Source organism: Microbacterium sp. A84, from assembly GCF_051842815.1.
Classification (GTDB): domain Bacteria; phylum Actinomycetota; class Actinomycetes; order Actinomycetales; family Microbacteriaceae; genus Microbacterium.
Window position 1 is genome coordinate 55,075 of the sequence record NZ_JBPXMS010000004.1, and the last position, 55,985, is coordinate 111,059.

Genomic DNA, 55,985 nt, shown 5'->3' on the forward strand with positions numbered 1-55,985 from the left:
TTGCGTCCGATCAGGGCGTGCACGTTGCTCGGAGGGGTGGAACCGGGCACAACCTCGAACTCCAGCGTCGTGTCATCGACAGGAAGAGGGCTCTCGGTTGGTCGAGCATAAACGAAGTCGTACGCGGCGTTGCCGCCCCCATCTACGACGATGCGCCGGAACTTGTTTCTGATCGTCGCCGCAGAAACCTCCCGCATCAGCGAAGACGAGACGACCCCGTGATCGCGAAAGGAGTCGAGTCGGGTCGGATCCTCTGCGAGATCACCGAGCGCATGCAGCGCTTTTCGCATCTTGTCCGCGCCGAGAAGAGCGCGCAGCCGCTCGTAGTATTCCTCTGACTGGCCGATGGACGCATACCGCTCTCGAGGAAGCGGGTCGGTGAAATCAGGTGGAAGCGGAGTAGCTGATTCCGGGTGATTCACGTACTGATGGGTGATATCGGCGATTTTCACTATGCCGATGAAAGATTTGGTCAACTCTTCGTCGACGTAAGTCACGTAGTAGGCGGTGCGGTATTGGTACCAGTCGTTCCAGCCTTGAAGTTGCAGCACTAGAGCGTCTGCCACAAGCGGCGTCTCCCAGCTCTGGTCAACGATGAACCGCATCGCACGCTCCTTCGGTCATATCCACACGATACTTCGTGCTCAGGCAAAGACGATAGGTCGACGCGCATCGCATGGCCTCGATGTCTCTCGCCACCGTGCTCTAGCGGTCAGGTCTCGACCAGTTGTTTGCCAGAAGGGTCCCCTTCAGGCAATGAGGCGCTTCACTCCGGGCGTGTTGCCCGTTTCCCGATGACCTCGTGGCGGCTGGCGTGGCGCGCGGCTAGCACCCGTAGCGGCTCGGTGCGGCTGTCTCTCACGTCTCCACTGGCGGCCCAGCAGCGTGCGGGGTAGGTGCTGGCTCACGCACGCGCCCCAGAGACCGCAGCGAGAGCCTGGCGTGCACACCACAGCGCCCCCTCCATGGAAGTACCAACTACAGGTCAGTCACGGAGGGGGCGCAAGCGCTGGGTTCACTAGGCCCAGTCGTGGGGTCAGTCGATCGGTGCTGAGTAGGTGATCGAATTGCTCATGTTGTACGCGGCCCCGCTGGTGTTCGCCTCAACGTAAGCGAGTGCCGCTGCCGAGTCAGCCGTGGCGGGATACGCAGCTTGGTAAGCCTCGGCCACGTCCATCCACAGGTTGCCCCGTGCGCTGGTGCCGATTGCGTGGGCCATCGAGTCATCGCCGTTGTAGATGGCGTCGTTCAGCACTTCCAGCGCCTCGGCCTTTTCGGTGATCTTGCGCACACGGTCGACGGCGTCACGGCGCAGCAGAACACTGTTCGCGTCGGCGGGCTGGTTGCCGCGCAGCTCCTGCTCGATCTTGCTACGCAGTCCGCTGACGTACGACTCCTGCTTGCCCTTCAGCTCGTCGAGCTTGCTCCGAGTGTCCTTGGCGAGGGCATCCAGCTTGTCGCGCTTGGCCAGGTCGCTGGTCATGGGGTCGCCCTTGATCGCCTGCTTGGTGGTCTCGTGCGCGACCTTGACGGCAGAGGCGCTCTCCTTGTAGCTGTTCAGCGCGGAGGGCAGGGCCGACTCGACGGATGCTGCGGTTGACTTGCTCATGATTGTGTTTCCTTCTGTTTGATGGGTGGTGCCGGGAAACCGCCCGGCGCGGTGGTTGACGGTTAGAGCGACTTGCCCTTGTTGGTGTAGGCGTGACCGGCCCAGAAGCCCGTCTTGACGCCTGCTGCCGTGGCGTAGGCATCGCACTCGGCCAGCAGCGGGCACGCGGCACAGATTGATGTACACAGCGCGAGTTCGTCATCTGACAGCCGGTCGGCCGTGAACAGTGCCCGCCCATCGCATGGGGGTGTGTAGTGCTCCGGCGCGGAGTTCAGCGCGTCCCACGCAGCCTCTTCGGCGGTCATCATCGTGCTCGGTACGCACGCACGGTGCGCACCATGAACAGGTCGGGCGCGACCTCTACCTGACGGCGGGTGTCGACCATCCGGATCTTGCCGAGCCTCCGGCCGTGGTAGAGCAAGCCCTTCACCGTCCTGCGCTTGATTCCGGTAGCCTCGGCCAGTTCATCCAAGGCGTACACGCCCTCGTTGAGCAGCACGACAAGGTCAGCCCATTCATCGCTCAGACCAGGCATGCGCCCGTAGCCGTCGTTCAGGATGGCCTCGGCATAGGGGTTCAGGTTCTCAGGCGCTGGGGTACTCACGAGGCGACTCCTTCCCGATCGTGCTGGGGTGCGGTGGCGTCGGCCTTGGTCCTGATGGTCTTGCTCATGATGTGATTCCTATTGATTGGTGGTTGCCAGCCGGGAAAGCTGGCAGATCGCGCGTTCCGTGGCGGTGTGCGCGTTGTGCTTTAGGTGTCGGGGTGTCCTCCTGAGGACCTGAACAGATCGCCACACAGCCGGGGGAGGATTAGCAGGTGATGCCGTTCAGCCGGGGACACGTCGAGTCGTGCAGGATCGTGGCGTGGTGCAGTCCGTACTGATCCCGCGTCACTTCACCCGCGATGGAGTCGCAGTCGGGGCACTTGTAGGTCTGGGCGTACTGCACCGCGCGGGGATCAAGACGTGCTCGCCTATGCGACGCGCGGCGTTCTCGACGGTTCATTAATCTCCTCCTTCTTGCTGGCTATTTACTGCCGCAGCAGTTATGCGCGGCACTGCCAACTCAGAGAGATTGGCGTGGGGCACGCATAAACCCCACGCATAACCCAAAACCCGCGTAATTCCTGAGTTCTTGGCTTGACGGCTGCCCGTGTTATGCGCCACGGCGGGCCTTTTCGAGGCGCGCATTACTTGGCTCCTTGGCGGTACTTAGCGGCCTTGTTCATGCCCTGCTGCATGACGATGTCGTGCTCGGTCAGCTGCTCAATGACCGCCCGATAGCGGCTGGGCTTCCACTCTTCGTGGGTGCCGTCGTCGGCCTTGGCCTGCCACGCTTCCCTGAACTCAGCGGCCTTGTGCCACTCACCGTCAGCGAGCACAGCCATGATCGCGTCACGGTAAGGGCCAGCAGCCAGCGCCTTACGAGCCACCACCAGCGCCGGGCCACTAGGCACCAGGTGGAAGTGATCGAGCGTCACCCGCTCAGCGTTCTTCTGCTTGCCAGGGCGCTCCGTGCTGAGCGAGAAGAAGCCCTTGCGGTCACCGTCCCCCGGCTTGAGCATGATGACGGTGTCGAGGTTGCCTTCCAAGGCGCTGGCACCACGGATGCCGCCGGACTTGTTCGTGTGGTGCACGAGGATGACGGTGCTGCCGGGGCGTGCCTGCCGTATGCGCTTTGCGGCGTTCACCACGGCTGCCATCTGGGCGTTATCGTTCTCGTTTTCGATCCCGCCAAGCTGGCTCAGGGTGTCAATACAGATCACGTCGTACTTGCCCTCAGCCACGATGAGGCACAGCGCATCCACGGCACTGGGGTCGGACAGGTTGAACCCCTCTTCGATGATCCGGAAGTCCTCGTCGTCCACCCCGGCCATGTAATGCTGCTCCCATGCAGTCACCCGGTCAGCGAAGAACTCGACGCCTTCACCGGGCAGGTACAGCACACGGCCAGAACGCACCTTGTGTTCGTGCCAGTCCGTGCCCGTGGCGATGCAGGCGAGCATGTCAGCCGCGACGAACGTCTTGCCCTCGTTCTGAGGCCCGATCAGCCCCACGAGCGTGCTCTGCGCCACCATGCCGCCGATCCACCAGTCGGGCCTCGGGCGCTTGCGCAGCTCACTGAGCGTCACAACCTCCAGCACGGGGCGGGTCGCAGCGCGCTCCGCCTGCTCTTCGGCCTCGAACTGCACCTTGGCAAGCTTGGCTGCGCGCAGCCAAATGAGCTGATCGTCGGTCTTGGTCTGGAGTGCCTGGTGGTCCAGCACTGCCTGCTGCTCAGGCGTCAGGGTGCCGTCCTCATCCGCAGGGCCAGGGGCAGGCTTGGCCTGGAAGGCGGGCTTGCCGCTGGCGCGCTTCTTGACGGCTGCCTGGCGCTCGGCCTTGGTGGCGGGGGTGGTCATTCTGATGCCTTTCTTACGGACTCGACGATGCGTCGGGCCTCCTGTGGTGCGAAACCGAGGTCCTCTGCGGCCTCGATGAGTTTGTTGATCTGGCGCTCGGGCATTCCCCGCTCGACAGCCCTGCGGACTGCCCAGTGGTAGGCGTCGTGCCGGTCGCCCTTGGGCTGCTTACGCACGTAGGAGATGAGGCCGCTGACGTCCTGCCCACGACCGCTCCGCCGTGGTGCGTACACCTGGGGCCGAATAAGGCTGATGACCTCGATAGGCAGGCGGGCCACAGGCAGGTCATCGCCCCAGCGGTAGCGCTTTCCGGTGTCCGGGTGCACGCTCGGCGGCATGACCACCTGATGTCCGCTCGCCAGAACGTCGATACCAGGCGGCATGCGCACCTTGGTCGTCTTCGGGAACGGGCGGAGGTAGTGCAGGTGTACCGAGCCATCACCCCGGCCAGACAGGATCGACAGCGTCGGCGGCATCGTGACCCCGGCTAGCTGCTCAAGCGCGCGGAGCGAGCCACCATTGTGAGGGTCGATGTCGATCACGACGTGGTTGTCTGGGATGACCGCGCCGACGTTGTAGTTCTGCTCGGTCCACCAGCCCTTGATCGTGTCCGGGTCGGTGGTGGCCGCTTCCACCCAGCCACGAAGGAAGGGCTTCTTGCCGTTGATCGGGATCACACGCCAGCCCGCACGCGCCAGCCGTAGAGCCGCACCCACCTGAACGGTCACTGGTCGGCTCCCCTGCGCTCGTGCAGGTACACGATGACCTCGTTGATCCAGTGCTGACCCAGCAGGGCATCGAGCGCTACGGACTCCTCCCACGTCAGTCCCGGACGCGCCTCTAGCTCGTCGTGAATGGCCTTGAGCGCGACGGCAACGGCCATGCGTACACGGGCGTCGGTGGTAGGTGTCCAGTCATCAGGACTGCCCGCAGCCGCAAGGGTGCCCTCCAGCCGGTGTGCGACCTCGGCCTTGATACTGCCGTCAGCCAGCAGCACCCTGATGCGCTTGTCTGCGGCGATCACTGGTCGGCCCCCGTAGTCGGTGAGGCCAGCTCGATCGCGCAGAGTCCGTCGGCCACCCAGCGAGCGAGCACCTTGCGCGTCCAGAACAGACGGCGTCGGCCCATCTGGCTTACGCTGCCCCCGAATCTACGAGGGACGTCGCCCTTGTGGTGGATGAAGTCGTGCCACGCACCACCCTCGGCTTCCAGCCAGAAGCGGCTACCGGAGGCGCTGGTGATCTGGATGACAGTGCTCTTCGGAAGGTTCTCCAGGTAGTCGAACGTTGCCTTGACCGTCTGGACGGGCATGCCGTCTGCCGCGTTCACTGGTCGTCCTCGCCCTCGTCGTCCAGCTCAACCACAAGGCGCAGGTGCAGCGGCTCGTCCGGCATGAAGTACACGACGCCCTGGCAGCCCTCGCACTTCGGGTAGCTATCAAGGCGGTTCGGCTTGTCTTGGTGGCGCTCCCACAGGTCTTCCAGACCCCGCCCGAGGCCCTCCTTGGTGTCCCACGCGGCGAAGTCGTAGTTGAACGAGCCGTGGGTGCTGTGAACGTGAATGTACCCGTAGCCGTACTTGGTCGCGTCGGTCATGTGAACGCCACGCTCGGCCCACGGCTCGAACCACTTAGGGTCGGGGCCGGATGCGAGTACTTTGTTCTGCTCGGACTCGGTCAGGTACTTCTTGCCGGGGTAGTCGGCTGGGACTCGACGACTCACAGCGCACCGCCAGCGCGGAGCAGGCCCGACAGACGCTTGATCTGGCCTGGGTTGAGCGGGGGTGCAGCAGCAAGCGTGCGCTCAACATATGCGGCGATCTTGGCTTCGGCCAGGTCGCGGCGACCCTTGGTTTCGCGGTCGGGGTCATGGAGACGCTTGCCGACCATGATGTCGGACTGCGCCTTGGCACGTGTTGGGTGGTTTGGGGTAGACAAAACGGAAGCTCCTCAACGGAACAGCGCGTGTGCGCCGGGAGTGGAACTTCCGTTGAGAAGCTTCTGAATAGACCCCCATCCGCGCCATGCGCGGATTGAGAACCCCTATGCGTATTTAGTTGAAAGTCTGCACGTGGCGTCAGTTGGGGACTGGCATCCAGCCCCGAGTGCGCGCCTCGTCAAGAAGAGGGTACAGCCTTTCGGGCGTGAAGTACCCGTCGTACGAGCACCGGTCACACTTGAGGCTGTGCCGGGTGGTTACCTCGCCGGTCGGCTCCCGCAGGATCGGGTCAAGTTCGCCTTCATTGTGGGTCCGTGCCCAGCCGGTGCCGTCATCGCGGAACTGTGCCACGGTGCGGGGCTTATGTGTATAGCGCCCGACACCGGCGCAGCTTAGCTTGACACTGGATTGCATGTTTGCTATTGTGCCCTGCTTCTCCCTGATTCCGCTCTTCATCTTCTGTCCCTGGCGACAGAAAAGCCCAGTTCAACAGCCAAATAAACTGGCATTACTCCCCGGCGTGTTGCCCGGCGTGTTGCCATGGCTACCAGCGCCCCGGCCAGCTCCCTCCCTGCCGACCCGGCTTGCCGGGGTTGCCCGCTGGTGCCGGGGTGCCGCTACCGTCTCGCCAGACACCCGCTCAGCCCAGCCGCGCCGACGCTGCATCGCCCCGGCTGACGTCGAGAATTGGAACCGGTCTGCCAATATGGGCGTCATGCACCGTACAGCCAAGCTCAGCACCACCCTCGCCGCGCTCGCCCTAGCCGTGACCGCACTGGCCGGATGTACTGCCACCACCGCACCCCAGGCAGCAGCGCCGTCTCCGACCACCACTGCTGCCGCCAAGCCGGTTATCGAAGCCGCGCCGGAACCGACCGAGCCGGAAACCTGCCACCGCATGTCTGAGGTCTACGGCGACGGCGAGGGTCTGTATTGGGAGCGACAGGGCACCCTTCGGGATCTAGGCGCACGCGAGTTCGCGCAGGGTGAGGTGACAGTAGACACTGACGGAACCCCCGTGACCTATACCGTTGAACCTGGCGACGTCGAGGCCGTGGTTGCTGAACGGCTCTGCGCGTACCCAACCCTCAGCTCGATGAACCACAGGCGGGACATTCACCCCGGCCAGGTGCTCTGGCTCACGCCCGACCCCGACCTCCCCTGGGTGCCGTACTACGGCCCTCAGGACGCGCCTGCTGGGTTCCAGCAGATTCCGTATCAGCAGGCAATCGAGGCGGCAGGCGCAGCAGTTGACGCCGGTGACGTGGACTCCGTGCAGGCGATCTGGAACGACACGTTAAAGCCCATGTTCACGAACCAGGACACCATCGTTGCCGTCCAGAAGGTGGTCGACTCCGGTGACCCGGACGGGCTGCGCCAGCTCTTCTCCTGACGCTGGGCTACGGTGTAGCGCGGTCAATGTCCAGCCGCTGTCCCAGCAGGTCAACGGTCACATGGCACGGCTGGCAGAACCACCAGGCCGCGCGGGGCTGCATCGGCTCTAGGCAGTCGGGGCAGTTGGGCGTCGTCAGGCCGTCATCCATTGGTAGCACCTTTTCACAATAGTGGATGGCACCATCATCAAAATTTCACGCCGCCCCGCCTGCTCGATCAGCATCCGCTTCGCGTCTTCACGTGCATCAGATGCCTGTGCGTGCAGCACTCCGGCCAGCGGCGCACCGTGTTCCAAAGCGGCGATGACCTGATCGGTCGCACGCGAGACTCCGGGCAGGCGCAAGCGCGCCGCCATCTCAGCGAGCGCGTCGGCCAACGACGATCCGGTTCCCACAGCCAAAACGACTTGGCGCAGCTCCGCGGTGAGCTCCCCAGAACCGATCGACGCAACTCTGCGCAGCGCATCCAGAAAACCCTCACCGGCGGACAGGCACAGCGCCAGAAACTCCAGCGTGGTCGGCAGCTCATCGTTGAGCCGGCTGAGCCGAGCCTTCACTCGCGTCGAGAGCAGTATGTCGAGCCCCATCGCCGAGCCGGCACCGAGCAGCACCGGCAATGCGGCGGCCGGTGGCGTCATCCGCCCGGTCAACGCGAGGATGATGATCAGCACGCTCCCGCCACCGAATCCTGCCAGCGCCCAGCCCAGCTGCCGCCCGCGAAATGCCGCGGGGCCCTCGCTGCTGCCTGCTTGGCCGAGGCGCTGCGCCAATGCTTCGCTGTCCCCGAACCCCCGCAACAGCAGTGCCTTCACCCTCGCTGCGCCACCGGCGGCGTGCGCGGGAAGGATGCCCACCCTAGGCAGCGCTCCGAGCGGAAGCACCGCGTCGTCGACGGCGTCGCGCACGTAGGGGGCAATTCGTGTACTCAGTGACGCCGCGCGCCATCGCGGTGCCGCCGCAAGGATGCAGAGGATGCCGGCGGCCATCAAGCCACCCAGCAGAACCGCCATCGCCGCATCCGTGACCCCGCTCATGCGAACCACCGCCGGGGCTCGGGCAGGCGGCCGATGCGCACCATGATGCGGAACGCGATCACCGACACCGCGGCACCACCGCAGATCACGAGAACTCCCTCAGGGCTGGCAAAAGCCTCCGCACCCTCTGGGCGTATCGCGAGCAGCACGAGGATCACCCAGGGTGCGACGACACCCAACACGGCTGCACCGCGAATCCACGATTGTCTCGCCTCGACTTCGCCGCGGAGGGTGGCATCCGCGCGCACGGACGAGGACAGGGCCCGCAGTACGCCGGTGAGCTCCGTGCCGCCTACCTGTCGAGCCATCTTCAGCGACTCGATGATGCGGTCGGCGATGGGATCGGCGAGCGTGGTCTTGAGCCGGTCGATACTGCTTTCGAATCGTCCGGTGCCGCGCAGGTCTCTCGCGAAGACAGCGAATGCGGGCCGCACCATCGACGGAGCGGAATCCGCCAGGCTCGCCACGGCATCCGGCAGCGAGAGCCCCACTCTGATCGACGCGATGAGCAAGTCGCAGACATCGGGCCATAACTGTCTGCGGGCCTTCAGCAGGCGTAGCTTGCGCGAGCGCAGGAAGGCGATGGGTGCGCTCGCCGCGGCGGCAGCACCAAGCACCGCCAACACCGGGATGCCCGTGATCAGCCACACTACCGAGGCGGCGAGAAGTGCCAGGGCGACGATCACGACGAGCACCGTGCGTTGCTCGACCGAGGCGAACCCGGCCTCGTCGATGAGGCGGGCAAGCCACCCGGACTGCGCCGTCGCACGTGTCTCGCGCTCACGGCGCGGCCACAGCCACGGCGACACGCACAGCAGCATCCCCGCGGCGAGCATCGCACCGACGAGCAGCGTCATGAACGCGGCTCCGCACGGTACAGCGAGCGAGTGATGATGCGCCCCTCGACGACCTCGCCCGTCGGCGCGATCACCTCTGCCACGAAACGCGCGCCTGCGCCATCACGCGCGCAGTGCACGATGAGTGAGACGGATGCGGCGAGCGCCGGAGCGATGAACGAGCGATCGATGTTGCGCCCTGCGAGCAACGGCAGGATCGTGAGCTTATCGAGGGCTTCGACCGCCGAGTTCGCGTGGATGGTTCCCGCACCGGGAACTCCGGTATTCAATGCCAGAACGAGATCCAGTGCCTCGGCGTCGCGTACTTCGCCCACCACGAGCCGGTCAGGACGCATGCGCAGCGCCTCTTTTACGAGCCGGCGCAGCGTGATCTCACCGGTGCCCTCCAGACTCGCCTGCCGGCCCTGGAGTGAAACCAGGTCTGGCCCGTCGACGGCGAGTTCGAACGTCTCCTCCACGGTGATGATCCGCTGCGTGTCGGCGCACGAAGACAGCAAAGCCCCCAACAGCGTGGTCTTTCCCGCGTGCGTCGCCCCAGAGACGATGACGCTGGCCCCATCGTTCATCGCCCGGCGGAGCATCGCTGCGATGTCCTCCGGGATCGATCCGAGCTCAACCAGAGCATCCAGAGTGCGGTAATGCGGGAGGAACTTGCGAATGTTAACAGCCCACGAACCTCGAACAACATCCGCAATCGCAACGTGCAAGCGTGACCCGTCCGGCAACGAAGCATCAACAAAAGGCTGGCTGATATCGACACGACGACCGGTGGATTGCAGCATCCGTTCGACGAGATCGCGCACCATCGCATCGGTGAGACGCAGCCGGACCCTCTCCGAGACCCCACCACGCGCGATGAAAACGCGGTCGGCACCATTCAGCCAGATCTCCTCGATGCTGTCATCGTCGAGGAGAGGCTGCAGGGCTCCGAATCCGCTGACCGAGGCCAGCACGTCCTGCACGCAGGCGGATTCGTCATCGATCGTCGCGTCCCCACGCGACAATGCGAGGTCGTTGTGCCGCCGGACTTCCGACTGCGCGATGCGCCTGGCTTCCTCCGGTGCGAGCGAGGGATCCGTGCGCTCCGCGCGCAGGCGCCTGCGCACACGTTCGGCGACGAGGAGGGAAGGCTGACTCACTCCGGCATCCTCGCAAGAATTCGCGATCAGGCTCGGAAGTTATCCACAGGGCGAGGTTTCGGGTTATCCCGAACCATTTGACCGGGCTGCCCGCTGACAGCACTTCCGCCGTCCCCCTAGACTGGAATCACCACGCGGGAGTGGTGAAATTGGTATACACGCAGGATTTAGGTTCCTGTGCCTTAGGGCGTGTGGGTTCAAGTCCCACCTTCCGCACGACAACAGAATTCCATCCCCCTATGACGGGACATCATGCATCAGATCGCCTTCCTTCCGGATTGGCTGAGCCCCGAGAGCATTATCGACTCAGCGGGCGGCTGGGCGTTGCTCGTCGTTTGCCTGATCGTGTTCGCGGAGACCGGCCTGCTGGTGGGATTCCTGTTGCCTGGTGACACCCTCCTGGTGATCGCGGGGCTGCTCACTCACACCAACGACGTCTTCCATGTAAACATCTGGATCGTCGGGCTCTGCATCGCATTCGCCGCCTTCGTCGGTGGCGAGGTGGGGTATCTGATCGGCCATAAAGCGGGACCGGCGATCTTTGAACGCAAAGACTCCGGTATCTTCTCGCGAACGAACGTCGAACGCACCAACGCCTACTTCGAGCGCTTCGGCGGCATGACAGTCGTACTGGCGCGCTTCGTTCCGATCGTGCGCACCTTCACTCCGGTCGCGGCCGGCGTTGGCCACATGCCGTGGAAGCGATACTCGCTGTACAACCTCATCGGCGCGGTGCTGTGGGGCTTCGGGCTCACCATGCTCGGCTATCTCATCGCCTATATCGATTGGATCGCCCGTCTCGTTACCGAGTACATCGACCTGATTCTGCTGGCGGTCGTCCTCGGCACCGTGATCATCACGGTCTGGCACTATCTTGCAGAGCGTCGCAAGGTCGCGAAAACGATTGCCGCCGCTGGAACCGGCGATGCGGACGCTGTCGAGGCTCAGGACTGAGACTACCGGTCACCCGGCATCGCGCTTCTTCCCCCTGGAGCGCTCCACACTGGCGCGCAGCGCCTCCATCAGATCAATGACCTCGCCGCCCTTGCCCTCGACCTGATCGTCCTTGAAGGTCTCGGTGACATCGAAGCTCTCGCCGGCCTCGATCTTCGCGTCGATCAGCGTCTTGAGTTCCTTCTGGTATTCGTCAACGAACGATTCGGGATCGAAGTCACTGGAGTAACTCTCGACCAGGCTCGCCGACAGCTCCATCTCCTTCTCAGAGATCTTGACCTCTTCCCCGAGCGACTCGAACGCTGCTTCGCGCACCTCATCCGCCCACAAAAGCGTCTGCAGCACGAGCACATCGCCACGCACACGAAGCGCGGCAAGCCGCGTCTTCTGCCGCAGTGTGAAGCGCACAATCGCGGTGCGGTCGGTCTGCTGCAGGGTCTTGCGCAGCAGCACATACGCTTTCGGGGACGTCGAGTCCGGCTCCAGGTAGTACGCCTTGTCGAGGGTCAGCAGATCAACCTGATCACTCGGCACGAACTCGACAACATCGATCTCACGGCTGCGCTCGGCGGGGAGCGCATCGAGATCTTCTTTGGTGAGCACGACCATCTGACCGTCGTCCTCGTAGGCACGGTCGATGTTCGAGTACGCCACCACCTCGCCGCAGACCTCGCAGGTGCGCTTGTAACGGATGCGACCGCCATCCTCATCGTGCACCTGATGCAGCGACACGTCATGGTCTTCGGTGGCGGAGTACACCTTCACCGGCACGTTCACCAGCCCGAAGGTCAAGGCGCCTTTCCAGATCGTCCTCATAGACACCAGTAGACACCGTCTGCTCCCCCGAATGCCACCTCTTGCGGTTACTCTTTCGACATGCCAGGCGACGCGCAGGTGGTCGAAGTCGATGGCAGGCGCCTGCGCCTGACGAACCTCGACAAGGTGATGTATCCGGCCACCGGCACGACCAAGGGCGAGGTGATCGCCTATTACACACGGGTGGCACCGCGGATGCTGCCGCTGCTTGCCGACCGACCCGTCACACGCAAACGCTGGGTGCATGGGGTCGGCACAGCGGATGCTCCGGCAGAGCCGTTCTTCGCGAAACAGGTGGAGCCTGGTACCCCGGAGTGGGTGCGACGCCTGCCGATCGAACACTCCGGCGGTGCGAAGGATTATCCCCTGGTGCAGGATCTGCCGACGCTGGTGTGGCTCGCGCAGGTGGCGAGCATTGAACTGCACGTGCCGCAGTGGCGCTTCGTGGCTGATGGATCTCAGAGCACCCCGGACCGACTCGTGCTGGATCTTGACCCTGGGCCGGGCGCTGATCTGGCCCTCTGCGCCCACATCGCGGGTCTCGCCAGAGTGATCCTGACCGACATCGGTCTGACTCCCGTGCCCGTGACGAGCGGTAGCAAGGGCCTGCACCTGTATGCGCAACTAGACGGCACGTACACCAGCGACCAGGCCTCGGCACTCGCGAAGGAACTCGCCAGGGCGATCGAAGCCGATCATGCGGACATCGCGACGAGCACCATGGCAAAAGCCGCACGCGGCGGAAAGGTCTTTCTCGACTGGAGCCAGAACAGCGGTTCGAAGACGACGATCTCGCCGTACTCGCTGCGCGGGCGTGCGCATCCGACCGCGGCCGCACCGCGCACCTGGGATGAGCTTGACGACCCGCAGCTTCGCCAGTTGACGTTCGAGGAGGTTGCGTCACGCGTCGAGGCGGGCGTCGACCCGTTCTCGGTGTCGGTGTCGGCGCCGGGGCGCTCCTTTCGACAAGCTCCAGCGGCGAAAACGAGACCGGTGGTCACTGCGGCACCAGCGGCGCGCGCGACGGCGGCATCCGGATCGGTCACCCCCATGCTCGCGGAGCCGGGCACGCCTGGCCTTGCGCGGGCGCTGCGCGAGCCGTGGAGCGAGATCAAATGGGACGGCATCCGCGCGATCGGCAACTGGCGTAACGGACGGATGCAGCTGCATGCCCGCAGCGGAATAGACATCACGGCGCGCTACCCAGAACTCACCGCCGATGGCGCACCGCACTTCGCCGCAGCGGAGGCAATCGTCGACGGCGAGATTGTCGCGCTGGATGCGTCGGGGCGGCCAAGCTTCAGCCTGCTGCAGCACCGAATGCACCTCACCCGCGGACGCGAGATCGAACGCGAGGTAGTGCGCACGCCGGTTGCCTACTATCTGTTCGATCTGCTTCACCTCGACGGACATGATCTGACCAGACTTCCGCTACACGAGCGGCGTGCGCTGCTGGAGGCACTCATGGAAAGTGTCGCTGAGCCCGTCACCGCACCGCCGGTATTCGATGATCTGGATGCCGCGCTGACGATGAGTCGCGAGCACGGGCTGGAAGGCGTCGTCGTCAAGGAATCTGGCTCGCAATATCGGCCAGGGGTGCGCTCCGGCTCGTGGCTGAAGATCAAACACACCCGCACGCAGGAGGTCGTGATCGCGGGTATCCGCCCTGGCAAAGGAAATCGCGCGGGCAGTATCGGCTCCCTGCTTTTGGGGGTTCCGGATGCGTCGGCTGACCCAGCGACCGGCCAGCTGCGTTATGTCGGGCGTGTGGGCACGGGCTTCGATGACCGCACGCTCCGTGATCTCACCGCGCGCCTGGAACCGTTGCGCACGGATACGAATCCGCTTCAGGGCGTCCCTGATGCCGACGCGCGCGATGCCCTGTGGGTGCAGCCGTTACTCATCGGCGAGGTGGAGTTCGCGAACTGGACACCGGATGGCTCGCTACGACATGCGAGTTGGCGCGGGCTCAGACCCGACAAGTCGGCGAGCGAGATCACCATCGAATGACGGATGCTCAGGCGTGAGCGTCTTCGCAATCTGCCGCACCGGCGGATTCGATCTGGAATGTGGAGTGCGCGACATCGAAGTGCTCCGTGAGGCAACCCTGCAGGTGCTCCAGCAGTTCAACGGAGCGCCCTGACTCCAGGAAGTCGGGTTCAACCTCGACGTGTGCGGTGAAGACGGGTGCGCCCCTGGTCAGCTGCCACACGTGCACATCATGCACGCTGGTGACGCCGTCGAAGGCGAGCAGGTGATCGCGGATCTCGCTGACGTGCGTGTCCTTCGGTGCGGACTCGGCGAGTACCGAGAACACTTCGCGCAGCAACACGATCGCCCGCGGGATGATCATCACCGCGATCAACAACGAGGCGATGGCATCCGCCGGCATCCATCCGGTCGTGACGATAATGATGGCGGCGACGATCACTGCGGCAGAGCCGATCAGGTCGCCCAGAACCTCAAGGTAGGCGCCACGCACATTGATGTTGGTCTTCTGCGCCGAGCTCAGCAGCCACATCGCAATCGCGTTTGCGATCAGACCGATGACGGCGACAACGAGCATGAGCGGTCCGGCGATCTCCGTCTCGGCAGGCTCCAGCAGGCGTCTGACGCCCTCGATCCCGATCGACACCGACAGGACGATGAGAATGATCGCATTGATCAGCGCACCGAAGACCTCCGCGCGCTGATAGCCGAACGTTCGTCGATCATCTGCGGGGCGCGCTGCCACGGCGCTGGCGATCAGCGCGATCACCAATGCCGACGCATCCGTGAACATGTGGGCAGCATCCGCCAGCAGCGCGAGCGATCCGGTGAGGATCGCGCCGACAACCTGCACGAGCATCACCGTTGCAGTCAGGCACAGCGAGATCGTCAGCAGCCGACGGTTGCTGGAGCCGCGGAGCCCTCCCCCGTGTGCGTGATCATGCATGCCACCAGGCTAGCCCGGACGACACTGTCGGAAGTCCGTTTCCCCTAGTCGGGAAAGGTAACGAGAACCAGTCTCACCACGCTACGACCGGGCTCGTGCCGCATTGGTCTTGCCGGTGTCAGTGGATCGTGGTTTCTTGGTGGCATGGATACCGCAACCTCCGCCGACGGGATCACGATCGGCTTTGAGCAAGTGGGCGAAGGACCGACCATCGTTATTGTCGGCGGCGCCTTCTCCGTGGCTGCCGATGGCGGAGCGCTCGCGAGCGCCCTTGTGGATGTGGGCTTTCGAGCTGTCACGTTTGACAGGCGCGCGCGAGGTTCAAGCGGCGACAGGCGCGGGTCGTTGCCCGAGGATGAAGCACATGATCTGGCCGCTGTGATCGACGCGGTCGGCGGCGACGCGTTCGTGCTCGGACATTCTTCTGGCGCCGTCCTCGCTCTTTTCGCCGCAGGCCGCGGGGTTCCGATCCGCTCGCTCTTTCTCTCTGAGCCGCCGTTCCGATTCGGAACTGACGAGCCCGCCGCGGATCTTGCCCAGCGCCTGCAGAAACTCGTCGACGATGGCAAAAGTGCCGAAGCAGTAGTCACATTTCAACTGGAGGGAGTGGGGCTGCCACCGGAGATGGTGGAATCGATCCGGCAGAGCGAACAGTTTCCCCCATTGGTGTTGCTCGCGCAGTCGACGGTCTACGACGCGACGCTGACCGCGCAGGTTTCAACGCCCACGCCGGAAATGTTGTCGGTGTCGCAACCGGTCACCATTCTGCGAGGAGAGCAGACCTTCCCCATCCTCATCACAGCAGCAGATCGACTAGCGCAGGAGATGCCGGGCGCAGAACTCGTGATCGTCCCTGAATCAGTCATGCACCGCCCTGACCCGAGCGCGACTGCCCGAGCGGTACGGGAACGCGTCTGACGGCCTCTTGCAACGGGTGCGCGTCAGAGAGTCTTCAGCAGCGGAACGAACGCTTCGAAAGCGCGCGCCCGGTGTGACTGCGATTGCTTCTCTTCACTGCTGAAATCTGCCGTGGTGCGCTCGGCGCCAGCAGGCTGACCGTCGGGGATGAAGATCGGGTCGTAGCCGAAGCCGTTCGCGCCGGAGGGTTCGTGCGCGAGACGCCCCGGCCAGACGCCTGCCACCGTGTGTTCCGTGCCGTCCGGGGTCACGAGCGCGATCGTGGAGATGAACTGGGCAGTGCGGTGCGGGTCAGCGATGTCTGTGAGCTGGTCGAGCAGCAACTCGAGGTTCGACCGCGCGTCTTTCTTCTGCCCTGCCCAATAGGCGGAGAAGATGCCGGGCGATCCGCCCAGCACATCCACGCAGATACCAGAGTCGTCAGCGAACGCAGTGAGCCCAGTGAGTTCTGCCGCGGCGCGTGCCTTGAGCAGCGCGTTCTCTGCGAACGTCACACCGTCTTCGACCGGTTCAGGACCGTCATAGCCGATGACCTCGAGGTCGGGCCTCGTCATCGCGATGATCTGCTGAAACTCGGCGATCTTGTGCGGGTTGTGCGTAGCGAGAACGACTCTGGTCATGCCGTCACTCCCCCGCGAGGGCAGCGAGCTGCCGTGCCTTCAGGTCTGCGCAGCCGTTGACGCCGAGCTCGAGCAATGCGTCGAGCTCGCGCTTGTCGAATGGTGCGCCCTCGGCAGTTCCCTGCACCTCGACGAACAGTCCGCGGCCGGTGACGACAATGTTCATGTCGGTCTCGGCCCGCACGTCTTCGGTATATGCCAAATCGAGCATGGGCTCACCATCGATGATCCCGACCGAGACTGCGGCGACAGAATCCAGCAGCGGCGTGGCATTCTTGCCGATGAACTTCTTCTCGCGACCCCATTCGATGGCGTCAGCCAGTGCGACGTAGGCGCCGGTGATTGCGGCAGTGCGGGTGCCACCGTCGGCCTGCAGCACGTCGCAGTCGATGACGATGGTGTTCTCGCCCAGCGCCTTGGTGTCAACGACCGCGCGAAGGGCCCGGCCGATCAGGCGCGAGATCTCGTGTGTACGACCACCGATTTTGCCCCTGACGCTCTCACGGTCATTGCGGCTGTTCGTCGCGCGGGGCAGCATCGCGTACTCCGCAGTCACCCAGCCCTTACCCTTGCCTGCCAGCCAGCGCGGTACGCCGTTCGTGAACGAAGCCGTGCACAGCACCTTCGTGCCACCGAAGCTGATCAGTGCCGATCCCTCGGCCTGAGCGCTCCACCCGCGCTCGATCGTGATCTCGCGGAGCTGGTCTACGGAGCGGCCGTCGACGCGGACGATGTCAGTCATGAAGTTCCTTCTGGTTGGATGCCGGCCTCGGCCAGCTCGGAGAGGTCGGGAAGTGTGATGACGCCGGTCTGCACGTGCTGCACGTTGCGCACTTCGGCGCCCATCAGACGGTTGGCGAGAGCGGTGAATTCCTCAGTGGATTCGCCGGTCGCCTCGTAGGTATAGCTCGACACGGCATTCGGTGAAGCGAGAAGATCGCGACGAGTGAGCTGCCGATACACATCGCCGGCGGTCTCATCATCACTGGAGACGAGGGAGACGCCCTCGCCCATCACGTAGCTGATCGCGCCACGCAGGAAGGGGTAATGCGTGCATCCGAGCACGAGGGTGTCGACGTCGGCGTCACGCAGCGGAGCCAGATACTCCTCGGCGACTGCCAGCACCTCAGGTGTGCCAATGATGCCAGCCTCGACGAACTCAACGAACTGCGGGCAGGCTGCGGTGAACACCTGCAGGCGCTCGTCGACCTCGAGCATGTCCTGGTAGGCGCGAGATCCGATCGTGCCGACCGTGCCGATGACACCGATCCGGTTGTTCCGGGTCGTGGAGACGGCGCGGCGCACGGCGGGGCCGATGACCTCGACGACGGGAACGTCGTAGCGCTCTCTTGCGTCGCGGAGCATCGCGGCAGATGCCGTATTGCACGCGATCACGAGCATCTTCACACCCTGATCAACCAGCGTGTCCAACACTTCGAGCGCGTAGCGTCGCACATCAGCGATGGGCTTCGGCCCATAAGGTGAATGTGCGGTGTCGCCGATGTAAACGAATGATTCACGAGGCAATTGAGCCCGGATCGCGCGGGCCACAGTAAGCCCGCCGACACCGGAGTCGAAGATTCCGATCGGCGCGTCGTTCATGACTCCCCAGCCTACCCGCGCGCTGAAGTCACAGGCGTGCCGCCACGCTCACTAAACTGAGCGCATGAACTCGTCGACGGCTCTGCTGACGGACAGATATGAACTCACGATGCTCGGCGCCGCGCTGCGTGACGGCACGGCCGCGCGCGCCAGCGTGTTCGAGCTGTTCTCCAGGCGACTCTCCGGTGGGCGCCGTTTCGGTGTCGTCGCGGGCACAGGGCGCCTGCTTTCGCTGCTCAGAGATTTCCGGTTCGGTGATGACGAATTGCGTTTCCTGCGCGACGGCGACGTGGTGGATGCCGCGGCCCTGAAATACCTGGAGAACTACCGGTTCACCGGGTCCATCCACGGATACCGCGAGGGCGAGCTTTACTTCCCCGGCTCTCCCATTCTCACTGTCGAGGGCACTTTTGCGGATGCTGTCGTGCTGGAGACGCTCGCGCTGAGCGTTCTCAACCATGACTCCGCTGTCGCAACTGCGGCCTCCCGCATGAGCATTGCCGCCGGCGAGCGGCCAATGTCGGAGATGGGGTCACGTCGTGCGGCTGAGATGTCGGCAGTGTCCGCGGCGCGTGCCGCTTACATCGCCGGTTTCGCGGCTACCAGCAATCTCGAAGCAGGTCGCACATGGGGCATCCCGACCATGGGTACGGCAGCACACTCGTGGACGCTTCTGCATGACACGGAGGAGGATGCTTTCCGCGCCCAGATCGAGAGCCTGGGTGTCAATACGACATTGCTCGTCGACACCTATGACATTCGAAAGGGTGTAGAGACCGCCATCCGCGTGGCTGGCACCGCGCTCGGCGGTGTGCGACTTGACTCCGGCGATCTGCCGACCGTCGCCGCTGTCGTGCGCGCGCAGCTCGACGAGCTCGGAGCGACGGAAACGAAGATCACCGTGACCAGCGATCTCGATGAGTACGCGATAGCCGCACTCGCGGCATCCCCCGTTGATTTCTACGGTGTCGGTACCTCGGTCGTCACCGGATCCGGGTATCCGACAGCAAGCATGGTCTACAAACTTGTCGCGCGAGAGGATCCGTCCCAGGGCTGGGTCTCGGTGGCAAAGGCCTCAACCGACAAGGGTTCGAAGGGCGGTCGCAAGATTGCGTTTCGCACACTGCGCGACGGCGTGGCAGTGGCCGAAACCGTGATCGTATCCGACGGATTCGAAGCGCTCGCGACCCCCGCAGAGTATCCGGACTCGCGCCCGCTGCAGGTTACGTTCGTCGATGCTGGCGAGATCGACAGCGCGTACGAAGGCGTTGCAGGCACGGCATCCGCCAGAGAGCGTCACATGCGCGTTCGCGAGGAACTGCCCGTTCGCGCGCTGGCGCTCAGCAAGTCAGATCCTGCGATCCCGACGGTGTTCGTCGACGCTGACTAGCCGACCATCGTTTCGTAGATCTCTTTGCACGTCGGGCAGATCGGAAACTTCTCCGGGTCGCGACCCGGCGTCCATTTCTTGCCGCACAGCGCACGCACCGGCTTGCCGGAGAGCGCAGACTCAAGGATCTTGTCTTTCTTCACGTAGTGCGAGAAGCGCTCGTGGTCGCCCGGCTCGAGGTTCTCTTCCTTGAGAAGTTCTTCCAGTTCGCGATCAAGCGTGGCCACGCCACCTTGATCGGGGCTGTCAAGCGGAGTACTCATATCGCCGATTCTAACTGCCCTGGCGACATGGCGGGCGCAAAACGGCCGCTCATGCCGTCTCAACGAACTCCATCAGCCGTTCGCCACCACGATCGTAGATCCGACCGCCGATAACCGCCCCGAGCGCCAGGATGACCAGTCCGGTCCCGAGACCAATCCAGAAGGTCATCGGGTTGTAGACGCCGTCCGAAATCACCGTCATGATGAACAGCCCGATCGTGGGCGCGCTCACGATGATGGCGCCGATGAAGGCGACGGCAGGTCCGAACCCGCCACGGGATGCCGATCGCTGAGGCTGTTGGAAAGGACTGTCGCCGGGGCGCGAAACCGCGTAAGGCGAGACCGCCGAAGAGATACTGGAGAGCCCCAGGCCGGAAAGGAACAGGCTCGACGCGAGCCCGATCATCGGCAACAGCAGGTACCAGCTCTCGACCATGGCCAAAGTCAGTGAGATCGCGACAGCAAGGGCAGGAATCGCCACCAGGGCGACCGGGATGAGTCTGCCCAGGCGATCCGGCAACCCGCGCACCCCGCTGGCGACGTGAATCCACAGTGCTGTGGAGTCATAAGCGACGTCGTTGTGCGGCAGCCAGCCGAAGAACAGCGCCATGAGTGGGACGGGTACGAGCGCGGCGATGTACAGCGGTACGCCTGCAACGAGAAGCGGGAAGACCGTCAGCACGCCGGCGATGGGCACGATGACGAAGTTCACGATGTAACGGCGATCACGCAGCCAGTAGACGAGGCTGCGAGCCGCGATCGCGCCGAATGCGTTTGCCGGCAGCAGCCCGAACCAGCCGAGGCCGGATCGTTCGCGAGATGTCGCCGGTCGCTCGGTCGTCGTGAGCAGTCGGCGGACCAGCCAGGACCACAGCATCCACAGGGAGAACAAAGTCGCGAACGCGATGATGCCGGTGAGCCAGGTGCCAGCGACGTCTCCGGCGGCGATTGCCAGCGGGAAGGCAGAGCCTGCGGCGAACGGGGTGAACCCGGCCACTGTTGCTACCACCGCGACGGCGTCTGGCACCCGCCCGTCCCATTCCAGCGATGCGAAGAAGACGGCAACCGGGAACGCCACGACAACGACAGCCAGCCCGAACAGCGCGGTCAGCTCTCGAGAGCGGCGTTCTGGGAGCAACAGTGCACTGAACGCCATCCCGATGCGTGCCGCGACAGTCGCTGCCAGCAGACGGAGGAACGCCCCCAGAACAGCGGCGAGCCACGGTGTACCGAATTCGATGGCGACGATCGTTGAGCAGACGATGATCGCCAGCAGCGCGAATGACGGCACACTGATCATCGAGGCGAGGGCGAGGATCCACGGCATTTGTCGCTCGTCGACGCCGAAGACCCCGAACCGCCGCGGATCGAGTTGATCTGTCGCGCCGGTGAAAATCGGCCCGAGCAGGAAACCGAGGAAAGTTGCAGCGCCTCCCAGCACGAGCACCGTACGCGCAACGGGCAGCGGAGCATCCGCAAGGCTCAATATCGCGACGCAGACCGCGCCCGTGATAATCACGAGCACGGCGAGGCCCACCAGTGAACGCGCTGTTCGTCCGCCCCGGAGGGCGCCGAGCATCAGCGCAAACCTCAGTCGGAGAATGTGTGCAGCCACTCGAGCCCCTCCACCTCGCCGATGCCGCCGGAGAGTTCGACGAAACGAGACTCCAACGTTTGACCGGCACGCACTTCGTCGATGGTTCCCTCAGCCAGCACATCGCCACCGACGATGATCGCCACGCGAGAGCAGACTCGTTCGACGAGATCCATTCCGTGACTGGACAGGATGACAGTGCCGCCGTGGGTGACATAGGCACGGAGGATGTCGAGGATCACCGCTGATGACACCGGATCGACAGCCTCGAACGGCTCATCGAGCACCAGCACGCGCGGTGAATGGATCATGGCCCCGGCGAGCATGATCTTCTTGGTCATGCCGGCCGAGTAGTCGGAGACGACACGACTGACAGAATCAGCGAGGTCGAAGGCACGGACCAGATCTGCAGACCGCTTCTCAATCACGTCAGCCGAGAGTCCCCGCAGCAGCCCGTAATAGTGCAGCAGTTGCCGGCCGGTCAGTCGATCAAAGGTGCGCAGACGGTCGGGCAGCACGCCCATGACGCGCTTGGCAGCGAGGGAATCGGTGGCCTGATCGATGCCGCAGACGACCACCTGACCGGCGTCGGCGCGAAGAAGCCCGGCGAGGATCGAAAGTGTCGTCGTCTTTCCTGCGCCGTTCGGTCCGACGATGCCGTAAAAGGATCCGGCAGGAATCGTCAGGTCGATGCCGTTCACCGCTCGGTGATCGCCGAAGTCTTTGATAAGCCCGCGGATCACGACCGCGTCGGCTGCAGGTGGGGCAACAGCGGCGTCGGCGATCGGGATGACCGCGTCCGCCACTGGAGATGGGGCGTCTGGCTCGGTGAGGGGTTCGGGCTCTACGGGCTCGGGGGCCACAGGCTCGGGCTCGGGGGTTACAGGCTCGGGCTCGACTGGAGATGCTTGCTCGGTCGCCGGCGCCGCCGGCGCCGGAGCACTGACGGCCTCGGCCGTCGGTGCTGCAGCGTCTGCGGCGACAGCTGTCTTGGGCCGCGGCTTGCGCTTTACCAGCGGCGGGGTGATCTCGACACTGTTGGATTCCTCTGTCGCCGCGGCATCTATCGCCGCAGCATCCTTCGCCGCAGCATCCTTCGCCGCAGCATCCTTCGCCGCAGCATCCTTCGCCGCAGCATCCTTCTCCGCGGCGGCACGCTTCGTGGCAGCGGCACGCTTCGTGGCAGCGGCCTTCTTCGCAGCAGCGGTTTGGGCGGCCGCCGTCTTCGCGGAGGCGGTCTTGGCTGCTGTCTTCTTTACCTCGGCCTTGGCCGCTGCAGCACGCGCAGTGGCATCCTTCACAGCCACGGTCTGGGCTGCACTGCTCTTCTTCGCAGCCGTCGTGGCCGCCGCAGTCTTGTCAGCCGCAGTCTTAGCCGCCACAGTCTTAGCCGCCACAGCCTTGGCGGAGGCACTATTGGCGGTTGCAGTCTTGGCAGTCGGCTTCTTCGCAGCAGTCGTGGAGCGCGCGGCCGTTGTCTTCACCGCCGCAGATTTCGTCGTGCGCGCAGGAGTCTTCTTCGCTGCAGGACGCGTGGCGCGCGGTACGGAGGCGTCGGCCGACGCGGCCTTTACGTCTTCCGGCTGATCGGCACGGTCATCAAGAGGAGAAGTCACTGTCTTACGCTATCAACGGCGATGGACTTTCTCCGGGTCGAGCGAAACAATTGTCACCTGTGCGTCCGGTGTGTAGCTGATTACGAAATGGCAACGGAGGCGGCATAACCCGAGGCTTCCCAGGGGGCGTCGCTAGCATGAAGGCGGCACGAAGGGGTGTCTGGCCGATGAACCGGCCGTGAACACAGATTATTTTTAGGAGTATCCGTGACTCTTCAAACCGTCATTCTTGCCGCTGGTATGGGCTCGCGCCTCGGGCGCGCCCTGCCCAAGCCGCTGACCGAGCTCAGCGATGGCCGCTCGATCATGCAGCAGCAGCACGAGAACATCCGTGCAGCCTTCGGCAGCGATGCCCGCATCACGGCAGTTGTTGGCTACCGGGCCGAGACGATCATCGAGGCGTTCCCTCACGTCAACTACGTTCACAACGAGCGTTACGACGAGACCAACACCTCTAAGAGCCTGCTGCGTGCCCTCGCTGCGACCGGCAAGGGCGGCGTGCTCTGGATGAATGGTGATGTCGTCTTCGACCCGCTGATCCTCGGCCGTGCGATCGAATTCATTGAGCGCGACCAGTCGTTCGTCACTGTCAACACCTCCAGGGTGAGCGATGAAGAGGTGAAGTACACGGTTACGGCCGAGGGCTTCATCAACGAACTGTCGAAGACCGTCAAGGGCGGGCTCGGCGAAGCAGTCGGCATCAACTACATTTCCTCGACGCACAAGAAGGCGTTCATGCGTCAGCTGCAGCGCGTCGAGGACCAGGACTACTTCGAGCGCGGTCTTGAGCTCGCTATCGCCGAGGATGCTCTGCTCCTCGAGCCGATGGATGTCTCTGACCTGTACGCCGTCGAGGTCGACTTCGCAGAAGACCTCGAGCGCGCGAACCAGTACGTCTGACCATCAGCATCCGAAAGCCGCCCCTCGCATGTCGACGGGGCGGCTTTCTGCTTTCTCTCGGGGAGAGATTCTAGGATCATCGTGATGGCTAAGAAGGTGCACAAGATCCACACCCTCCCGGACGATGCTCCGTGGGACAGGGAAGTTGCTCCCGTGGGTTCGACTGAGCATCCGTCCGCCGTGCGCGGGCTCGATCGCGTGCTGGCTATTCAGCGTCCGCTCGTGCTGGCTCATATCCGCAGCATCCGTCTGCGTAATCCGGATGCGACGCCGGATCAGCTCGTGCGCATTCTTGAGCGCCGCTACCTTGCGGCGGTGACTACTGGAGGCGCGGCCGTAGGCGCAACGGCGGTCGTTCCTGGTATCGGCACCGGAATCACGCTGGCGCTGTCGGGCGTGGAGACGGTCGGGTTCGTCGAATCGACGGCCCTGTTCGCGCAGTCTGTTGCGGAGATCCACGGCATCGCGGTCGAGAACCCTGATCGGGCGCGAGCGCTGGTGATGACGCTGATGCTCGGCAAAGAGGGCGTGGATCTGGTCGGACAGCTCGCGAAGCAGGCGACTGGGCGCGGGGGCGTTCGTTCGTCCTACTGGGGTGAGCTTGTGACGAAGTCGCTCCCCCGTGCGGCGGTCGGTCCGGTCGTTGACCAGCTCAAGACGGTATTCGTGCGGCACTTCGCTGCGGCCGGAGGTGCGTCTTTCCTTGGCAAGGCTTTGCCGTTCGGTATCGGGGCTGCGGTCGGCGGAGCGGGGAACCATCTGCTCGGCAGACGCGTGCTGACGACATCACGTCGCGCGTTCGGGGCTGCGCCCGCCATGCTGCCGGCCGAGTTGGAGCCCGTCACCGGCGCCGAGAAACTCGAACTGCGGATGCTGCGCGGAGCGCGCTACGCCGGATCAGCCGTTGCCGGTGCTGCGGGAACCGTGGTGCGAGGCGCGGGCTGGGTCGGTCACAAGGTCAATGATGTGACCCGCAGCAAGCGCAAGCGGCGCGACCTGGATGCTGACGCTTCGGTGGCTGACGACTCGCTCTCCACAGAACTGGATTCTTAGGGGTTCTCCCCGGTTCATTCTCCGCACGCTGCTGGGAGCGCTCGCGCGTCGGCGGCCACTTCTAGCGTGGCCCGCATGTTGAGACCTATCGAGCCGACCGAACGGCCGCCTGCTCCTGCGTACCGGGTGCCGTGGCTCATCCGCCGCGACGATCCGGCGCACCCTGTGGTGATCAATCAGGGCCGCGAAGCCGTCGATTTCGTGCGGGTGTTCCGCGACGATGCCGCCGGGCGTGAGCGCACACAATTGTGGGGGCAGGTGCTTCCCTCGGAGGACATCGAACTGTGCCTGTGTGCGGCAGATCTCAATGAGGTCGTCGTCACGATCGCGTGGTTCCGGCCGAGTGACGGGCTGGAATACGTGTGGAGGTTTGTGGCTTGATGCGCGTTGCGCAACACGCTACCCGGCGAATTCATCACCGAGCTGTATCTGACGCCTTTCGATATGAGCGCCCGGGAGCTGGCGGCCGAGCTCGACGTCTCCCCCTCAACGCTCAGCCGAGTACTCAACGGCACAAGCCGTGTGACTCCCGAGATGTCTTTGCGTCTTTCTAAGGCACTTGGCCGCACCGTCGAGAGCTGGCTGGCACTGCAGACTTCACACGATCTGTGGGTCGCCCGGCAGACTGTCGATCTCAGCCGGGTCAGGCAGGTCGAGCGCGAAGTGGCCTGACGCTCAGGCGCCCTCGCGGCGGCGGAGCTCGCGACGGAAGTCGGCCTCTGAATACGGCTTGAGGTTTTCGGGCAGGTCAGCAGCGGTCAATCCGTCGAGGAATACCGACGGTTTCACCTGCAGTGCTGTGGCGAGCTGGATGAGGACGAACAGGGTCGGGTTCCCGACCCCCTTCTCGATGCGCGCCAAGTGAGACACATCCATGTCCGCGCGCTCGGCGAGTTTGGCGCGGCTCATCGTCGTCTTGCTCCGCAGTTCCGCGACCCGCAGCCCGACTTGCTCGGATGCTCGAGATCGCGGTTCCTTCATTCCTCCAGCATCCAAGCGAACCGCTCGGTCACCACGCGCATGCAAGCATGGGCTTTCATGCCTGTCCGATTTATCCGGCCACTGGGGGCGCTCGCCTACGAAGAGTTTGCTGCGCAGTGGGCCGCAGAATAAGCGTTACCTGTTCGTTATTCGGCCTGGCTTCATTTTGCTCGTATTTATCTTCTAATGTCCGTGGTTCGCGTCATTATGAATGATGGTAGCTTTCACCAACTTAGTTGACCTGATCCCCGCATTGCGCGGCAGGTGCGACGAAGCTGCCTTCGCCCTGCCATCGACGCTCCGCGCACTCGATGACGACACGGTCGTGGCCGTACTCACACAGGCCGCCGAGCTCGCGAAGCAGGTCGAACACGTCATCCTCACAGCCGCCGGCGTGGTGGCACTCCGTTCGACTCGAGGGGCCGGGCACTCCGGCCTTGCACAATCACGCGGTCATCGCAGCGCCGAATCGTTGATTCAGGGCATCACCGGCTCGACCCGCGCTGAGGCTGCGCGCGCGGCACGCGTGGGATCGGCCCTGCTTGATGACGGGTCGGCCCCGGTTGATGACGACGCTGAAACGACAGACGCGGGTTCTGACTCAGGTTCTGACGCGGGTTCTGACTCAGGTTCTGACGCAGACGTTGATTCCGAGAACGAGGCCGATTCCGGCGACCAGGCCGGCTCCGGTGCGGGCTCCGGTGCGGGCTCCGGCGCGGGCTCCGGCGCGGGCTCCGGCCGAGAAGATGCACAGCCAGCAGCGGCACCACGGAACTGGCATGCACCGCTGAGTCATGCACTGATCAATGGAAAGATCACCGCGGCCCAGCATGACGCGATTCGGCGAGGGCTCGGCGAGCCGCCGACGATCGATTCCAACAGCTTCAGCTCGGAGGCCGACGCCGCGCAGCTCGCGCAGATCTGGCGCGAAGCGTGGCAACTGGCTGCAGAGCAACTCATCATCGAATCCGCAGGGCGCACGGTCGAAGAGCTCGGATCTGCCGGCCGAACAATTCGCGACCGGCTCGACCCCGACGGCGCAGCCGCCCGGTTCGAACAACGCTATGCACGACGTTCTTTCCGCATGTGGACCGACGCAGACGGCGTACGCCACGGCAGCTTCATCTTTGACGACGAGTCGGGCGCACTGGTCCAAACGATTCATGATGCCGCCCTTCGTCCACGACGCGGCGGGCCGCGATTCGTCGATTCCGACGAGCGGGCGGCCGCGAAGGACCTCAGCGACGATCCGCGCACCAACGAGCAGCTTGCGCACGACCTCATGACCGACGTGCTGCGCGCGGGAGCTCTCGCCGATGCGAAGACCGTGTTCGGAACGCGCCAGGCCGGCGTGCGACTCGTGCAGACCGTCGAAACGAACGGCGCACACGGGCCTGCGCACACCGAAGACGGGCTGGCGTTCATCCCGTCTTCGGTCGCCGACCAGCATGCGTGCAACACGGGCACCATTCCCGTCATCGTCGACTCCTGCGGAAATCCGCTCGATGTCGGCCGAGAACAGCGGCTGTTCACGACGAAACAACGCATCGCGCTCGCCGTTCGCGATGGTGGATGCCGGTGGAAAGGATGTGATCGACCAGCGTCATACTGCGAATCGCATCACATCGACCATTGGATCGACGGCGGATGCACCGACCTCGACCGCGGGATTCTGCTGTGCAGATTCCATCATCTACAGCTCCACAACGGTGGGTGGTCGATATCGCGAGATCCGGGCGGCGAATTCATGCTGCGCCACCCGTCGGGCGACAGTATCCTCCTCGTGCGAAGACTCGCTCTGCGATACGCGTTCGAAGACATCGATCTACCGCCACGACGATTCCGGCCAGCGTCATGAATGCTGCGCATCTCGACACAGCAATCCACCAGTCGGCACAGCAATCCACCAAAGGATTCGCCAACCCGTTGTGGCGAGCATCCAACGTCACCGCGCATCCCGGCGCTAGTGTGGAATCCGTGACGGACACCCCTGACCTTTCTACGACCGCCGGCAAGATCGCCGACCTCCGCGCGCGCTACAGCGACGCGGTGCTCGACGCCGAGACAAAGGCGAAGGAGAAGCAGCACGCCAAGGGCAAGATGACCGCCCGCGAGCGCATCGAGCTTCTCGTCGACGCCGGCAGCTTCGTCGAGTTCGACGAATACGTGCGCCACCGCTCCACAGCCTTCGGCATGGACCGCAACCGCCCGTACGGCGACTCCGTCGTCACCGGATTCGGCACCATCCACGGCCGCACCATCGCCGTCTACTCGCAGGACTTCACCACGTTCGGCGGATCGCTCGGCGAAGTATCCGGTGACAAGATCATCAAGATCATGGAATACGCCCTCACCGGCGGCATGCCCATCATCGGTATCCTCGACTCCGGCGGCGCCCGCATCCAGGAAGGCGTGCTCGCCCTCAGCAAGTACGGCGAGATCTTCCGCCTGAACACTCGCTCCTCCGGCGTCATCCCGCAGATCTCGATCATCATGGGCCCTGCAGCCGGCGGCGCCGTCTACGGCCCCGCACTCACCGACTTCGTCATCATGGTCGACAAGACCAGCCAAATGTTCGTCACCGGCCCCGACGTCATCAAGACCGTCACCGGCGAAGACGTCGGCATGGAAGAGCTCGGCGGCGCATACACGCACAACACCCGCTCCGGCGTCGCGCACTACCTCGCAGAGGACGAAGACGACGCCCTTGACTACGCGCGCACGCTCCTCGGATTCCTTCCCGACAACAACATGGCGGAGATCCCCGCCTATGAGAGCGCCTTCGAGTTCGAGACGACGGATGCCGATCGCACGCTGAACACGATCATCCCCGACTCCGCGAACCAGCCCTACGACATCCACACCGTCATCGACCACGTGATCGACGACGACTTCCTCGAGGTGCAGCCGCTGTTCGCGCCGAACATCGTTATCGGCTTCGGCCGCATCGAAGGCCGCTCGGTCGGAATCATCGCGAACCAGCCCTCCCAGATGGCCGGAACGCTGAACATCGAAGCCGGCGAGAAAGCCAGCCGTTTCGTGCGCTTCTGCGACGCCTTCTCGGTTCCGATCGTCACCCTCGTCGACGTTCCCGGCTACCTGCCCGGCACCGACCAGGAATGGACTGGCGTCATCCGCCGCGGCGCGAAGCTCATCTACGCCTACGCCGAAGCCACGGTGCCGATGGTCACCGTGATCCTGCGCAAGGCCTATGGCGGCGCCTACATCGTGATGGGCTCCAAGCAGCTTGGCGCTGACGTCAACCTCGCATGGCCCACCGCAGAAATCGCAGTCATGGGCGGCCAGGGCGCCGTCAACATCCTCTACCGCGGTGAGATCAAGAAGGCAGAGGACGCCGGCGAAGACGTCGCGGCCGTCCGCACCCGCCTCGCCAACGAATACACCTACAGCGTCACGTCGCCGTTCCTGGCCGCGGAGCGCGGCGAGATCGATGGCATCATCGAACCCGCGAACACCCGCGTCGCGATCGCCAAGGCACTGCGATCCCTCCGCGGCAAGCGCAGCGAACTGCCGCCGAAGAAGCACGGGAACATTCCGCTGTGACAGACACCGACGCCAACTCCAACCGGGCAGCAGACCTCCACTTCGTCCGCGGCACCGCGAACGAAGAGGAACTTGCCGCGCTCATCGCCGTCGTCACCGACGCGTATGAGCGAGAAGCCGCGGATGCAGTCGCCGAAGAGCCGTCCGTGTCAGCATGGCGGCGCACCCAGCGTTCGCTACGCGCGCCGCTGCGTCGCGACATCCCCTGGGGACGCTTTTCGGGCTGACGTCGCGGATGCCCTGAGCCGCACCTTCGACAGGCTCAGGAGAGGCCGACAGGCTCAGAGACCAGACGAGGCGCGCAGCACCGGGTTCGCGAAGCGCAACGTCACCAACTGGAACGGCCGCAACGTCACCTCGGTCCCATCAAGCGCCGCCGCGGTCACGGCCGCAGCATCCACCTCGCGCTCCAACAGATCCGTCTCGATCACGCTGTCGAAATCGAAAGCCGTCGTCAGCGTCGCCGAAGCACGCCCACCGTGCGCCTCATACAGCCGCACGATCACGTCACCGCTGCGATCCTCAGCGAGCTTCACCGCTTCCACCACCACTGCGTCCGACGACACCGCGACCAATGACTCAACCGGCCCCGCCCCCGCGACAGTGCGCGTCGGCAGATTGAGCCGATACCCCTCGCGCACAGCATCCGCGATCTCGGCATCCGGTCGAATGCTCACCCGGAACGTGTGCTCGCCCTGATCCGCCTCCGGGTCGGGGTACAACGGCGCCCGCAGTAACGACACTCGAACGTTCGTGATCGTTCCGCCACCGGAACGGGTCGCACGCGTGATGTCATGCCCATAGGTGGAATCGTTCGCAACAGCCACGCCGAAGCCATTCTCACCGACATGCACCCAGCGATGGGCCACCGTCTCGAACCGCGCCATGTCCCACGACGTGTTCGTGTGCGTCGGCCGCTGCACGTGCCCGAACTGGATCTCCGAACTTGCGCGATCAGCATGGACATCGAAGGGGAATGCGAGCTTGAGCAGCTTCTGCCGCTCATGCCAATCCACCGTCGTCTCGATCTCCAGCGCATGAGAATCCGCCGCCAAGGAGAGAGTCTGCGTGATCCGAGTAGCCCCCCGGCTACGGACCACGCAGACGATTGCCGTAGTCGGATGCGGAACCAGATCGATCGACACCGCGTCAGTCAGGTCGATGACGTGACGACGGTAGTGCTCATCGATGTCCCAGGCATCCCACTGCGTAGGCGTATCGCGATGCAACAGCAGAAGATTTCCCCGCTCTCCCGGCGCAATCGTTTCACGCCCCGTCGCGCGGACGATGAGTGACGTTATGAGACCCGACTCGTCGATGTGTACGGCAAGGTGCTCATTCGACAGATCGAATCCGCCCATCGTCCGCGCAACTGTCGCGGGTGGCGTCTCGATGGGGGAAGCGACAGCGATCCCCATCGCTGCTGCCCCCTCCCATGCATAGGGTCCCGCGTTCGCAACAAGCTCCGTCGTGCCCTCCCCGGCAACCGCTCGCAGAGCCTGCACGGTGATGCGCTCCGTCGACGCCAAGACCTCGGCGTAGCGACGTTCTGCTTCCCGGTGCACCCAGCCAATCGAGGTGCCGGGAAGAATGTCATGGAACTGCTGCAGCAACACGGTCTCCCATAAACCGTCCAACTCGCCATAGGGATACTCCGCGCCGCGTAAGGCCGCAGCCGTCGCCCACAGCTCCGCTTCACGCAGTGCATGCTCGCTGCGACGGTTGCCGCGCTTCGTGCGCGCCTGTGACGTGTAGGTGCCACGGTGGAACTCGAGGTACATTTCCCCCGACCACACCGGCGGATTCGGATACTCTGCCTCTGCCGTCTCGAAGAACTGTGCCGGCGATGACAACGTGACCGTGGGCGAACCTTCCAGTGATCGCAGTCGCGCCGCAGCCGCCACCATCTCGCGGTTCGGGCCACCGCCACCATCGCCGTATCCGAACGGCACGAGCGACGTGTTCGCGACACCCTTCTCGGCGTACTTGCGCTCAGCCCTGGCCAACTCCGCACCGGTCAGCTGCGCGCTGTACGTGTCCACCGGCGGGAAGTGCGTGAAGATGCGCGTTCCGTCCAGCCCTTCCCAGAGGAAAGTATGGTGCGGCATCGCGTTCGTCTCGTTCCACGACATCTTCTGCGTCAGCATCCACCGCGAACCCGCTGCGCGGGCAATCTGCGGCAGCGCGGCAGAGTAGCCGAACGAGTCCGGCAGCCAGACATCCAGTGGCTCGACACCGAACTCGTCCATGAAGAATCGCTTGCCACGCACGAATTGACGCGCCAGCGCCTCACCGCCGGGCAGATTCGTATCGGATTCGACCCACATGCCCCCGGCAGGCACGAAACGACCGGATGCCACAGCGTCCCGCATCCGTGAGAACAGCTCCGGCTGGAACTGCTTCATCCACGCGTACTGCTGCGCCGAGGAGGCCGCGAAGATGAAGTCGCTCTCGTCCTGCAGCGACAGCACGTTCGAGAATGTTCGCGCGACCTTGCGCTGGGTCTCGCGCACTGGCCACAGCCATGCGGAGTCGATATGCGCATGCCCGATCGCGTGCACGCGATGCGCAGAGGCGGATGCGGGTCGAGAGAGCACCTCGGCCAACGCGGCCCGAGCGTCCGCCGCCGTTCCCGCGATGTCATCCGGATCAGCAGCATCGACCATGCGCTCCAGCGCCCGCAGGATCTCTGCTCGACGCGGTGTGTCCGAAAGCTCCGCCATCAGTTGCAGCAGCACCGTGGCATCCTGCAACAACTCCCAGACGACGACATCGCGCACTGCGATATCCGCCTGACGGAACACGTACAGCGGATCGTCCCCCGCCGTCTCCAGCTCTCCCAGCGGCGTCGGTCGAAAATCGCGGAACCCGTCCGCGACGTCGGGGTTGGCCGCAGCCTCCAGATACAGCTCGAATGTGTCGCCTGCGTCGCCCTCCAACGGCACGTAGGCGTTGCGCGGCTCCACCGCCTTCAGGATCGAACCGTCCAGGCGATAGACGGTGCCCTCAGCCTGAAATCCGGGTTCTGCGGCGTTGAATCCGAGGTCGAAGAGCAGCTCGGCTCCGGTAGTGCCCGGTACCGTTCCGGTCACTCTCAGCCACGTCGTACCCCACGGGCGCCCCCAGCGCGTCCCAACGACGAACGGTTCATAAACCTGGCCAACAGCTTCAGCGAACGGTACCGGCTCCCCCGGCACTTCCCAGCGCGCCAATGTCAACGGCTCGAGATCCAGGTACACATTCGTACGCAACCGTTCATCGACAAAGCGACGAACTCTCGCTTCAATCAGCGCGGATGTGTCATGCATTCGGCAACCGACTCCAGGGCAGTGGGATACTAGATAGTAAATCGATTAGATTTACTCCTGTCAAGGGGTCCCACCCAAACAGTGAGCCTGGCGGAGCGCTCAGTGACCCAGGAACAGCGCAGATGCGCGGGGCGAGAGTACCTCGTCCAGCACCACGCAGCCCGCGCCCACCGCGCCGACGTCGTCTCCGACGACAGTGCCGGACACCGGCAACTCTCGCACGGCACGCGTGGCGCTCTGATGATCAAGCAGCTCGGGCAGACGCCGCAAGTACAACTCTTCGACACGCGACCAGAACGGTCCACCCAGCACGACGCGATCGACATCGAGCATGTTCGTCATTCCTGAGATCAACACCGAGAGGTGCTGCGCGGCCTGATCCAGCACCGCTGCCGCGTCCGCATCTCCCGCGGCGACACGCGCGCACAGCTGAGTGAAGCGCTCGTCAACCGATGCGGCATCGCTGCTCTCGCGATCGTCAGCGAAGATACCCGCGCGCTCGGCGCGCTCCACAATCGCCTGCGGCGTGCACACGACCTCAACACAGCCACGCTTCCCGCACCCGCACAGCGGACCATCGGGGTCGACGATGATGTGGCCGACCTCACCGACGTTGCGCGATGAACCTTGCACAGCCTCACCGTTAAGCACCAGCGCCGTACCGATGCCAATACCGAGGTAGACGAACAGGAAAGAGCCGTGCGTCGGGCTGGAACCCGTCCACAGTTCAGCGACAGCGGCAGCCGTCGTGTCCTTCTCCAATGTGACGGGGAATCCGGTCGCCTCGGCAAGAGAGTCTCGCAGTGGCACGCGATGCCACGTGTGCAGCTTGGGCGGGTCGATCACGGTGCCTCGGGCGGAATCAAGCGGCCCGGGTGTCGCGACGCCAATCCCAGCGATGCGCTCGCGATCGGCTCCGGAGCGGACGATCAGTTCATCAATCGCCTTGGACATTGCCATGATAATGCGCCGCGGATCGTTTGCGGGCGTGCGCTTCGTGGTGCGCTCGATCACAGAACCAGAGAGGTCCAACAGCACGAACGTCATGACCGCCGGATCAAGATGCACGCCGATCGAGAGCCGACTGTCTGCGTTCAGCCGCAGAGTGGTGCGTGGCTTTCCCGGCCCCGTGATGGTGCGGCCAGCCTCTTCGATGATCCCGTCATCCAGCAGTCTCCGGGTGATGTTCGTCACCGTCTGCGCCGAGAGTCCGGTCGCATCCACCAGTTCGATCCGGCTCAGGCCCTCGCCTGAACGTCGGATGGTCTCCAGGATGACGGACTGATTGAAGTCGCCCATCTTCGGCAGATTCGTTCCACGACGGCGTACGCTCACGGCTCCATCATGTCGCATGAGGCTGACTTCTTGTCCCCCAAAATACCTACAGACAAGATGCTTGCGTTCCCGCAGACTGGTTCCAACGCTTAGCGTTCGTTCGGTCTCTCTGCCCCAGGGTAGGCAGACGTAGATCGACCACCGCGGTCAGTTTTCGGGTAACTGCACCGCACCTGGCGAGGGGCAGGCGGCAACGCCGCCCCTCGCCCATCTCAACGTTCGCGCGGGATCTCGTGCCACAGGCCGACAGAATCCTCATCGGAAGAATCGCCCGCACTCGAGCGCCCCACCACGGTCACGGCCGTTTTCGAGTCGCGCGCCGCGCGAATGATCAATCGACCGGTGTCGGCGCGAGTGAGAACATCGGCAAGCTCATCGCGAATCTCCGCACGACGTTGCTCGTCGAGCTCCTCCAGCCCACCTTCGTCGAACACCGTCACCGCTGCACCTCGCAGTCGAGCATGCTGAATCGCGTCCCGAACGGCATCATTCAGCAGGCTCGCCCCACGCAGCTCATCGCGCAGCCGCCCCTCGGCAAGCCGTGCCTCCAGACGCTCTTCTTCGGTGAGGTGCCCGTGAGATGCGACCGTGCGCGTAAGCACCGGTCCTGCAGTTCCCAGCGCGTACTGCACGCGAACCCGCCGTTCTCGCTGGCGGACCAGCTGGGTCGCATGCCAGGCGGAGACTGCCTGCTGAATGTCGGCAAGATGTTCGGTGTCGCGCACCGCACGATCCCAGAAAACCACCAGCAGCTGCGCCACGATCGTCCACATGATGGAGCCGACCAGCCCCAGCTCCAGGGCGACAAGCACCCCGAGATACACGGTGGATGAGACCGTCAACACCAGCAACACCAGCCACCCAGCGATTGCTCGACGCCTGACGATGCAGACCACTGCGAGCAGGCCCAGCGCGCCGATGTACCAGGTCGCAAACGGGGCTGTCCGGTGAATCGGCAGCAGCGACGCGCTCACCATTGGGGGGATCGCGGCGCTCGCCACGACGGCGACCACTCCCCACCACAGCGGCATCTGCATCTCACCGGGCGCTTCGACGAGCACGGTGGCCATCATCACTATCAGGTAGAGCAGAATCGCCGCCACCATGAGCAGCGGGACCGTCGGCTGCACGATCCACCACACGGCACGCGCCGCGAAATAGACCGCGAATCCGACAGCGAGCGCCGTGGCAACGCTGCGTACTGAGCGGTTCATGCCCGCTCCCATCCGAGCGTCACGGTAGTGCCCGCAGAGCCGGATACGATCGTCGCTGTCCCGGCCACTCCCGCCATTCGCGCGATGATGGATGCCCGGATTCCCAGGCGGTCCTCGCCGATGGCATCCACATCGAATCCGGGACCGGTGTCAGCAACGGTGACGGAGACCTCATCATCGCCCTTCTCATCGACGACGAGGTGAAGACCACGGCCATGCGCGTGGGTGACGGCGTTGCCGATCGCTTGCCGCGCGGCAAGGACGAGTGCACGTGCCACCCGGCCGGGGATGGACCCGGCACTGCCACGTTCTTCGACGACGGCATCCGCGCCGATCTCAGACAGCGCTCGGCGCAGCTCGATGACGATCTGCGCGGTCGCGACCGGCGCGTCGCTGCCTTCCTGCGCAATACCGGCGTCGGTGTTCGCAAGCCGAGTGAGCGCTTCTCTGGCCATTGAGACAGCCAGGTCACGCGCGCGATCGGTGTCCGCGCGCTCTGCGGCGATCAGCGCCGCGAGCACACTGTCGTGCATCAGCGCGGCGATCGACACGCGCTCTTCCTCTGCGGCGGCGGCCGCAGCCGCAGCAGCGTAGGAGGCGACCGTCTGGCCACGGGCATTATCGACACCAGCGGCGACAGCGCGGAACATCCATCCGAGCGACAGGATGACGATTCCGAGAATGATCGTAAACGACACGTCAAAGGCGGCGCTCGTCCAGAATCTGCTCGTGAACTCACCCTCGACGAGGCGAACGTAGCCATAGACGAGCGGGACCCCGAATGCCCAGACCAGCTGGAGCTTCATCGGGAAAGCGAGCATCGCGGCGACGACGCCGACATTGACCAGGAAGAAGATCCATGGCTGTCCTGGCGCGCGGTTGGAGTCCATGACCAGCGGCCATGCCGCGAGGGCGACAACGTAGACGATGGCGAAGACGCCAGACGCAACACGCACTCCGCGACCGGTTACACATGCGACCAGCATGGCGAGCAACGGCACGTACACGATGACGATGATCGCGATGTAACCAGCGGACGCACCCTGCGAAACGCCGCCGAGGGCAGCGACCAGCGCCTGGGCACCCAGCAGCGTCGATCCGATCGCCACGACTGTGGCGAGGATGCGCTCCATCCGTTTACCGGTGAAGCGTTCAAACTCGGTTTCCGCAGTGCCTGGGGACGGAATCTGACTCCAGGCGTCGCGAAGAGCGGTATCAGCCGACACTCGCGGCTCCGTCGCCAGCGACGATGCCATCTTCCATCGCGCGCCGAAGCAGGTCGATCTTGGTTCGCGCAGGTCGACCGACATCGACGTACTTCACACGCACGCGCGTGATGTTCTCCTTGGCCGTCGAATAGGCAACGCCCAGCCGTTCAGCGACAACCTTCAACGGCAGTCCGGTGGCGTACAGCCGCAGCACCTCGCGTTCACGTGTCGACAGCAGCGCATCGGCGAACTCGCGATCCCCCTCGACGGCGCTGGCCCACTCCACATTGTTGAGCGCGTCACCACGAGCGACCGTACGGATGGCATCAAGCACATCATCAAGGGCGGATGACTTACTCACAATGCCTGCGGCTCCGGCAGCGAGCGATTCACGCACAGCCGCTGGTCGGTCGGCAACACTGTGGATGACGACACTGGCGCCATCGGCCACCAGAGTCGCCACGTTCTCGGTCACGGTGGTGCCGTCGCCGAGCGTGAGATCGAGAACAACGACATCAGCGGGAGCAGCGCCAGTGGACCGTCGCCAGTCGAGATACGACCCGACTGTGCTGCCGGAGAAGACCACGGACTGCGCCCCGTCTCGCTCGCACGCCAATTCGAGCCCGAGGCGAACGGACTCGTGATCGTCGATGAGTGCGACCCTGCTCATGCACCCAGCCTACCGATCTGCTGAGCACTCACCTCGTGAGGAGGGCGACGACCTCGAAATGATGCGAGTGCGGGAACAGGTCGAAGGCCGCGAGCGATGCCGTCTCCCAGCCGAGTTCGCGGAATGTGCCGAGGTCGCGAGCGAGCGCGACCGGGTCGCACGCCACGTAGACGATCGCGTCAGGGCTCAGCGCATGCAGCCCTTCGACGACGGCACGGCCGGCGCCGGCGCGAGGCGGATCCAGCACGACAGCGCCGACCCGTTCGCCGTTGGGGAAGCCTTCGAGGTACTTGTCTACGCGCCCGGTGACCGCGTGCACGTCGAAGTCCTCGAGGTTCTGCTGCGCGAGCTCGGTGGCACGCCTGCTCGATTCCACCGTCACGATGTTGGTCGCGCCGAGCTCTCCCAATGAGGCTCCGAACAGACCGACGCCGCCATACAGGTCAAGATGCGTCTTCTCCGGGTCGACTCGTCCGGCGAGAGCCGAACGCACGGCGGTGTCGAGCGTGTCGGCCGCCCGAGGATGCACCTGCCAGAAGCCATCAGCATCCACCTGGAATTTGCGCTCGCCCACCTGTTCGCGGATGACCTGTGCGGCTGGGCGCTTGCCCTTCGCCGGGCGACGGATGACGTGCACCTGACCGTCTGCGGACTCAACAAGGTCAATGCGTCCAGGCTTAGCGTTCTTCTGCGAGAGCGCCTCTGCCGCTACCCGGCGGCGCGCGAGGGGGTGCGACTGCACCGGGATCACCCGGTGGCTGCGCGCTGCATACGGGCCGACGATTCCGTCGTCGTCCACGTGCAGTGAGACGCGCGTACGCCAGCCGGTGCCGTTTCCGTCGTCAACGGGTGCAATTTCGGGAGCAACCAGGCCAGGACCTGCGAACTTGTCGAATGCCTCCTGCAGCACCTGGCGCTTCAGCGTGCGCTGGTGCGCCAGCTTGATGTGTCCGAGGTCGGCACCGCCGGCTCGTTCTGCGGGGTCACGCGACACATCGGCCTCTGACCATACATGCGGCTGGCGGTGCGGTGACGATTCCAGCACCTCGACGGTCTCGCCGCGCCAGAACGACGACTTGGTGGACTCCGTGATGCGCACGCGCACGCGCTCCCCTGGGATCGCGTCGGAAACGAACACGACACGCCCCTCGTGACGGGCGATGAAGGTGCCGCCGTGAGCGATGCCGGTGATGTCAAGGTCGAGCAGCTGGCCCGCAGAGGAAGTCATCCTTCCAGGATCCCACGTCTGACGCGGCATATCGAACACAAATCGGCCCCGACGCGTACGCGTGGGGGCCGATTTGAGGTTTATCTGCTCAATCGTCCAACGGCTGACCCGTCCGGTCGCGCGCGAACAGTACGGCGACGACCGAGATGATGGCGCAGATGCCGATCAGAATGCCGATGCCACCGTAGTTGTTGGCACCTGCCACGATCGCGGTGGCGATGAGCGGCACAGGGCCTCCAGCGATGGCCGCGCCGACCTGGTACCCCAGCGAAGCCCCGGTGTAGCGGACGTCCGGCGGGAACGACTCGGCGAAGAACGTGCCGAGCACGGCGCCGTAGCTGGCCCAGATGACGCCGAAGCCGATGACAAGCGCGAGGAGCAGCAACCAGAAGTTCTGCTGGTTCATCATCCACAGGAATGGCACGGTGTACAGCGCCACCGCAATCGCTCCGCCGATGAACACCTTCTTTCGTCCGATCCTGTCAGACACCCGTCCCCAGAACAGCATCACCGGAATGGCGACCACCGCGGCGACGAGCACGGCATTGAGCGCCTCGGTCTGCGTGAATCCGAGAGTCACGGCGTAAGAGACCGAGAACGTCGCGAACAGGAAGAAGGTCGCCGTCTCGATGAACTTCGCGAGGATCACGATGATCACCTCACGCCAGTTACGGCGCAGGATCAGAGCGATCGGGAGCTTGGCTGTCTTGCGCTCAGAGACCACCTTGCGGAACGACGGCGTCTCACCGACTGAATGGCGGATCCAGAGCCCCACGGCGACCAGCACGACGGAAAGGATGAACGGGATGCGCCATCCGATCGAGAGGAACGCCTCTTCAGGGAAGATGGCCATGGCGCCGGTGGCCGCGAGGTTTCCAAGAGCAAGGCCGAGAAGAGCACCGGTCTGCGGGACCGCGCCCCACATGCCGCGACGTTTGCGCGGCGAGTATTCGACGGCGAGCAGCAATCCGCCGCCCCATTCGCCGCCGAGCGCCAGGCCCTGTAGCAGTCGCAGCGTGGTCAACAGGATCGGAGCCCAGACGCCGATCATTGCGTAGGTGGGCAGCAGGCCCATCAGCAGCGTCGAGATGCCCATGATCGTGAGCGTCACGACCAGCGTCTTCTTGCGCCCGATCCGATCGCCCATGTGGCTGAACAGGATGCCCCCGATCGGGCGCACCAGGAACGACAGCGCGAATGCGGCGAGCGCCAGCATGTTACTCAGACCAACATCGTCGGACGTGAAGAACAACGGTCCGAACACGAGCGCCGACATGGTTCCGTAGAGGAAGAAGTCGTACCACTCGATCGCGGATCCCACCGCTGAGCCCGCAAGGGCGCGACGACGCTCAGACGATGAGATCTGGTCTGCCTTCTCGGGGATCTTTTCCTGCACTTCAGTCATTTCTCTTGGATGCCTTTCATCATTGAACACGTCATCGGCTGCGATGAACGTCAGGCGGCCTTGCGGCCGGCGAGGATGTCGAGGGCGACGTCGACGATCAGGTCTTCCTGACCGCCCACCAGTCGGCGACGGCCAACCTCGAGGAGGATCTCGTGTGCGGGGACGCCGTACTTCGCGCCCGCACGCTCGGCGTGCAGCAGGAAGGACGAGTAGACGCCGGCGTAGCCGAGTGTGAGCGTCTCGCGATCGACTTGGACGGGGCGCACCTGCAGAGGACGCACGATGTCATCCGCGGCATCCATCAGAGCGAACAGGTCGGTGCCGTGATTCCAGCCGATCTTGTCCGCGGCCGCGATGAACACCTCGAGCGGCGCGTTGCCCGCGCCCGCTCCCATCCCGGTCAGGCTCGCATCGACACGGTTCGCCCCTGCACGCACTGCGGCGATCGAGTTCGCGACGCCGAGCGACAGGTTGTGGTGTGCATGAACGCCGATCTCTGTGGAGGCATCGAGCACGTCGCGCAGCGCCGTGACCCGGTCGGTGATGTCATCCATGTTCTGTGCACCGGACGAGTCGACGACGTAGATGCACTGAGCGCCGTAGCCCTCCATGAGCTTGGCCTGCTCGGCGAGCTTCGCCGGGGTCGCCATAGCGCTCATCATCAGGAAGCCGGTGGTGTTGAGCCCCATCTCGCGCGCCTTGGCGATGTGCTGTGCCGAGACGTCGGCCTCAGTGCAGTGTGTCGCGACGCGGACGTAGCTGACACCGGCCGATGCCGCGCGCTTGAGGTCGTCGATCGTGCCGACGCCGGGGAGCAGCAGCGTCGCGATGGCGATGTCGTTCGCGACCTCGGCGGCAGCCTCGATGAGTTCGGTGTCCGAGTGACGCGCGAAACCGTAGTTGACGCTGGATCCGTTCAGCCCATCGCCGTGGGCAACCTCTACGGAATCAACACCGGCGCTATCGAGCGCGGTTACGACATCTCGAACGTTTTCCACCGTGTACTGGTGGCCGACCGCATGGCTGCCGTCACGCAGGGTGACGTCGGAGATGAACAGCTTGTCCTTCGTGGGGTCGAACATGGTCATGCCACTTCCTGGACCTGCAGAGAGCGGGTCGCGATCGTCTCGGCGGTGCGCAGCGCCGCCGAGGTCATGATGTCGAGATTTCCTGCATATGCGGGCAGGTAGTGCGCCGCACCCTCGACCTCAAGGAACACCGAAGTCTTGAGGCCCGTGAACTCGCCGTACCCCGGCACGTTGACCGGCACCTCGATGCGGTCGAACTGCACCTCCTGTTTGAGGCGGTACCCGGGGACGTACTGGTTGACCTTGTCGACCATCGACGCGATGGATGCGGTGATCTCGGCCTCATCCGCGATATCCGACAGCACGAAGACGGTGTCGCGCATGAGCACGGGGGGCTCAGCGGGGTTCAGGATGATGATCGCCTTGCCGTACTCGGCACCGCCGACCTCGCGGATCGCCGCGGAGGTCGTCTCGGTGAACTCGTCGATGTTCGCCCGTGTGCCCGGTCCGGCGGACTTCGAGGAGATGGATGCCACGATCTCGGCGTAGTGCACCTTGGTGACCGCTGAGACAGCCGAGACGATCGGGATGGTGGCCTGACCGCCGCAGGTGACCATGTTCACGTTGGGAGCATCAAGGTGCTCCTCAAGATTCACGACCGGGACGCAGTACGGCCCGATCGCAGCCGGTGTCAGATCGATGAGGCGGATGCCGGGCTTGGCCGCGGTGAGCTTCGCCGCATTCACCACATGCGCGGAGGCCGAAGTGGCGTCGAAGACGATCTCGATGTCAGCGAAGATGTCGTGGGCGATGAGACCGTCCACGCCGCTGTCGATGGGAATGGCGCCGAGGCGACCGGCGCGAGCGAGGCCGTCGGAGGCCGGATCGATCCCGACCATGGCCGAAGCTTCGAGGACGCTCGACCCGCGAATGATCTTGATCAACAGATCCGTGCCGATATTTCCTGAACCGATGATGGCGGCTTTTACCGTGCGTGGCACTGCGACTCCACCTCTCTGTGTGCGTTTAGTCGAACCCTGTTCGATATTTCGACCTTGATTCGATATATTGAACACGCCTGGGCGCGTGATGTCAAGGCGACGGTTTTGCCCGGATCACGGAAACCCGGTAAGGATGGAGCCATGGCCAGACTCACCCCCGCAGTGATGCGCACGCTCGACATCCTCGAGCTGTTCGTCGAGGGCGGCCCCGAGCTCACCGTCGCGGACATCCTGCAGCGCACGGAATTCCCCCGAACCACGGTGCATGAGCTACTCGCCACCCTCGTCGCTCGGGAGTACCTGCAACGCGACGAACGCACCGGCCTTCATCGTCTGGGCGTGCGCGTGCTGCACCTCGGCAACGCGTACTCCTCGCGCTTCGATCTGCTTACCGCCGCGAATTCCGTCGCCCGTGAACTTGTCGATCGCAGCGGCGAGACCGTGAGCGTCGCCGTGCGTGAGGGCTCGCAGGTGTTCTACCTCGCCAAGGTGGAAGGCCATGACACCCTGCGTATGCCGTCGAGCATCGGACAGCGCCTGCCCGCACATCTGACCGGTCTCGGCAAGGCGCTGTTGGCTCCTCTGCCGATTAAAGCGCTGCGCGCCCTGTACCCCAATCCAAACGATCTGCCCGTACTCACCGCCCACAGCATCCGCACCCTCGACGCGCTCGAAGCCGACCTCGCCGAGGTACGTGGGCGCGAAGGGATCGCGTTCGAGTCCGAGGAATCTACCCCCAACCTGCGCTGCGCCGCAGCACCCGTCTACGACGCGACCGGCGCAGTAGCCGCAGCGATCAGCATCTCGGTGCCACTGGCCCGTTGGGACCAGCACGGCGATGGGCATTGGATCTCGCTCGTCCGCTCCGGAGCGGAGATTCTCTCCGAACAGCTCGGCCACCGCCAGCCGGCTCAGTGACCGACACCACACGACGACCGGCTCTACGCTGAAGTCATGCGTGTTTGCCTGGCCTCCACCTCCCCCGCTCGCCTCATGTTGCTTCGCCAGGTCGGCATCGAGCCGATCACGCGTGCGCCGGAAACCGACGAGGATGCCGTGGCCGCGCGCGCAGCGGCCGAACGCGGCGCGGATTTGCCGCCGGCAGAGCTCGTGCTGCTGCTGGCGAGAGCCAAAGCCGCGGATGTCGCGCACCGGCTCGCTGAGGAAGACCCGACCTTCGACGGCCTGGTGATCGGCGGCGACTCGATGTTCGCCCTCGGGGGGCGCGTCTACGGCAAGCCGTACACGGCGGCGGAAGCCACACGGCGCTGGCAGGAGATGCGCGGCAAGACCGGCATCCTGCACTCCGGTCACTCGGTGCTCCGGCTGAAACCCGGTGTTGCTCCCGTAGAAGCGACCGCCGTCGCCGAATCATCCGTCACATTCGCGGACGTGACCGATCAGGAGATCGCCGCATATGTCGCCACCGGCGAGCCGCTTCACGTTGCGGGCGCCTTCACCGTCGACAGCCTCGGCGGCGCATTCATCACCCGGGTCGATGGCGACCCATCCACCGTGGTCGGCATGTCGCTGTCGACCATCCGCCAGCTCACGATCGAGCTCGGCGTCTCGTGGACGGACCTGTGGTCGTAGACATCCCGCCACGTTTTCACGAATTTCTTGTGGAGAGTTGTCAAAGGGATCGGCCTCAATCTCGCTAGGCTGGCACTCATGCCAATCGAGAAGGTGCTCATCGCTAACCGCGGTGAGATCGCCGTACGCATCATCCGCGCCGCTCGCGATTCCGGGATATCCTCGGTCGCCGTCTACGCAGACCAGGATCGTGATGCATTGCACTCGCGGCTTGCAGACGAGGCCTATGCCCTGGACGGAGAGACAAGCGCCGCCACCTACCTGCAGATCGACAAGATCCTCTCGATCGCTCGCCGCGCAGGTGCTGACGCAGTGCACCCCGGCTACGGCTTCCTCGCCGAGAACGCCGAGTTCGCTCGCGCCGTGATCGGCGCAGGCATGATCTGGATCGGACCCTCCCCCGAAGCCATCGAATCTCTCGGCGACAAGGTCACCGCGCGACACGTCGCAGAGAGGGTCGGCGCTCCGCTTGCCCCCGGAACCCCCGGTCCGGTAGAAACCGCTGACGAGGTCATCGCCTTCGCGAAGGAGTTCGGCCTACCGATCGCCATCAAGGCGGCGTACGGTGGCGGCGGACGCGGCCTCAAGGTCGCCCGCGAGCTGGACGAGGTCGCCGAGGCCTTCGAATCCGCCACCCGTGAAGCCGTCGCTGCCTTCGGACGCGGCGAGTGCTTCGTGGAGAAGTACCTCGACAAGCCCCGTCACGTCGAGACGCAGTGCTTGGCGGATGCCGCAGGCAATGTCGTCGTCATCTCCACGCGCGACTGCTCGCTGCAGCGCCGGCACCAGAAGCTCGTCGAAGAGGCACCTGCCCCCTTCCTGACCGAAGAGCAGAACCGCCAGCTGTACGAATCCTCGAAGGCCATCCTCCGCGAGGTCGGCTACGTCGGAGCGGGCACCTGCGAGTTCCTGATCGGCGCCGACGGCACCGTGTCTTTCCTCGAGGTGAACACACGTCTGCAGGTCGAGCATCCGGTCTCCGAAGAGGTCACCGGCATCGACCTGGTGCGCGAACAGTTCCGCATCGCGGCCGGCGGCACCATCGACTACGACGACCCGACGCCGCAGGGACACTCCTTCGAGTTCCGCATCAACGGTGAAGACCCGGGTCGCGGGTTCCTTCCCCAGCCCGGCCCCATTCACGTGTTCAAGACGTTCGGTGGCCCCGGCATCCGCCTCGACTCGGGTGTGACCGCTGGCGACGCCGTCTCCGGCGCATTCGACTCGCTGCTGGCGAAGATCATCGTGACCGGACGCACCCGCGAGGAGGCGCTCGAACGCGCTCGACGCGCCCTGGACGAGTTCGAGGTCGCAGGTCTGCCCACAGTCCTCCCGTTCCATCGCAAGGTCGTCCGCGACCCCGCTTTCACGGCGGAAAACGGCAAGTTCGGCATCTTCACGCGCTGGATCGAGACGGAATTCGACAACGACATCCCCGCCTGGGACGGCGAGATGGACGAGCCTGTTGCCGCTGCAAGCCGCCACACCGTCGTCGTCGAGGTCGCTGGTAAGCGTCTCGAGGTGAGCCTGCCCGACCGCGTCACGGTCGCTGCCGGTACCTCCGGTCGACCCGCAGCTGTCCCGCCGTCGCGTCGCAGCCACTCCACGTCGGTCTCCACTGGCGCATCGGGTGATGCTGTGAAGTCGCCGATGCAGGCCACTGTCATCAAGATCGCTGTCGAAGAGGGCCAAGAGGTCGTCAAGGGCGATCTGGTCGTCGTTCTCGAGGCGATGAAGATGGAGCAGCCGCTGCAGGCGCACAAGGACGGCGTGATCGGCAACATCAACGCCGCTGCCGGTGCCACGGTTTCCTCGGGCCACCAGCTGCTGACGATCTCCTGACCGACTTCCGCCCGTGGCCGCGGGGCTTGTAGTCTGACTTGATGTTGAGCTTGCGGAAGACCTGGATGGTGGCAGGCTCCGGCCTCATCGTCTGCGGCGTGATCGGTATGCTGCAGCCCAGCGTTCTCGGCCTCACCGGATCCGCAGTCATCACAGTGATCGGTGACGTGATCTACGCGGCGTCGGTGCTGCTGTTCGCGATCGGATTCTCCCGCGAAGCCAGCATTGTGGAGCGTAGGCCGCTCGGGGTGACCGCCATGGCCATCGTCGGACTCTGGCCGCTGGCAGGCTTCATTCTCACACGGCTACTCGCGTTGGCGGAGCCCAGTGGTGGATCGGCGTGGACGGTCTACGGCTATCTCAGCCTGTTGATTCCTGCCGCTGCCGGGCTGCTTGCGGCTGTGCAGATCGCCCGTGCGGACGCCGTCCCCTCACCATGGCGCCTGGCGCCACTATGGGTGCTGGGCGCGTACGCCGTGACGTGGGCGATCTCGCAGATCATCTTCGTCACCGTGCGGTCGGAGAGCATCCAGGCCTTCGCCGACATGTTCTTCATGCTCGGAGCGCTCACGTCCCTCGCAGGAACGCTGGGTCTCGGCATCCTCGCGCTCGTCCTCGACGCGCGGAAAACTCCCCGAAGCGTCGACGTCTACACCTCGCGCTGACCCCCGTTCGCGAGACTTCGCGTATGTCACCTAAAGGCGCTTGCGCGGTGACGTACGCGAAGTCTCGCGGGATGGTCAGGAGATGTTCACCAGGTGCATCGCGCGGGATGCATCTGTGATGCTGCTGGACAACGACGGGTACGCGGCGAACACACGTGACAGCTGATCCACCGTCATCCGGCGCTCGACCGCAACGGCGATCGGGTAGATCAGTTCGGACGCCTTCGGCGCCACGATCACGCCGCCGATCACCGTGCCAGAGCCCTTGCGGGCGATGATCTTCACGAAACCGTCCTTGATGCCCATCATCTTCGCGCGCGGGTTCGCGGCGAGCGGCAGCTTGTAGACGAGGCCGTCGGCGACGCCGTCCTCAACATCCTTCTCGCCCCAGCCGACCGTCGCGATCTCGGGAGCGGTGAAGATGTTCGAGGTGATCTTGATCTTCTCCAGCGGGATGACGATGTCACCGAGCGCGTGAAACACGGCGGTGCGGCCCTGCATCGAGGCGACGGATGCCAGCGGGAAGAAGTTCGTGCAGTCACCGACCGCGTAGATGTTCGGCACCGATGTACGCGCAACCCTGTTCACCCGCACATGGCCGGACTCGGCAAGTTCGATACCGGCAGCTTCCAGTCCGATGTCCGCAGTGTTCGGAATCGAGCCGACCGCCATCAGGCAGTGGCTGCCCTCGACCGTGCGGCCGTCGGAGAGCGTGACCTTCACACCGTCAACGGTGCGCTCGACCGTATCGGCACGACACTTCGACAGCACGTTCATGCCACCGCGCTTGAAGACCTTCTCGAGCACGTGCGCGGCATCCTTGTCTTCACCGGGAAGCACCTGATCCCGGCTGGAAATGAGCGTCACCTTCGCACCGAGGTTCATGTACGCCGAAGCGAACTCGGCCCCCGTGACACCAGAGCCGACGACGATCAGGTGCTCGGGAAGCGCCTTCATGTCGTAGAGCTGCGTCCAGGTGAGGATGCGCTCGCCGTCGGGCTTGGCGCTGTCCAGCTCGCGCGGGGATGCACCGACAGAGACGACGATCGTGTCTGCCTCGATGCGGTCGAAATCGGTGCCGCCAGGACCCGTCGACACGGTGATCGCATTCGGTCCCTCCAGCCGGCCGTGCCCGGAGAGGATACGCACGCCCGATTCCAGCAGAGTCGAGCGCATGTCTTCGGACTGCTGCCCGGCAAGTGCCAGCAGACGCTTGTTGACCGCGGCGAGGTTGATCGCGATCTCCGGCTTCAACGGCTTGCCATTACCGCCCTTCGCGTAGAACTGCACGCCCAGATCACTCGCCTCAGAAATCGCGACAGCAGCATCGGCCGTGGCGATGAGGCTCTTCGACGGCACGACGTCGGTGAGCACAGCCGATCCGCCCACTCCCACTCGTTCGACGAGCGTTACCTCCGCACCGAGCTGGGCCGCGGCGAGCGCCGCTTCATAACCGCCGGGACCGCCACCAAGGACGGCGACGCGCTGAGTGCGCTCGAAAGGAGTGGAAGACATGTACTCCATTCTCCCGTAATCTTCCTGACTTGCCGTCACCTTCCTTAGAGTGGAGCCATGACCGACTCTCACGACAATCCTCTCGACGCCCCGAACGCTGATCCGTTCGAGGTCGCAGCCCTCGCCGCGGCAGACATCGCACGGCTGAGCGGCATCGAGAAGCATGACATCGCCCTCACTCTCGGCAGCGGCTGGGGCAAAGCTGCAGAGCTCATCGGCGAGACCGTCGCCACGATCCCCGCGGCCGAGGTGACCGGCTTCTCGAAGCCCGCACTGGAGGGGCACGTCGGCACGCTGCGCAGTATCCGCACGCCCAACGGCAAGAACGTCCTGGTGATCGGCGCGCGCACGCACTACTACGAAGGCCATGGCGTCCGCCGCGTCGTCCATAGTGTCCGCACCGCCGCCGCCACAGGCGCAAAGATCATGGTGCTCACCAACGGCGCCGGAGGCATCCGCGAATCCTGGACGCCTGGGCAACCAGTACTCATCAGCGACCACATCAACCTCACCGCAGATTCCCCGCTCGAGGGCGCAAACTTCGTCGATCTGACCGACCTCTATTCGCAGCGCCTGCGCGACATCGCACGCTCCGTCGACTCCACCTTGGACGAGGGCATCTACACCCAGTTTCGCGGGCCGCACTACGAGACCCCGGCAGAAGTGCAGATGGCCAAGGCCATCGGTGGCCACATCGTCGGTATGTCCACCGCGCTCGAAGCGATTGCCGCCCGCGAGGCCGGCATGGAAATCCTCGGCTTTTCACTGATCACGAACCTCGCCGCCGGCATCCAGAAGACGCCGCTCAGTCATACCGAGGTGATCGAGGCAGGCAAGGAAGCGGAGCCAGTGATCTCGGCCCTGCTGGCCCGGGTGGTCGAGGCGCTATGAGCGACATCAGCGAGCAGACCGAAACCCGTCTCGCGCAGGCACGTGCGTGGTTGCGCCAGGATCCGGATGCCGAGACCCGCGACGAGCTGGCAGGAATCATCACCCGCGCCTCTTCCGGAGACGCAGCGGCCGTCGCCGACCTCGATGACCGCTTCGCCAGCCGTCTCGCCTTCGGCACCGCCGGGCTCCGCGGTGCGATCGGCGCCGGCAGCAATCGAATGAACCGCGTACTCATCACGCAGGCAGCCGCCGGTTTCGCGTCGTATCTGCTCCGCCGTACGAACGGCGCCGTACCCACCGTCGTCGTCGGGTACGACGGTCGACGTAACTCTCGCCGGTTCGCCCTCGACTCCGCCGAGATCTTCGCCGGCGCTGGCCTGCGGGCGATCTTGCTGCCCCGCCTGCTGCCGACCCCCGTGCTCGCCTTCGCGGTGCGTCATCTCGGGGCGGATGCTGGCGTCATGGTCACCGCAAGCCACAACCCGCCGAATGACAACGGCTACAAGGTGTACCTCGGTGGCGCCGAGAATGGCGCGCAGATCGTGTCACCCGGTGACGCCGAGATCGAGGCGCACATCCAACGCGTGGCGGATACCGGCACCATCTCAGCTCTCCCCCGATCGATCGGGTACGAGGTCGCTGGTGAAGACGTCATCGATGCCTACGTCGCCGCGACGGCCGCTGTGTCGCCCGCACCCGCATCCGCGCGGAATCTCACCTGGGTCTACACGGCCATGCATGGTGTCGGTTGGGAGACGTTCTCGCGGATCCTCCGCACTGCCGGCTACCCGCACCCGAAGACCGTCGGTGAACAGCTGCATCCTGATCCGACGTTCCGCACAGTCGCGTTCCCGAATCCGGAAGAACCCGGCGCCATGGATCTCGCGTTCGCTGCGGCACGCCGTACCAAGGCCGACTTCATCATCGCCAATGACCCGGATGCTGATCGTCTGGGCGTCGCGATCCCGGATAGGTCTGCGAACGGTGGTTGGCGCAGGCTCAGCGGCAACGAGGTCGGGCTACTGCTCGGCGCCCGCGCGGCACGCGCCGCTGAGGGACAGCCGGGCGCGTCTCTGGCCTGCTCGTTGGTCTCTTCCCCTGGGCTCGGCGCGATTGCCGCGCACCATGGGCTCGACTTTCACGAGACCCTCACCGGCTTCAAGTGGATCTCGCGCGCCCCTGGCTCGGTGTTCGGATTCGAGGAGGCCCTCGGTTATCTCGTGAATCCCGGCACAGTCCGCGACAAGGACGGCATCTCCGCCGCGATCGCTGTGCTCGGCCTTGCGGCTGAGGCACACGAGCGTGGTGAGACGCTGGCCACGCTACTCGCAGAACTCGGTGAGACCTACGGACACTTCGCCAGCGGCCAGGTCTCGGTGCGGGTCAATGACCTGTCGATCATCGACAAGGTCATGCTTTCTCTGCGCACACTGCCACCTGCACGCATCGGAGACACCGCCATCACGTCGGCGGAAGACCTGCTGCAGGCAGCGGCGGGCACGCCGTCGGGCGATGTGCTGCGCTATCGCCTCGACGGAGGCTCACGCGTCGTCGTGCGTCCCAGTGGCACCGAGCCGAAGCTCAAGGTCTACCTCGACGTGCAGGGCGGATCGGATGACGAGGCAAAGGCCATCGTCGCTGCCCTGGAGAGTGGCGTGCGTGCACTGTTGGAGGAGCGCTCCTGAGCGCCTGACATATATGGCCACCCGACGTGTGAAAATCACTGCCCCTCACGGAGCGCACGCTCGCCCCGTAGCCGAGCTCGCACGGCTGGCGCTCGAGCATTCCGCGCCGGTGACGCTCACGACGCTGGACGGATCGAAGGTCGATCTGTCCAGCGTCCTCGCCGTCATGGACCTGGCGCTCAACCAGGGAGACGAGGTCGTCCTCGACACGTCACCGTCTGCCGACGCCCACGGGGTGCTCGACGCCATGGCTGCCGTCTTGGATCCGAACGGCTGAGGTGGAATCAGCCGTCGATAACCTCAGCCGTCGATAACTGCAACGAGCTCATCGAGCAGCGCCTCGAACGTGGTGCCTCGGCGAACGATCCTTTGCACGCTGTCGCGTTCGCTGAACACTTCGACCAGCTGCTCGAAGATCGTCTGGAATGCGGTGCGATCACTCTCGCTGAACGCGGCGAGCGCGACAACCTGCACGCGTCCCTCTCCCCAGGCGACCGACCCGTCAGCCACGCCGATCGCGATGGCCGTGCGCTGAGCGGTCATCTGCAGCGCGTGCGGCACAGCCAGTGCATCCGTGAATGCCGTTGACGACATACGTTCTCTGATGATCGTGTTCTCGACGTAGTCGTCGCCGATGAGCCCGGTATCCACGAGCAACCCGCCCAGTCGGCGGATGATGGCTTCGTCGCCCTCATCCGGTAGCGGGTAGATGTAGGCGTCAGCGACGAAATAGCGTGACAGCTCTTCGCGCAGGCGCATCAGCCGTCGTCCGCGACGTATACGTGCCGCAGTCTGCGACACCCGCTCGACATCGGCGTCGGTGAGGAACGGCTGGATACGCACGTAGCGATCGCCGCTGGTACCCGGATCGATCGTGGTGAGTACCAGATCGGTGTCGATGCTCGCCCAATCCGGGTCGACGGTCGTCACGACACTGGTGACCTCGACCGAAGAACCCAGCGACCTGTCGACGCTCGAACGCAGCAGTTCATGCAGCTCGTAGTAGCCGGGGCAGACGATCGTCGCGGTGAGGATCGTCTCAGCCTTGCGGCTGCGTTCGAGCCTGCCGCCGATATGCATGGCGATGTACGCGATCTCATCGTCATGAATCGGCGCCCCCAGGCGGTCGTGCAGGCCGCTGGCGATCGACACCGCCACCTCGAAGATCATCGGATACGACGACTTCAGCGAACGGGTCAGCGGATTACGGGTCCATGCCTGCTCTTGCGCACGGCGCAGCAGGTTCTGCACGTGCAGCGCGAGTCGCAGGATAAAAGCCTCGTCGACCAGGTCGACCTGATAGTCAGCGGCCGCCTGCACGATCTCGGCGCGGACAGCGGCATCGATTGCAGGATCGACACCGCTACGCACTGCTTCGGATGCCGCATTCTGCCCCGGCGCGATCGCCCGGGTCAGCACCAGCGTCGCCAGATGCGCGCTGTCGCCGTCGCCGAGCGCAACGCCGAAGTGCTCCCCCGCAAGCCTGCTGATCACCGTGCCCAGCTTGGGAATCTCCTCCCAGGTGCCGGAGATCGGCGTTTCGAGGGCGCGACCGGCCGAGACGCGGTCGGCGGCGATCGCGATGTGCAGCAGCACGTCAGAGATCGCAAGTTCGTTCACGTAATATCCGAGCTCGCCGAGCTCGCGCACGAAGGCGGTCTTGAACGGCCCCACTGCGTGCGCGGCGACAGTCGTTCCCGTCAGAGCGCGGCGGATGCTCTCCGGATGAAACGATCCGGCATCCATCTCGTCATGCGCCAACCTGCTCAGCAGGCGCCGCTGCGCGACCTCGGTGCCCTGGAGCCGAACGACCTCCCGGTCGCGTTCGATCCGCAGATCAGTGCCCCGCAGTTCCGCGCCCAGCAGGCCACGCACCCGAGCGAGGTCCGACTCCACGGTCGCCTCACTGACATGCATCCGCTCTGCGGTTTCGTAGATATCGATACCGTCAGACGCGTCGAGCAGCATCCGCACCAGCGCATGCAGCCGGTCACGCGGGGCGGATTCCCCCGTCACGCGGGTGCGCAGCGCGGCGTGAGCGCCGGGGCCCGGTCGGTAGCCGGCTGGGCCGGATTCGACCGCGTCGCCGTCGGCGGTGCGCACGTTCAGCGCGGCGACATACGAGCGGATGCTGCGCGGTGTCACACCGAGCGCATCGGCAAGGCTCGCCGCTGTCGCCCATTCGTCCTGACGAAGCAGAGCCTGCAGAAGCTGGTCTTGACGCTGGCGCGACATGATCCTCCCCAGAGCTCGGTCCGTTGCCTTCCCATGATGTCAGTACTGCGGCCGCCCATGGGCCACAGCGGAAGGTTCCGCAGGGGCGGAAAGGAACGTGGTGGCATCCCTCTCAGTCTTTTCCCAGAATAGAGGACAGAAAGAGGTGGCATCAATGAAGATTCTGGTGGTGTGCGGCGCGGGCGCGTCCAGCACCTTCGTCGCCCAGCGACTTCGGCGTGCAGCATCCGCCGCCGGCCTCGATTGGGAGACCGCAGCCGGCACCGAGCAGACCATCTCCACCGCTTTCGCGGATCTCGTGCTCGTCGGCCCTCACCTCTCCGGCCATCTTGACGCGATCCACGCCGCAGCGCACGGACCGGTAGCCGTGCTCCCGGCCGATGTGTTCAGCGACCGCGACGGCACCCGCACACTCACGATCGCCCAGACCGCGATCTCAGATTCTTCATCGACTGCGAAGTCGACGGCGACTTCCACTGCGACTTCCACTGCGACTTCCACTGCGAAAGGAACATCATGACTGCTGTCTCACGAACCGTCCGGATCGGCTCCTCCCACGGGCTGCACGCCCGACCGGCGAAACTGTTTGCTCAGGCGGCCAAGGAGTCCGGCATCGCAGTGACGATCGCCAAGGACTCGGGTAAGCCGGTCAATGCGGCCAGCATCCTGGGCATCATCGCCCTGGGCCTCGATCACGGTGACTACGTGACGCTTTCGGCCGATGGAGACGGCGCCGAAGGCATCATCGACACGCTGACCGAACTGCTGACCACTGACCACGATCAGGAGTCAGCGGGATGACCGAGCTACGAGGAGTCGGCATCGGCCGTGGCGTCGCGCAGGGCCCTGTGGTCCGCATGGCCGAAGCGCTGCCCGCACCCGAGAACACACCCAGCACGCTCGGCGCCGATGCTGAGCGCACCCGTGCCCGTGACGCGGTGGCCGCAGTGGCCGCTGAGCTTCAGCAGCGCGCTGATGCCGCAGGCGGATCTGCTCAGGAAGTGCTCGAGGCCCAGGCGATGATCGCCGAGGACCCGACGCTCCAGGACGAGGTCGATGCGCGCATTGACAGTGGCGGCACCGCGGAATGGGCCGTGCACGACGCGTTCGCAGGCTTTCGCGCCACGCTGGAAGCAGTAGGCGGATACCTCGGCGAGCGCGCAGCCGACCTCGACGACATCGCCCAGCGCATCCTCGCCGAGCTGCGCGGCGTCGCGGCGCCCGGCGTGCCCGACCCTGGGCATCCATTCGTCCTGGTGGCGCGCGATCTCGCACCGGCGGACACTGCGCTGTTGAACCTCGACCAGGTCCTGGCTCTCATCACCAGCGATGGCGGCCCCACCTCGCACACCGCGATCCTCGCGAGGGAGAAGGGCATCGTCGCCATTGTCGGCGCCGCGGATGCGACCTCTCTGGAGAACGGCACGACCGTGATCGTGGATGCGGCGGCGAACACAGTCACCACCGATCCCAGCGCCGAGCAGCTCGACCGTGCCACGCAGCGGGCAGCCGCACTGGGCGCAGCCCAGTCGGCACCGCCCACTCCAGGTGCGCTCGCCGATGGCACTGCGATCGCACTGCTGGCGAACCTCGGCAAGCCGGCCGATGCTGCCGATGCGGTGGCCCGCGGCGCCGAGGGCGTCGGACTCTTCCGCACCGAGTTCCTGTTTCTCTCCGCTGCCCAGGCACCTACGGTCGCGGAGCAGCGCGAGTCCTATCGAGCGCTGCTCGCGGCTTTCCCCGGCAAGAAGGTCGTCGTGCGCATGCTCGATGCCGGCGCCGACAAGCCCCTCGCTTTTCTCAACGATGCGCACGAGGAGAACCCGGCACTGGGTATGCGTGGCCTTCGCTCATTGCGCGCGAGTGAAGACATCCTGCGCGAGCAGCTCACCGCTCTCGCCGAAGCGGATGCCCACACCGACGCCGATCTGTGGGTCATGGCGCCGATGGTGACGACGGTCGAGGAGACCGTGTACTTCACGAGTCTTGCCCGCGAGTTCGGCCTGAAGACGGCGGGCGTCATGATCGAGGTGCCGGCAAGCGCACTTCTGGCAGACCGAGTGCTCGCGCACACGGACTTCGCCTCTATCGGCACGAACGACCTGACCCAGTACACGATGGCCGCTGACCGGATGCTTGGCTCCGTCGCGAGCTTCCAGGACCCGTGGCATCCCGCTGTACTGCGCCTGGTCGGCGAAGTCGGCGCGGCCGGCGTCCGAACCGGCAAGCCCGTCGGCATCTGCGGCGAGGCTGCGGCCGACCCGCTGCTCGCGGTTGTACTGGTGGGTCTGGGCGCCACGAGCCTGTCGATGGCTCCTGCTGCCCTCGCAGATGTTCGACTCGCGCTCTCTGAGCGCACCCTCGATGAGGCACGCAGCCTCGCCGAGTTGGCACTGGCGGCGGACGACGCCGCGAGTGCCCGCAACGCCGTGGCTGACGCAGCCGCGGCCCTCCCCTCCCACCAGAAAGAGACGACATCATGACGACGACGTCAACAGAGGCGCCGAAGAAGGGCGGCCTCCGAGTAGGCGTGCAGAAGTTTGGCACGTTCCTCTCCGGCATGGTCATGCCGAATATCGCGGCATTCATCGCCTGGGGCTTCATTACCGCGCTATTCATCCCGGACGGCTGGCTCGGCAGCAACAGCCCGGTCGAGTCCTGGCAGTGGGCTGACTCCGCAATCCTCGGCGGCGGTGAGGTCGGCGGGGTGGACTACCCCGGCCTGGTCGGCCCGATGATCAACTACCTGCTACCACTGCTCATCGCCTTCACCGGCGGACGGGTCGTGAACGGCCACCGCGGCGGTGTTGTCGGTGCGGTCGCCGCAATGGGCGTCATCATCGGCGCCACGGGAACGGTCATGTTCCTCGGCGCGATGATCGTCGGCCCGCTCGCCGCGCTCGTGCTGAAGTGGATCGAGAAGCCGTGGGAAGGAAAGATCAAACCCGGCTTCGAGATGCTGATCGACAACTTCTCCGCCGGCTTCGTCGCCTTCTTTATGGCGCTGGCATCATTCTTCTGGCTGGCACCGGTGATGAAGTGGATCACCGAAATCCTCGGCGGTGCGGTCGCCTGGCTGGTGGAGACCGGTCTGCTGCCCCTGGCAAGCATCATCGTGGAGCCGGCGAAGGTGCTGTTCCTGAACAACGCCATCAACCACGGCGTGTTCACCCCACTCGGTACCGAGCAGGTGCAGGAGGTCGGCCGCAGCCTGCTGTTCCTCATCGAGGCCAACCCTGGCCCCGGTGCGGGCATGCTGCTCGCGATCACCGTCTTCGGTGTCGGCGTCGCACGCGCGACGGCACCTGGTGCATTCATCATCCAGTTCCTCGGTGGTATCCACGAGGTGTACTTCCCGTACGTACTCGCGAAGCCGGCCCTCATCCTGGGTCTGATCGCCGGTGGTGCAACCGGTGTGGCAACGAACATGATCTTCCAGTCCGGACTCGTCGCACCCGCGGCGCCGGGGTCGATCTTCGCGGTGCTCATTCAGACCGCACCCGGTAGCCACCTCGGCGTGATCTGCTCTGTGGTCTTCTCCGCAGCAGTCACGTTCGCGATCTGCGCCCCAATCCTGCTTGCA

The 55,985-nt window shown here is 64.7% G+C and carries 57 protein-coding genes and 1 tRNA gene (2 of these 58 only partly in view); 24 read left to right on the plus strand and 34 right to left on the minus strand.

Features of this window, described 5'->3' with window-relative positions:
• The 11 genes from ACSU04_RS15050 to ACSU04_RS15100 form a co-directional block, all read right to left on the minus strand.
• A protein-coding gene (locus tag ACSU04_RS15050) for an AAA family ATPase (RefSeq protein WP_439290149.1) crosses the window boundary here: on the minus strand, nt 1-605 show its start. It extends 970 nt beyond the left edge of the window; the window shows 605 of its 1,575 coding nt (coding positions 1-605); it begins with the start codon at nt 603-605; the stop codon falls past the left edge of the window.
• 431 nt (nt 606-1,036) lie between these two features.
• The gene (locus ACSU04_RS15055) at nt 1,037-1,609 is read right to left on the minus strand and encodes a hypothetical protein (RefSeq protein WP_439290150.1); all 573 of its coding nucleotides are present in this window, start codon (nt 1,607-1,609) and stop codon (nt 1,037-1,039) included.
• Nucleotides 1,610-1,671: 62 nt separating this feature from the next.
• Nucleotides 1,672-1,914: a WhiB family transcriptional regulator gene (locus ACSU04_RS15060; RefSeq protein ID WP_439290151.1), complete on the minus strand. Its 243-nt coding sequence runs from the start codon at nt 1,912-1,914 to the stop codon at nt 1,672-1,674.
• Complete coding sequence (locus ACSU04_RS15065) at nt 1,914-2,213, minus strand: hypothetical protein (RefSeq protein ID WP_439290152.1); 300 nt, start codon at nt 2,211-2,213, stop codon at nt 1,914-1,916. The genes ACSU04_RS15060 and ACSU04_RS15065 overlap by 1 nt, the downstream gene beginning before the upstream one ends.
• 208 nt (nt 2,214-2,421) lie before the next feature.
• On the minus strand, nt 2,422-2,616 hold the full coding sequence (locus tag ACSU04_RS15070) for a hypothetical protein (RefSeq protein WP_439290153.1): 195 nt from the start codon (nt 2,614-2,616) through the stop codon (nt 2,422-2,424).
• 184 nt (nt 2,617-2,800) lie between these two features.
• Nucleotides 2,801-4,012 carry an AAA family ATPase gene (locus ACSU04_RS15075; protein ID WP_439290154.1) on the minus strand — a complete coding sequence of 404 codons (1,212 nt, stop codon included), beginning with the start codon at nt 4,010-4,012 and terminating at the stop codon, nt 2,801-2,803.
• Nucleotides 4,009-4,740 (minus strand): bifunctional DNA primase/polymerase, encoded by a 732-nt coding sequence (locus ACSU04_RS15080; protein ID WP_439290155.1) that lies wholly within the window; start codon nt 4,738-4,740, stop codon nt 4,009-4,011. Before ACSU04_RS15080 ends, ACSU04_RS15075 begins: the two co-directional genes overlap by 4 nt.
• Nucleotides 4,737-5,036 (minus strand): hypothetical protein, encoded by a 300-nt coding sequence (locus ACSU04_RS15085; protein WP_439290156.1) that lies wholly within the window; start codon nt 5,034-5,036, stop codon nt 4,737-4,739. Before ACSU04_RS15085 ends, ACSU04_RS15080 begins: the two co-directional genes overlap by 4 nt.
• Nucleotides 5,033-5,341, minus strand: coding sequence for a hypothetical protein (locus ACSU04_RS15090; protein ID WP_439290157.1), 309 nt, complete (start codon nt 5,339-5,341; stop codon nt 5,033-5,035). The genes ACSU04_RS15085 and ACSU04_RS15090 overlap by 4 nt, the downstream gene beginning before the upstream one ends.
• Nucleotides 5,338-5,733, minus strand: a complete 396-nt coding sequence (locus ACSU04_RS15095; RefSeq protein ID WP_439290158.1) for a hypothetical protein — start codon at nt 5,731-5,733, stop codon at nt 5,338-5,340. Before ACSU04_RS15095 ends, ACSU04_RS15090 begins: the two co-directional genes overlap by 4 nt.
• A complete protein-coding gene (locus tag ACSU04_RS15100) occupies nt 5,730-5,948 on the minus strand; it encodes a hypothetical protein (RefSeq protein ID WP_439290159.1) in 219 nt (72 codons plus the stop codon). Before ACSU04_RS15100 ends, ACSU04_RS15095 begins: the two co-directional genes overlap by 4 nt.
• 716 nt (nt 5,949-6,664) lie before the next feature.
• Here ACSU04_RS15100 and ACSU04_RS15105 point away from each other — a divergent pair.
• A complete protein-coding gene (locus tag ACSU04_RS15105) occupies nt 6,665-7,342 on the plus strand; it encodes a hypothetical protein (protein WP_439290160.1) in 678 nt (225 codons plus the stop codon).
• A 135-nt stretch (nt 7,343-7,477) separates the two neighbouring features.
• Here ACSU04_RS15105 and ACSU04_RS15110 read toward each other — a convergent pair whose 3' ends face one another.
• Genes ACSU04_RS15110 through ACSU04_RS15120 form a run of 3 tightly spaced genes read right to left on the minus strand, consistent with a single transcriptional unit; the run spans nt 7,478 to nt 10,373 of the window.
• The gene (locus ACSU04_RS15110; RefSeq protein WP_439290161.1) at nt 7,478-8,377 is read right to left on the minus strand and encodes a type II secretion system F family protein; all 900 of its coding nucleotides are present in this window, start codon (nt 8,375-8,377) and stop codon (nt 7,478-7,480) included.
• Nucleotides 8,374-9,234, minus strand: a complete 861-nt coding sequence (locus ACSU04_RS15115; RefSeq protein WP_439280506.1) for a type II secretion system F family protein — start codon at nt 9,232-9,234, stop codon at nt 8,374-8,376. Before ACSU04_RS15115 ends, ACSU04_RS15110 begins: the two co-directional genes overlap by 4 nt.
• Nucleotides 9,231-10,373, minus strand: coding sequence for a CpaF family protein (locus tag ACSU04_RS15120; protein WP_439290162.1), 1,143 nt, complete (start codon nt 10,371-10,373; stop codon nt 9,231-9,233). Before ACSU04_RS15120 ends, ACSU04_RS15115 begins: the two co-directional genes overlap by 4 nt.
• A 134-nt stretch (nt 10,374-10,507) precedes the next feature.
• On the opposite strand from ACSU04_RS15120, the gene ACSU04_RS15125 reads away from it, so the two are divergent.
• Both ACSU04_RS15125 and ACSU04_RS15130 read left to right on the plus strand, forming a co-directional pair.
• Nucleotides 10,508-10,589, plus strand: a tRNA-Leu gene (locus ACSU04_RS15125).
• A 36-nt stretch (nt 10,590-10,625) separates the two neighbouring features.
• Nucleotides 10,626-11,327, plus strand: a complete 702-nt coding sequence (locus ACSU04_RS15130) for a DedA family protein (RefSeq protein ID WP_439280508.1) — start codon at nt 10,626-10,628, stop codon at nt 11,325-11,327.
• Nucleotides 11,328-11,336: 9 nt separating this feature from the next.
• On the opposite strand, the gene ACSU04_RS15135 is transcribed toward ACSU04_RS15130, so the two are convergent.
• Nucleotides 11,337-12,143, minus strand: a complete 807-nt coding sequence (locus ACSU04_RS15135; protein ID WP_439280509.1) for a Ku protein — start codon at nt 12,141-12,143, stop codon at nt 11,337-11,339.
• A gap of 60 nt (nt 12,144-12,203) precedes the next feature.
• Between ACSU04_RS15135 and ligD the strand changes: the two genes are divergently transcribed.
• Nucleotides 12,204-14,153: a non-homologous end-joining DNA ligase gene (gene ligD / locus ACSU04_RS15140; RefSeq protein ID WP_439290163.1), complete on the plus strand. Its 1,950-nt coding sequence runs from the start codon at nt 12,204-12,206 to the stop codon at nt 14,151-14,153.
• A 7-nt stretch (nt 14,154-14,160) separates the two neighbouring features.
• Here ligD and ACSU04_RS15145 read toward each other — a convergent pair whose 3' ends face one another.
• Nucleotides 14,161-15,078: a cation diffusion facilitator family transporter gene (locus ACSU04_RS15145; protein ID WP_439280511.1), complete on the minus strand. Its 918-nt coding sequence runs from the start codon at nt 15,076-15,078 to the stop codon at nt 14,161-14,163.
• 144 nt (nt 15,079-15,222) lie between these two features.
• Here ACSU04_RS15145 and ACSU04_RS15150 point away from each other — a divergent pair, with 144 nt between their 5' ends.
• Nucleotides 15,223-15,996 (plus strand): alpha/beta fold hydrolase, encoded by a 774-nt coding sequence (locus ACSU04_RS15150; RefSeq protein WP_439290164.1) that lies wholly within the window; start codon nt 15,223-15,225, stop codon nt 15,994-15,996.
• Nucleotides 15,997-16,019: 23 nt separating this feature from the next.
• On the opposite strand, the gene rdgB is transcribed toward ACSU04_RS15150, so the two are convergent.
• From rdgB to murI, 3 genes are read right to left on the minus strand one after another with little or no spacing between them, the layout of a single operon-like run.
• Complete coding sequence (rdgB, locus tag ACSU04_RS15155; RefSeq protein ID WP_439280513.1) at nt 16,020-16,616, minus strand: RdgB/HAM1 family non-canonical purine NTP pyrophosphatase; 597 nt, start codon at nt 16,614-16,616, stop codon at nt 16,020-16,022.
• A gap of 4 nt (nt 16,617-16,620) precedes the next feature.
• Nucleotides 16,621-17,358 (minus strand): ribonuclease PH, encoded by a 738-nt coding sequence (gene rph, locus ACSU04_RS15160; protein ID WP_439280514.1) that lies wholly within the window; start codon nt 17,356-17,358, stop codon nt 16,621-16,623.
• Nucleotides 17,355-18,218: a glutamate racemase gene (gene murI, locus ACSU04_RS15165; RefSeq protein ID WP_439280515.1), complete on the minus strand. Its 864-nt coding sequence runs from the start codon at nt 18,216-18,218 to the stop codon at nt 17,355-17,357. Before murI ends, rph begins: the two co-directional genes overlap by 4 nt.
• A 64-nt stretch (nt 18,219-18,282) precedes the next feature.
• Here murI and ACSU04_RS15170 point away from each other — a divergent pair, with 64 nt between their 5' ends.
• A complete protein-coding gene (locus ACSU04_RS15170; protein ID WP_439290165.1) occupies nt 18,283-19,608 on the plus strand; it encodes a nicotinate phosphoribosyltransferase in 1,326 nt (441 codons plus the stop codon).
• Here the strand turns inward: ACSU04_RS15170 and ACSU04_RS15175 are convergent.
• From ACSU04_RS15175 to ACSU04_RS15185, 3 genes are read right to left on the minus strand one after another with little or no spacing between them, the layout of a single operon-like run.
• Nucleotides 19,605-19,871: a DUF3039 domain-containing protein gene (locus tag ACSU04_RS15175; protein ID WP_439280517.1), complete on the minus strand. Its 267-nt coding sequence runs from the start codon at nt 19,869-19,871 to the stop codon at nt 19,605-19,607. The two genes, ACSU04_RS15170 and ACSU04_RS15175, sit on opposite strands and share 4 nt — an antisense overlap.
• Before the next feature lie 49 nt (nt 19,872-19,920).
• Nucleotides 19,921-21,486, minus strand: coding sequence for a hypothetical protein (locus ACSU04_RS15180; RefSeq protein ID WP_439290166.1), 1,566 nt, complete (start codon nt 21,484-21,486; stop codon nt 19,921-19,923).
• A complete protein-coding gene (locus ACSU04_RS15185) occupies nt 21,462-23,081 on the minus strand; it encodes an ABC transporter ATP-binding protein (RefSeq protein WP_439290167.1) in 1,620 nt (539 codons plus the stop codon). The genes ACSU04_RS15180 and ACSU04_RS15185 overlap by 25 nt, the downstream gene beginning before the upstream one ends.
• 207 nt (nt 23,082-23,288) lie before the next feature.
• Between ACSU04_RS15185 and ACSU04_RS15190 the strand changes: the two genes are divergently transcribed.
• The 4 genes from ACSU04_RS15190 (at nt 23,289) to ACSU04_RS15205 (ending at nt 25,706) form a co-directional block, all read left to right on the plus strand.
• On the plus strand, nt 23,289-23,981 hold the full coding sequence (locus ACSU04_RS15190) for an NTP transferase domain-containing protein (protein ID WP_439280519.1): 693 nt from the start codon (nt 23,289-23,291) through the stop codon (nt 23,979-23,981).
• Nucleotides 23,982-24,065: 84 nt separating this feature from the next.
• Nucleotides 24,066-25,034, plus strand: coding sequence for a hypothetical protein (locus ACSU04_RS15195; protein WP_439290168.1), 969 nt, complete (start codon nt 24,066-24,068; stop codon nt 25,032-25,034).
• A gap of 75 nt (nt 25,035-25,109) precedes the next feature.
• Nucleotides 25,110-25,415: a hypothetical protein gene (locus ACSU04_RS15200; RefSeq protein ID WP_439290169.1), complete on the plus strand. Its 306-nt coding sequence runs from the start codon at nt 25,110-25,112 to the stop codon at nt 25,413-25,415.
• A 6-nt stretch (nt 25,416-25,421) separates the two neighbouring features.
• Nucleotides 25,422-25,706 (plus strand): HigA family addiction module antitoxin, encoded by a 285-nt coding sequence (locus tag ACSU04_RS15205; RefSeq protein ID WP_439280522.1) that lies wholly within the window; start codon nt 25,422-25,424, stop codon nt 25,704-25,706.
• Nucleotides 25,707-25,709: 3 nt separating this feature from the next.
• Here the strand turns inward: ACSU04_RS15205 and ACSU04_RS15210 are convergent, their stop codons facing one another.
• On the minus strand, nt 25,710-26,015 hold the full coding sequence (locus ACSU04_RS15210; RefSeq protein WP_439280523.1) for a helix-turn-helix domain-containing protein: 306 nt from the start codon (nt 26,013-26,015) through the stop codon (nt 25,710-25,712).
• A gap of 214 nt (nt 26,016-26,229) precedes the next feature.
• On the opposite strand from ACSU04_RS15210, the gene ACSU04_RS15215 reads away from it, so the two are divergent.
• The 3 genes from ACSU04_RS15215 to ACSU04_RS15225 all read left to right on the plus strand — a co-directional run bounded on the left by ACSU04_RS15215 (nt 26,230) and on the right by ACSU04_RS15225 (nt 29,806).
• Nucleotides 26,230-27,873 (plus strand): DUF222 domain-containing protein, encoded by a 1,644-nt coding sequence (locus ACSU04_RS15215; protein ID WP_439290170.1) that lies wholly within the window; start codon nt 26,230-26,232, stop codon nt 27,871-27,873.
• A gap of 110 nt (nt 27,874-27,983) precedes the next feature.
• Nucleotides 27,984-29,579, plus strand: a complete 1,596-nt coding sequence (locus ACSU04_RS15220) for an acyl-CoA carboxylase subunit beta (RefSeq protein ID WP_439280884.1) — start codon at nt 27,984-27,986, stop codon at nt 29,577-29,579.
• Entirely contained in the window at nt 29,576-29,806 is a 231-nt protein-coding gene (locus ACSU04_RS15225) for an acyl-CoA carboxylase subunit epsilon (RefSeq protein WP_439290171.1), read from the plus strand. Before ACSU04_RS15220 ends, ACSU04_RS15225 begins: the two co-directional genes overlap by 4 nt.
• A gap of 54 nt (nt 29,807-29,860) precedes the next feature.
• Here ACSU04_RS15225 and ACSU04_RS15230 read toward each other — a convergent pair whose 3' ends face one another.
• The 9 genes from ACSU04_RS15230 to ACSU04_RS15270 all read right to left on the minus strand — a co-directional run bounded on the left by ACSU04_RS15230 (nt 29,861) and on the right by ACSU04_RS15270 (nt 41,976).
• Nucleotides 29,861-32,887: an alpha-mannosidase gene (locus ACSU04_RS15230; RefSeq protein WP_439290172.1), complete on the minus strand. Its 3,027-nt coding sequence runs from the start codon at nt 32,885-32,887 to the stop codon at nt 29,861-29,863.
• A 99-nt stretch (nt 32,888-32,986) separates the two neighbouring features.
• Entirely contained in the window at nt 32,987-34,186 is a 1,200-nt protein-coding gene (locus ACSU04_RS15235) for an ROK family protein (RefSeq protein ID WP_439290354.1), read from the minus strand.
• 248 nt (nt 34,187-34,434) lie between these two features.
• Nucleotides 34,435-35,436, minus strand: coding sequence for a hypothetical protein (locus ACSU04_RS15240; protein WP_439290173.1), 1,002 nt, complete (start codon nt 35,434-35,436; stop codon nt 34,435-34,437).
• Nucleotides 35,433-36,662, minus strand: a complete 1,230-nt coding sequence (locus ACSU04_RS15245; RefSeq protein ID WP_439290174.1) for a sensor histidine kinase — start codon at nt 36,660-36,662, stop codon at nt 35,433-35,435. The genes ACSU04_RS15240 and ACSU04_RS15245 overlap by 4 nt, the downstream gene beginning before the upstream one ends.
• Nucleotides 36,652-37,314, minus strand: coding sequence for a response regulator transcription factor (locus ACSU04_RS15250; RefSeq protein WP_439280529.1), 663 nt, complete (start codon nt 37,312-37,314; stop codon nt 36,652-36,654). Before ACSU04_RS15250 ends, ACSU04_RS15245 begins: the two co-directional genes overlap by 11 nt.
• A gap of 28 nt (nt 37,315-37,342) precedes the next feature.
• Nucleotides 37,343-38,542, minus strand: a complete 1,200-nt coding sequence (locus ACSU04_RS15255) for a class I SAM-dependent RNA methyltransferase (RefSeq protein WP_439290175.1) — start codon at nt 38,540-38,542, stop codon at nt 37,343-37,345.
• A gap of 88 nt (nt 38,543-38,630) precedes the next feature.
• A complete protein-coding gene (locus tag ACSU04_RS15260; RefSeq protein ID WP_439280531.1) occupies nt 38,631-39,947 on the minus strand; it encodes an MFS transporter in 1,317 nt (438 codons plus the stop codon).
• Nucleotides 39,948-39,997: 50 nt separating this feature from the next.
• Nucleotides 39,998-41,035, minus strand: a complete 1,038-nt coding sequence (dmpG, locus tag ACSU04_RS15265) for a 4-hydroxy-2-oxovalerate aldolase (protein WP_439280532.1) — start codon at nt 41,033-41,035, stop codon at nt 39,998-40,000.
• Complete coding sequence (locus ACSU04_RS15270; RefSeq protein ID WP_439280533.1) at nt 41,032-41,976, minus strand: acetaldehyde dehydrogenase (acetylating); 945 nt, start codon at nt 41,974-41,976, stop codon at nt 41,032-41,034. The genes dmpG and ACSU04_RS15270 overlap by 4 nt, the downstream gene beginning before the upstream one ends.
• A 141-nt stretch (nt 41,977-42,117) precedes the next feature.
• On the opposite strand from ACSU04_RS15270, the gene ACSU04_RS15275 reads away from it, so the two are divergent.
• From ACSU04_RS15275 to ACSU04_RS15290, 4 genes are all read left to right on the plus strand, one after another.
• Nucleotides 42,118-42,894, plus strand: coding sequence for an IclR family transcriptional regulator (locus ACSU04_RS15275; RefSeq protein WP_439280534.1), 777 nt, complete (start codon nt 42,118-42,120; stop codon nt 42,892-42,894).
• 36 nt (nt 42,895-42,930) lie between these two features.
• On the plus strand, nt 42,931-43,569 hold the full coding sequence (locus ACSU04_RS15280) for a Maf family protein (protein WP_439290176.1): 639 nt from the start codon (nt 42,931-42,933) through the stop codon (nt 43,567-43,569).
• A 78-nt stretch (nt 43,570-43,647) separates the two neighbouring features.
• Nucleotides 43,648-45,411 carry an acetyl/propionyl/methylcrotonyl-CoA carboxylase subunit alpha gene (locus ACSU04_RS15285; RefSeq protein ID WP_439290177.1) on the plus strand — a complete coding sequence of 588 codons (1,764 nt, stop codon included), beginning with the start codon at nt 43,648-43,650 and terminating at the stop codon, nt 45,409-45,411.
• A gap of 41 nt (nt 45,412-45,452) precedes the next feature.
• Nucleotides 45,453-46,076 carry a hypothetical protein gene (locus tag ACSU04_RS15290; RefSeq protein WP_439290178.1) on the plus strand — a complete coding sequence of 208 codons (624 nt, stop codon included), beginning with the start codon at nt 45,453-45,455 and terminating at the stop codon, nt 46,074-46,076.
• A 75-nt stretch (nt 46,077-46,151) separates the two neighbouring features.
• Here ACSU04_RS15290 and ACSU04_RS15295 read toward each other — a convergent pair whose 3' ends face one another.
• The gene (locus tag ACSU04_RS15295; protein WP_439280538.1) at nt 46,152-47,600 is read right to left on the minus strand and encodes an NAD(P)H-quinone dehydrogenase; all 1,449 of its coding nucleotides are present in this window, start codon (nt 47,598-47,600) and stop codon (nt 46,152-46,154) included.
• 48 nt (nt 47,601-47,648) lie between these two features.
• On the opposite strand from ACSU04_RS15295, the gene ACSU04_RS15300 reads away from it, so the two are divergent.
• Genes ACSU04_RS15300 through ACSU04_RS15310 form a run of 3 tightly spaced genes read left to right on the plus strand, consistent with a single transcriptional unit; the run spans nt 47,649 to nt 50,444 of the window.
• On the plus strand, nt 47,649-48,482 hold the full coding sequence (locus ACSU04_RS15300) for a purine-nucleoside phosphorylase (RefSeq protein ID WP_439280539.1): 834 nt from the start codon (nt 47,649-47,651) through the stop codon (nt 48,480-48,482).
• Complete coding sequence (locus tag ACSU04_RS15305; protein WP_439290179.1) at nt 48,479-50,167, plus strand: phospho-sugar mutase; 1,689 nt, start codon at nt 48,479-48,481, stop codon at nt 50,165-50,167. Before ACSU04_RS15300 ends, ACSU04_RS15305 begins: the two co-directional genes overlap by 4 nt.
• 13 nt (nt 50,168-50,180) lie before the next feature.
• On the plus strand, nt 50,181-50,444 hold the full coding sequence (locus ACSU04_RS15310; protein ID WP_439290180.1) for an HPr family phosphocarrier protein: 264 nt from the start codon (nt 50,181-50,183) through the stop codon (nt 50,442-50,444).
• A 23-nt stretch (nt 50,445-50,467) separates the two neighbouring features.
• On the opposite strand, the gene ACSU04_RS15315 is transcribed toward ACSU04_RS15310, so the two are convergent.
• A complete protein-coding gene (locus ACSU04_RS15315) occupies nt 50,468-52,402 on the minus strand; it encodes a BglG family transcription antiterminator (protein ID WP_439290181.1) in 1,935 nt (644 codons plus the stop codon).
• Between the two features lie 154 nt (nt 52,403-52,556).
• Between ACSU04_RS15315 and ACSU04_RS15320 the strand changes: the two genes are divergently transcribed.
• The 4 genes in view from ACSU04_RS15320 to ACSU04_RS15335 are tightly spaced (each overlapping or abutting the next) and all read left to right on the plus strand, a layout consistent with a single transcriptional unit that may run on beyond the window.
• Complete coding sequence (locus ACSU04_RS15320; RefSeq protein WP_439290182.1) at nt 52,557-52,922, plus strand: PTS sugar transporter subunit IIB; 366 nt, start codon at nt 52,557-52,559, stop codon at nt 52,920-52,922.
• Nucleotides 52,919-53,203, plus strand: a complete 285-nt coding sequence (locus ACSU04_RS15325) for an HPr family phosphocarrier protein (RefSeq protein ID WP_439280544.1) — start codon at nt 52,919-52,921, stop codon at nt 53,201-53,203. The genes ACSU04_RS15320 and ACSU04_RS15325 overlap by 4 nt, the downstream gene beginning before the upstream one ends.
• On the plus strand, nt 53,200-54,885 hold the full coding sequence (gene ptsP, locus ACSU04_RS15330; protein ID WP_439290183.1) for a phosphoenolpyruvate--protein phosphotransferase: 1,686 nt from the start codon (nt 53,200-53,202) through the stop codon (nt 54,883-54,885). The genes ACSU04_RS15325 and ptsP overlap by 4 nt, the downstream gene beginning before the upstream one ends.
• Nucleotides 54,882-55,985: the 5' portion of a PTS mannitol transporter subunit IICB gene (locus ACSU04_RS15335; protein ID WP_439290184.1), read on the plus strand. It continues 459 nt past the right edge of the window; the window shows 1,104 of its 1,563 coding nt (coding positions 1-1,104); its start codon is at nt 54,882-54,884; the stop codon falls past the right edge of the window. Before ptsP ends, ACSU04_RS15335 begins: the two co-directional genes overlap by 4 nt.

What these genes read in the sequence shown, in the direction of transcription:
- ACSU04_RS15260 (WP_439280531.1), bottom strand. Translation starts at nt 39,947, where the DNA reads ATGACTGAAGTGCAGGAAAAGATCCCCGAGAAGGCAGACCAGATCTCA.
- ACSU04_RS15175 (WP_439280517.1), bottom strand. Translation starts at nt 19,871, where the DNA reads ATGAGTACTCCGCTTGACAGCCCCGATCAAGGTGGCGTGGCCACGCTT.
- ACSU04_RS15280 (WP_439290176.1), top strand. Translation starts at nt 42,931, where the DNA reads ATGCGTGTTTGCCTGGCCTCCACCTCCCCCGCTCGCCTCATGTTGCTT.
- ACSU04_RS15145 (WP_439280511.1), bottom strand. Translation starts at nt 15,078, where the DNA reads ATGCATGATCACGCACACGGGGGAGGGCTCCGCGGCTCCAGCAACCGT.
- ACSU04_RS15235 (WP_439290354.1), bottom strand. Translation starts at nt 34,186, where the DNA reads ATGGGCGACTTCAATCAGTCCGTCATCCTGGAGACCATCCGACGTTCA.
- ACSU04_RS15195 (WP_439290168.1), top strand. Translation starts at nt 24,066, where the DNA reads ATGGCTAAGAAGGTGCACAAGATCCACACCCTCCCGGACGATGCTCCG.
- ACSU04_RS15150 (WP_439290164.1), top strand. Translation starts at nt 15,223, where the DNA reads ATGGATACCGCAACCTCCGCCGACGGGATCACGATCGGCTTTGAGCAA.
- ACSU04_RS15130 (WP_439280508.1), top strand. Translation starts at nt 10,626, where the DNA reads ATGCATCAGATCGCCTTCCTTCCGGATTGGCTGAGCCCCGAGAGCATT.
- ACSU04_RS15325 (WP_439280544.1), top strand. Translation starts at nt 52,919, where the DNA reads ATGACTGCTGTCTCACGAACCGTCCGGATCGGCTCCTCCCACGGGCTG.
- ACSU04_RS15315 (WP_439290181.1), bottom strand. Translation starts at nt 52,402, where the DNA reads ATGTCGCGCCAGCGTCAAGACCAGCTTCTGCAGGCTCTGCTTCGTCAG.
- ACSU04_RS15275 (WP_439280534.1), top strand. Translation starts at nt 42,118, where the DNA reads ATGGCCAGACTCACCCCCGCAGTGATGCGCACGCTCGACATCCTCGAG.
- ACSU04_RS15255 (WP_439290175.1), bottom strand. Translation starts at nt 38,542, where the DNA reads ATGACTTCCTCTGCGGGCCAGCTGCTCGACCTTGACATCACCGGCATC.
- ACSU04_RS15075 (WP_439290154.1), bottom strand. Translation starts at nt 4,012, where the DNA reads ATGACCACCCCCGCCACCAAGGCCGAGCGCCAGGCAGCCGTCAAGAAG.
- ACSU04_RS15170 (WP_439290165.1), top strand. Translation starts at nt 18,283, where the DNA reads ATGAACTCGTCGACGGCTCTGCTGACGGACAGATATGAACTCACGATG.
- ligD (WP_439290163.1), top strand. Translation starts at nt 12,204, where the DNA reads ATGCCAGGCGACGCGCAGGTGGTCGAAGTCGATGGCAGGCGCCTGCGC.
- ACSU04_RS15310 (WP_439290180.1), top strand. Translation starts at nt 50,181, where the DNA reads ATGGCCACCCGACGTGTGAAAATCACTGCCCCTCACGGAGCGCACGCT.
- ACSU04_RS15290 (WP_439290178.1), top strand. Translation starts at nt 45,453, where the DNA reads ATGTTGAGCTTGCGGAAGACCTGGATGGTGGCAGGCTCCGGCCTCATC.
- rdgB (WP_439280513.1), bottom strand. Translation starts at nt 16,616, where the DNA reads ATGACCAGAGTCGTTCTCGCTACGCACAACCCGCACAAGATCGCCGAG.
- ACSU04_RS15320 (WP_439290182.1), top strand. Translation starts at nt 52,557, where the DNA reads ATGAAGATTCTGGTGGTGTGCGGCGCGGGCGCGTCCAGCACCTTCGTC.
- ACSU04_RS15250 (WP_439280529.1), bottom strand. Translation starts at nt 37,314, where the DNA reads ATGAGCAGGGTCGCACTCATCGACGATCACGAGTCCGTTCGCCTCGGG.
- ACSU04_RS15200 (WP_439290169.1), top strand. Translation starts at nt 25,110, where the DNA reads ATGTTGAGACCTATCGAGCCGACCGAACGGCCGCCTGCTCCTGCGTAC.
- ACSU04_RS15240 (WP_439290173.1), bottom strand. Translation starts at nt 35,436, where the DNA reads ATGAACCGCTCAGTACGCAGCGTTGCCACGGCGCTCGCTGTCGGATTC.
- ACSU04_RS15215 (WP_439290170.1), top strand. Translation starts at nt 26,230, where the DNA reads ATGGTAGCTTTCACCAACTTAGTTGACCTGATCCCCGCATTGCGCGGC.
- ACSU04_RS15305 (WP_439290179.1), top strand. Translation starts at nt 48,479, where the DNA reads ATGAGCGACATCAGCGAGCAGACCGAAACCCGTCTCGCGCAGGCACGT.
- ptsP (WP_439290183.1), top strand. Translation starts at nt 53,200, where the DNA reads ATGACCGAGCTACGAGGAGTCGGCATCGGCCGTGGCGTCGCGCAGGGC.
- ACSU04_RS15300 (WP_439280539.1), top strand. Translation starts at nt 47,649, where the DNA reads ATGACCGACTCTCACGACAATCCTCTCGACGCCCCGAACGCTGATCCG.
- ACSU04_RS15070 (WP_439290153.1), bottom strand. Translation starts at nt 2,616, where the DNA reads ATGAACCGTCGAGAACGCCGCGCGTCGCATAGGCGAGCACGTCTTGAT.
- ACSU04_RS15055 (WP_439290150.1), bottom strand. Translation starts at nt 1,609, where the DNA reads ATGAGCAAGTCAACCGCAGCATCCGTCGAGTCGGCCCTGCCCTCCGCG.
- ACSU04_RS15285 (WP_439290177.1), top strand. Translation starts at nt 43,648, where the DNA reads ATGCCAATCGAGAAGGTGCTCATCGCTAACCGCGGTGAGATCGCCGTA.
- ACSU04_RS15060 (WP_439290151.1), bottom strand. Translation starts at nt 1,914, where the DNA reads ATGACCGCCGAAGAGGCTGCGTGGGACGCGCTGAACTCCGCGCCGGAG.
- dmpG (WP_439280532.1), bottom strand. Translation starts at nt 41,035, where the DNA reads ATGACCATGTTCGACCCCACGAAGGACAAGCTGTTCATCTCCGACGTC.
- ACSU04_RS15105 (WP_439290160.1), top strand. Translation starts at nt 6,665, where the DNA reads ATGCACCGTACAGCCAAGCTCAGCACCACCCTCGCCGCGCTCGCCCTA.
- ACSU04_RS15135 (WP_439280509.1), bottom strand. Translation starts at nt 12,143, where the DNA reads ATGAGGACGATCTGGAAAGGCGCCTTGACCTTCGGGCTGGTGAACGTG.
- ACSU04_RS15115 (WP_439280506.1), bottom strand. Translation starts at nt 9,234, where the DNA reads ATGACGCTGCTCGTCGGTGCGATGCTCGCCGCGGGGATGCTGCTGTGC.
- ACSU04_RS15230 (WP_439290172.1), bottom strand. Translation starts at nt 32,887, where the DNA reads ATGCATGACACATCCGCGCTGATTGAAGCGAGAGTTCGTCGCTTTGTC.
- ACSU04_RS15210 (WP_439280523.1), bottom strand. Translation starts at nt 26,015, where the DNA reads ATGAAGGAACCGCGATCTCGAGCATCCGAGCAAGTCGGGCTGCGGGTC.
- ACSU04_RS15295 (WP_439280538.1), bottom strand. Translation starts at nt 47,600, where the DNA reads ATGGAGTACATGTCTTCCACTCCTTTCGAGCGCACTCAGCGCGTCGCC.
- ACSU04_RS15110 (WP_439290161.1), bottom strand. Translation starts at nt 8,377, where the DNA reads ATGAGCGGGGTCACGGATGCGGCGATGGCGGTTCTGCTGGGTGGCTTG.
- rph (WP_439280514.1), bottom strand. Translation starts at nt 17,358, where the DNA reads ATGACTGACATCGTCCGCGTCGACGGCCGCTCCGTAGACCAGCTCCGC.
- murI (WP_439280515.1), bottom strand. Translation starts at nt 18,218, where the DNA reads ATGAACGACGCGCCGATCGGAATCTTCGACTCCGGTGTCGGCGGGCTT.